General features: G+C 73.6%; 42 protein-coding genes (2 of these 42 running past the window's edge). 21 read left to right on the top strand and 21 right to left on the bottom strand.

Features of this window, described 5'->3' with window-relative positions; translation table 11 throughout:
* Together glyA and IE326_RS05160 are read left to right on the top strand one after the other, a co-directional pair.
* A protein-coding gene (gene glyA / locus IE326_RS05155; protein WP_150231855.1) for a serine hydroxymethyltransferase crosses the window boundary here: on the top strand, nt 1–1,175 show its 3' portion. The gene continues 94 nt to the left of window position 1, outside the view; 1,175 of the gene's 1,269 nt are visible here — the last part of the coding sequence; its start codon lies off the left edge, out of view; its stop codon occupies nt 1,173–1,175.
* Nucleotides 1,176–1,342: 167 nt separating this feature from the next.
* Nucleotides 1,343–2,713, top strand: coding sequence for an L-serine ammonia-lyase (locus IE326_RS05160; RefSeq protein WP_150231853.1), 1,371 nt, complete (start codon nt 1,343–1,345; stop codon nt 2,711–2,713).
* A 67-nt stretch (nt 2,714–2,780) separates the two neighbouring features.
* Here the strand turns inward: IE326_RS05160 and IE326_RS05165 are convergent, their stop codons facing one another.
* A complete protein-coding gene (locus IE326_RS05165; protein WP_030750926.1) occupies nt 2,781–3,020 on the bottom strand; it encodes a hypothetical protein in 240 nt (79 codons plus the stop codon).
* A 174-nt stretch (nt 3,021–3,194) separates the two neighbouring features.
* Here IE326_RS05165 and IE326_RS05170 point away from each other — a divergent pair, with 174 nt between their 5' ends.
* Entirely contained in the window at nt 3,195–3,758 is a 564-nt protein-coding gene (locus IE326_RS05170; protein WP_229915206.1) for a DUF7010 family protein, read from the top strand.
* Nucleotides 3,759–3,773: 15 nt separating this feature from the next.
* On the opposite strand, the gene IE326_RS05175 is transcribed toward IE326_RS05170, so the two are convergent.
* Together IE326_RS05175 and IE326_RS05180 are read right to left on the bottom strand one after the other, a co-directional pair.
* Entirely contained in the window at nt 3,774–4,694 is a 921-nt protein-coding gene (locus IE326_RS05175) for a CopD family protein (RefSeq protein WP_190040933.1), read from the bottom strand.
* Between the two features lie 85 nt (nt 4,695–4,779).
* Nucleotides 4,780–4,995 carry an EF-hand domain-containing protein gene (locus IE326_RS05180; protein WP_015036303.1) on the bottom strand — a complete coding sequence of 72 codons (216 nt, stop codon included), beginning with the start codon at nt 4,993–4,995 and terminating at the stop codon, nt 4,780–4,782.
* Between the two features lie 75 nt (nt 4,996–5,070).
* Here IE326_RS05180 and IE326_RS05185 point away from each other — a divergent pair, with 75 nt between their 5' ends.
* A complete protein-coding gene (locus IE326_RS05185) occupies nt 5,071–5,709 on the top strand; it encodes a GNAT family N-acetyltransferase (protein ID WP_190040934.1) in 639 nt (212 codons plus the stop codon).
* Nucleotides 5,710–6,063: 354 nt separating this feature from the next.
* On the opposite strand, the gene IE326_RS05190 is transcribed toward IE326_RS05185, so the two are convergent.
* The 4 genes from IE326_RS05190 to IE326_RS05205 all read right to left on the bottom strand — a co-directional run bounded on the left by IE326_RS05190 (nt 6,064) and on the right by IE326_RS05205 (nt 10,217).
* Nucleotides 6,064–6,564 (bottom strand): ATP-binding protein, encoded by a 501-nt coding sequence (locus tag IE326_RS05190; RefSeq protein WP_150231847.1) that lies wholly within the window; start codon nt 6,562–6,564, stop codon nt 6,064–6,066.
* A gap of 102 nt (nt 6,565–6,666) precedes the next feature.
* A complete protein-coding gene (locus IE326_RS05195) occupies nt 6,667–7,434 on the bottom strand; it encodes an enoyl-CoA hydratase/isomerase family protein (RefSeq protein WP_150231845.1) in 768 nt (255 codons plus the stop codon).
* 92 nt (nt 7,435–7,526) lie between these two features.
* The gene (locus IE326_RS05200; RefSeq protein WP_190040935.1) at nt 7,527–8,762 is read right to left on the bottom strand and encodes a L,D-transpeptidase; all 1,236 of its coding nucleotides are present in this window, start codon (nt 8,760–8,762) and stop codon (nt 7,527–7,529) included.
* 237 nt (nt 8,763–8,999) lie between these two features.
* Nucleotides 9,000–10,217, bottom strand: coding sequence for a L,D-transpeptidase (locus tag IE326_RS05205; RefSeq protein WP_150231841.1), 1,218 nt, complete (start codon nt 10,215–10,217; stop codon nt 9,000–9,002).
* A gap of 187 nt (nt 10,218–10,404) precedes the next feature.
* On the opposite strand from IE326_RS05205, the gene glgX reads away from it, so the two are divergent.
* The 3 genes from glgX to IE326_RS05220 all read left to right on the top strand — a co-directional run bounded on the left by glgX (nt 10,405) and on the right by IE326_RS05220 (nt 16,640).
* Complete coding sequence (gene glgX, locus IE326_RS05210; protein ID WP_150231839.1) at nt 10,405–12,606, top strand: glycogen debranching protein GlgX; 2,202 nt, start codon at nt 10,405–10,407, stop codon at nt 12,604–12,606.
* 342 nt (nt 12,607–12,948) lie between these two features.
* Nucleotides 12,949–14,787 carry an ABC transporter ATP-binding protein gene (locus IE326_RS05215; protein ID WP_190040936.1) on the top strand — a complete coding sequence of 613 codons (1,839 nt, stop codon included), beginning with the start codon at nt 12,949–12,951 and terminating at the stop codon, nt 14,785–14,787.
* Nucleotides 14,784–16,640, top strand: coding sequence for an ABC transporter ATP-binding protein (locus tag IE326_RS05220; RefSeq protein ID WP_190040937.1), 1,857 nt, complete (start codon nt 14,784–14,786; stop codon nt 16,638–16,640). Before IE326_RS05215 ends, IE326_RS05220 begins: the two co-directional genes overlap by 4 nt.
* 56 nt (nt 16,641–16,696) lie before the next feature.
* On the opposite strand, the gene IE326_RS05225 is transcribed toward IE326_RS05220, so the two are convergent.
* On the bottom strand, nt 16,697–16,957 hold the full coding sequence (locus IE326_RS05225) for a hypothetical protein (protein ID WP_190040938.1): 261 nt from the start codon (nt 16,955–16,957) through the stop codon (nt 16,697–16,699).
* A gap of 499 nt (nt 16,958–17,456) precedes the next feature.
* On the opposite strand from IE326_RS05225, the gene IE326_RS05230 reads away from it, so the two are divergent.
* Nucleotides 17,457–19,484: a M4 family metallopeptidase gene (locus IE326_RS05230; RefSeq protein WP_150231830.1), complete on the top strand. Its 2,028-nt coding sequence runs from the start codon at nt 17,457–17,459 to the stop codon at nt 19,482–19,484.
* Between the two features lie 82 nt (nt 19,485–19,566).
* Here the strand turns inward: IE326_RS05230 and IE326_RS05235 are convergent, their stop codons facing one another.
* The 5 genes from IE326_RS05235 to IE326_RS41810 form a co-directional block, all read right to left on the bottom strand.
* On the bottom strand, nt 19,567–21,078 hold the full coding sequence (locus IE326_RS05235; RefSeq protein WP_229915207.1) for a sensor histidine kinase: 1,512 nt from the start codon (nt 21,076–21,078) through the stop codon (nt 19,567–19,569).
* A complete protein-coding gene (locus tag IE326_RS05240) occupies nt 21,071–21,751 on the bottom strand; it encodes a response regulator (RefSeq protein ID WP_150231829.1) in 681 nt (226 codons plus the stop codon). Before IE326_RS05240 ends, IE326_RS05235 begins: the two co-directional genes overlap by 8 nt.
* 82 nt (nt 21,752–21,833) lie before the next feature.
* Nucleotides 21,834–24,401: an alpha-glucan family phosphorylase gene (gene glgP, locus IE326_RS05245; RefSeq protein ID WP_190040939.1), complete on the bottom strand. Its 2,568-nt coding sequence runs from the start codon at nt 24,399–24,401 to the stop codon at nt 21,834–21,836.
* Nucleotides 24,402–24,553: 152 nt separating this feature from the next.
* Nucleotides 24,554–27,568: an ABC transporter substrate-binding protein gene (locus IE326_RS05250; protein WP_190040940.1), complete on the bottom strand. Its 3,015-nt coding sequence runs from the start codon at nt 27,566–27,568 to the stop codon at nt 24,554–24,556.
* Nucleotides 27,569–27,657: 89 nt separating this feature from the next.
* On the bottom strand, nt 27,658–28,479 hold the full coding sequence (locus IE326_RS41810) for an AraC family transcriptional regulator (protein ID WP_190040941.1): 822 nt from the start codon (nt 28,477–28,479) through the stop codon (nt 27,658–27,660).
* Nucleotides 28,480–28,842: 363 nt separating this feature from the next.
* Between IE326_RS41810 and IE326_RS05260 the strand changes: the two genes are divergently transcribed.
* From IE326_RS05260 to glgB, 4 genes are all read left to right on the top strand, one after another.
* The gene (locus tag IE326_RS05260) at nt 28,843–30,828 is read left to right on the top strand and encodes an alpha-1,4-glucan--maltose-1-phosphate maltosyltransferase (RefSeq protein WP_150231820.1); all 1,986 of its coding nucleotides are present in this window, start codon (nt 28,843–28,845) and stop codon (nt 30,826–30,828) included.
* Nucleotides 30,825–32,519 (top strand): maltose alpha-D-glucosyltransferase, encoded by a 1,695-nt coding sequence (treS, locus tag IE326_RS05265; protein ID WP_190040942.1) that lies wholly within the window; start codon nt 30,825–30,827, stop codon nt 32,517–32,519. The genes IE326_RS05260 and treS overlap by 4 nt, the downstream gene beginning before the upstream one ends.
* Nucleotides 32,520–32,732: 213 nt before the next feature.
* Complete coding sequence (locus IE326_RS05270; protein ID WP_190040943.1) at nt 32,733–34,085, top strand: maltokinase N-terminal cap-like domain-containing protein; 1,353 nt, start codon at nt 32,733–32,735, stop codon at nt 34,083–34,085.
* A 202-nt stretch (nt 34,086–34,287) separates the two neighbouring features.
* On the top strand, nt 34,288–36,501 hold the full coding sequence (gene glgB, locus IE326_RS05275; RefSeq protein WP_190040944.1) for a 1,4-alpha-glucan branching enzyme: 2,214 nt from the start codon (nt 34,288–34,290) through the stop codon (nt 36,499–36,501).
* 26 nt (nt 36,502–36,527) lie between these two features.
* On the opposite strand, the gene IE326_RS05280 is transcribed toward glgB, so the two are convergent.
* Both IE326_RS05280 and IE326_RS05285 read right to left on the bottom strand, forming a co-directional pair.
* A complete protein-coding gene (locus IE326_RS05280) occupies nt 36,528–38,762 on the bottom strand; it encodes a HelD family protein (protein WP_150231812.1) in 2,235 nt (744 codons plus the stop codon).
* Between the two features lie 291 nt (nt 38,763–39,053).
* A complete protein-coding gene (locus tag IE326_RS05285) occupies nt 39,054–40,418 on the bottom strand; it encodes a cation:dicarboxylate symporter family transporter (RefSeq protein WP_190040945.1) in 1,365 nt (454 codons plus the stop codon).
* Nucleotides 40,419–40,605: 187 nt separating this feature from the next.
* Between IE326_RS05285 and IE326_RS05290 the strand changes: the two genes are divergently transcribed.
* From IE326_RS05290 to IE326_RS05300, 3 genes are all read left to right on the top strand, one after another.
* Nucleotides 40,606–42,237 carry a sensor histidine kinase gene (locus IE326_RS05290; protein ID WP_190040946.1) on the top strand — a complete coding sequence of 544 codons (1,632 nt, stop codon included), beginning with the start codon at nt 40,606–40,608 and terminating at the stop codon, nt 42,235–42,237.
* The gene (locus IE326_RS05295; RefSeq protein ID WP_150231806.1) at nt 42,234–42,920 is read left to right on the top strand and encodes a response regulator; all 687 of its coding nucleotides are present in this window, start codon (nt 42,234–42,236) and stop codon (nt 42,918–42,920) included. Before IE326_RS05290 ends, IE326_RS05295 begins: the two co-directional genes overlap by 4 nt.
* A 249-nt stretch (nt 42,921–43,169) precedes the next feature.
* On the top strand, nt 43,170–43,778 hold the full coding sequence (locus IE326_RS05300) for a helix-turn-helix transcriptional regulator (RefSeq protein WP_150233134.1): 609 nt from the start codon (nt 43,170–43,172) through the stop codon (nt 43,776–43,778).
* 165 nt (nt 43,779–43,943) lie between these two features.
* Here the strand turns inward: IE326_RS05300 and IE326_RS05305 are convergent, their stop codons facing one another.
* Complete coding sequence (locus IE326_RS05305; RefSeq protein ID WP_150231804.1) at nt 43,944–44,969, bottom strand: 6-phosphofructokinase; 1,026 nt, start codon at nt 44,967–44,969, stop codon at nt 43,944–43,946.
* 333 nt (nt 44,970–45,302) lie between these two features.
* Between IE326_RS05305 and pta the strand changes: the two genes are divergently transcribed.
* The 4 genes from pta to IE326_RS05325 all read left to right on the top strand — a co-directional run bounded on the left by pta (nt 45,303) and on the right by IE326_RS05325 (nt 50,814).
* Nucleotides 45,303–47,396, top strand: coding sequence for a phosphate acetyltransferase (pta, locus tag IE326_RS05310; protein ID WP_190040947.1), 2,094 nt, complete (start codon nt 45,303–45,305; stop codon nt 47,394–47,396).
* Nucleotides 47,393–48,700, top strand: a complete 1,308-nt coding sequence (locus tag IE326_RS05315) for an acetate kinase (protein WP_229915208.1) — start codon at nt 47,393–47,395, stop codon at nt 48,698–48,700. The genes pta and IE326_RS05315 overlap by 4 nt, the downstream gene beginning before the upstream one ends.
* Nucleotides 48,701–48,774: 74 nt before the next feature.
* A complete protein-coding gene (pyk, locus tag IE326_RS05320; RefSeq protein WP_030760781.1) occupies nt 48,775–50,205 on the top strand; it encodes a pyruvate kinase in 1,431 nt (476 codons plus the stop codon).
* Between the two features lie 159 nt (nt 50,206–50,364).
* Nucleotides 50,365–50,814 carry a hypothetical protein gene (locus IE326_RS05325; protein WP_190040948.1) on the top strand — a complete coding sequence of 150 codons (450 nt, stop codon included), beginning with the start codon at nt 50,365–50,367 and terminating at the stop codon, nt 50,812–50,814.
* Between the two features lie 82 nt (nt 50,815–50,896).
* On the opposite strand, the gene IE326_RS05330 is transcribed toward IE326_RS05325, so the two are convergent.
* The 4 genes from IE326_RS05330 to IE326_RS05345 all read right to left on the bottom strand — a co-directional run bounded on the left by IE326_RS05330 (nt 50,897) and on the right by IE326_RS05345 (nt 55,221).
* Nucleotides 50,897–52,303 carry a hypothetical protein gene (locus IE326_RS05330; protein WP_190040949.1) on the bottom strand — a complete coding sequence of 469 codons (1,407 nt, stop codon included), beginning with the start codon at nt 52,301–52,303 and terminating at the stop codon, nt 50,897–50,899.
* The gene (locus IE326_RS05335; RefSeq protein ID WP_030760787.1) at nt 52,293–52,847 is read right to left on the bottom strand and encodes a DUF6114 domain-containing protein; all 555 of its coding nucleotides are present in this window, start codon (nt 52,845–52,847) and stop codon (nt 52,293–52,295) included. Before IE326_RS05335 ends, IE326_RS05330 begins: the two co-directional genes overlap by 11 nt.
* Nucleotides 52,848–52,955: 108 nt before the next feature.
* Nucleotides 52,956–53,630: a DUF6230 family protein gene (locus IE326_RS05340; protein WP_150231795.1), complete on the bottom strand. Its 675-nt coding sequence runs from the start codon at nt 53,628–53,630 to the stop codon at nt 52,956–52,958.
* Nucleotides 53,631–54,252: 622 nt separating this feature from the next.
* Nucleotides 54,253–55,221 carry a tetratricopeptide repeat protein gene (locus IE326_RS05345; protein WP_190040950.1) on the bottom strand — a complete coding sequence of 323 codons (969 nt, stop codon included), beginning with the start codon at nt 55,219–55,221 and terminating at the stop codon, nt 54,253–54,255.
* A gap of 262 nt (nt 55,222–55,483) precedes the next feature.
* Between IE326_RS05345 and IE326_RS05350 the strand changes: the two genes are divergently transcribed.
* Together IE326_RS05350 and IE326_RS05355 are read left to right on the top strand one after the other, a co-directional pair.
* Nucleotides 55,484–56,119: a TetR/AcrR family transcriptional regulator gene (locus IE326_RS05350; protein ID WP_150231791.1), complete on the top strand. Its 636-nt coding sequence runs from the start codon at nt 55,484–55,486 to the stop codon at nt 56,117–56,119.
* Nucleotides 56,120–56,128: 9 nt separating this feature from the next.
* Entirely contained in the window at nt 56,129–56,572 is a 444-nt protein-coding gene (locus tag IE326_RS05355) for a PPOX class F420-dependent oxidoreductase (RefSeq protein WP_190040951.1), read from the top strand.
* Nucleotides 56,573–56,712: 140 nt separating this feature from the next.
* Here the strand turns inward: IE326_RS05355 and icmA are convergent, their stop codons facing one another.
* Nucleotides 56,713–57,671 carry the 3' portion of a coenzyme B12-dependent isobutyryl-CoA mutase large subunit gene (gene icmA, locus IE326_RS05360; protein WP_150231787.1) on the bottom strand. Its footprint extends 742 nt past the window's final position, so only the last 959 of its 1,701 coding nucleotides appear in the window; its start codon lies beyond the right edge, outside the window — the gene reads right to left on this strand; its stop codon occupies nt 56,713–56,715.

Below are 57,671 nucleotides of genomic sequence, written 5' to 3' on the forward strand. Positions count from 1 at the left end.
TGATCGCGTCGGAGAACTTCGCTCCGGTCGCGGTCATGGAGGCCCAGGGCTCCGTCCTCACCAACAAGTACGCCGAGGGCTACCCGGGCCGCCGCTACTACGGCGGCTGCGAGCACGTCGACGTGGCCGAGCAGATCGCGATCGACCGGATCAAGGACCTGTTCGGCGCCGAGTACGCCAACGTGCAGCCGCACTCCGGCGCCTCCGCCAACCAGGCCGCGCTCTTCGCGATCGCCCAGCCGGGCGACACGATCCTCGGTCTCGACCTGGCGCACGGCGGCCACCTCACCCACGGCATGCGCCTGAACTTCTCGGGCAAGCAGTTCAACGTGGTCGCGTACCACGTGGACGAGGCCGGCCTGGTCGACATGGCCGAGGTCGAGCGCCTCGCCAAGGAGCACCGCCCGAAGGTGATCATCGCCGGCTGGTCGGCGTACCCGCGCCAGCTGGACTTCGCGGAGTTCCGCCGGATCGCCGACGAGGTCGAGGCGTACCTGTGGGTCGACATGGCCCACTTCGCGGGCCTGGTCGCGGCCGGTCTGCACCCGAACCCGGTCGAGTACGCGGACGTGGTCACCTCCACGACCCACAAGACCCTGGGCGGCCCGCGCGGCGGCATCATCCTGGCGAAGAAGGAGTTCGCGAAGAAGCTGAACTCCTCGGTCTTCCCCGGTTTCCAGGGCGGCCCGCTGGAGCACGTGATCGCGGCCAAGGCCGTCTCCTTCAAGGTCGCGGCCTCGGAGGAGTTCAAGGAGCGCCAGCAGCGCACCCTGGACGGCGCCCGCGCCCTGGCCGAGCGCCTGGTCCGGGACGACGTCACCGCCCACGGCGTCTCCGTCCTGTCCGGCGGCACGGACGTGCACCTGGTCCTGGTGGACCTGCGCGACTCCGAGCTCGACGGCCAGCAGGCCGAGGACCGTCTCCACGAGGTCGGCATCACGGTCAACCGGAACGCCGTTCCGAACGACCCGCGCCCGCCGATGGTCACCTCCGGCCTGCGCATCGGCACGCCGGCCCTCGCGACCCGCGGCTTCCAGGCCGAGGACTTCGCCGAGGTCGCCGACGTCATCGCCGAGACCCTGAAGCCCGGTTTCGACGCGGACAAGGCCGCGGCGCTGAAGGCCCGGGTGACCGCCCTGGCCGACAAGCACCCGCTGTACCCCGGCCTGAAGTAATTTCGTACGCTTTAGTTCCGGTTTCATTCGTACGAAGCTCCGGGGCACCGCGCACACTGGACAGTGAGCGCGGTGCCCCACCCCTTTGCCCCCGTGCCCCCGCCCCGTGCGCTTTTCTGCATCACCCCGGCAGACAACGGCGTCTAGCCCCCACAAGGAGTCCTCCCGTGGCCATCTCGGTCTTCGACCTGTTCTCGATCGGCATCGGCCCGTCCAGCTCCCACACGGTGGGCCCGATGCGCGCGGCCCGGATGTTCGCCCGCCGGCTGAAGAACGAGGGCCTGCTCGCCCACACGGCGAAGGTGCGGGCGGAGCTGTACGGCTCGCTCGGCGCCACCGGCCACGGGCACGGCACCCCGAAGGCGGTCCTCCTCGGCCTGGAGGGCAACTCGCCGCGCACGGTCGACGTCGAGCACGCCGACGAGGAGTTCGAGCGGATCAAGGCGAGCGGCCGGATCAACCTGCTGGGCGCCCACGACATCCCCTTCGACTTCGACGCCGACCTGGTCCTGCACCGGCGCAAGGCGCTGCCGTACCACGCCAACGGCATGACGGTCTTCGCGTACGACGCCGAGGGCGGGCTCGTCCTGGAGAAGACGTACTACTCCGTCGGCGGCGGCTTCGTCGTGGACGAGGACGCGGTGGCGGGCGAGAACCCGATCATCCCGGACGACACCGTCCTGAAGTACCCCTTCCGCACCGGCGACGAGCTGCTCCGGCTCGCCAAGGAGACCGGCCTGTCGATCTCCTCGCTGATGATGGAGAACGAGAAGGCGTGGCGCACCGAGGACGAGATCCGCGCGGGCCTGCTGGAGATCTGGCGGGTCATGCAGTCCTGCGTCTCGCGCGGCATGTCCCGCGAGGGCATCCTGCCGGGCGGCCTGAAGGTCCGCCGGCGCGCGGCGACCTCGGCCCGCAAGCTGCGCTCCGAGGGCGACCCGGCGGCGCACGCGATGGAGTGGATCACCCTCTACGCGATGGCGGTGAACGAGGAGAACGCGGCGGGCGGCCGGGTGGTCACCGCCCCGACGAACGGCGCGGCCGGCATCATCCCCGCCGTCCTGCACTACTACATGAACTTCGTGCCCGGCGCCGACGAGGACGGCATCGTGCGCTTCCTGCTCGCGGCGGGCGCGGTCGGCATGCTCTTCAAGGAGAACGCGTCGATCTCCGGCGCCGAGGTCGGCTGCCAGGGCGAGGTCGGCTCGGCCTGCTCGATGGCGGCGGGCGCGCTCGCCGAGGTCCTGGGCGGCTCCCCCGAGCAGGTGGAGAACGCCGCGGAGATCGGCATGGAGCACAACCTGGGCCTGACCTGCGACCCGGTCGGCGGCCTGGTCCAGATCCCGTGCATCGAGCGCAACGGCATGGCGGCGGTCAAGGCCGTCACGGCGGCGAAGATGTCGATGCGCGGCGACGGCAGCCACCTGGTCTCCCTCGACAAGGTCATCAAGACCATGAAGGAGACGGGCGCGGACATGAGCGTGAAGTACAAGGAGACCGCGCGCGGCGGTCTCGCGGTGAACATCATCGAGTGCTGAGCGCGCCCGCGCGCACCCGACGAACGGCCGGTCCCGCCCCCACGGGACCGGCCGTCTCCCGTTCGGGTCAGAAGCGGACCCAGAGGACGTAGACGTCCGGGCGGCTCGGGGCGAAGGGCTCGCAGAAGTAGATCTTGCCCCACATCCACTCGCCGGCCTGGCCCGCGGCCTGGCACTCGGCGTACGAGGAGTGGTGGCTGCGCGGGTAGAAGCCGGGGCCGGCGGCCTCGGCGGTGCCCGCGGCGCCGAGGGCGAGGGCTCCGGCGGTGGCCGCGGTGGTGAGGGCGGCTGCGACGCGACGGTACATGGCATGTCCTCCTGAAATGAACGATGCGATGTGGTGCGGTGGGTTTCGCTCCGGCTGCGCAGCCGGGGGAAACGTATCGGCGCGCACCCCTGCGGGCAATAGGTCCAGACCAATCTCCGCGCGGATGTCCGGATTCCGGGTCCACGGCCGGTTTCCGCCGGTAGGGTCCCGATCATGACCATGACCACGGATGCCGGAGACGCCGCATGCCTCGACCTGACCCGCACCTTGCGCCGCCGGGGGGTCGTCGTGCTCTCCGTCTTCGGGATGGTGTGGGCGCTCGCGGGCGGCTCGGGGCTGCCCTCCCCCGGGCTCGCGGTCGCCGGGGTGCTCGGCGCGCTGCTGGCGGCCGGGACGCTGGTCGCCGGCCGCCGCCGGACGGCCGGCGAGGTGACCAGGCCGGTGCGGCTGCCGGAGCGGTGGAACCGCGGGGTGGGCGTGGTGAACGCCGCGGAGGCGGCCGCGATCGTCGGCGTCGTCGCCGGCGCGAACGCCTCCGGGCACCCGGAGTGGATCCCGGTCGGCGTCTGCCTCGCCGTGGGCCTGCACTTCTTCCCGCTGGCCCGGCTCTACGACCAGCGTCAGTACGGCTGGGTCGCGGCGGCCCTGACGGCCCTGGCGGCGATCGGCGGGGGCCTGCTGGCCGGCGGACTGTCCGCGGAGGCCGTACGGGTCGTGGTGGGACTCCCCGCGGCCCTGGCGCTGTGGGGCACCGCCCTGCTGGTGGCGCGCGACTGACGGACCGGAGGCGGCTCAGAAGAGCAGCCAGCGCGGGTCCGGCACCACCGTGAGCAGTGCGGAGAGCGCCACGACCACGGCGAGCACGCCGAGTTCGACCCGGGCCGGGCGCCGGGCGTCGCCGCCGGAGAGCAGCCGGGAGCGGGCCGCGAGGGCGAGCAGGCTGGCGGCGCCGAAGAGGGCGAGCTTCACCAGCAGGACCCTGCCGTACGCGGTGGTGAGCACGGCCTCCAGGGGCAGCCGGCGCACCGTGGAGACCGTGCCGGTGACGGTGAGGGCGGCGTAGGCCCAGGCAGCCGCCCTGGCGTACCGCCGCAGCACCTCGCGTCCGCCGCCGCGCACCCGCAGCACGCGCAGCACGTACAGCAGGGTGCCCGTCCACAGCGAGGCGGCGGCGAGGTGGACGACGGTGAGTCCGGTGCCGAGGCCGGGGCCGGCGGTCTCGGGGTGGGCGCGCAGCGCCTCGGCGAGGACGGCGGCGGCGAGCGGCAGGGCGGCGAGGGCGGGGCGCCGGGAGGCGGCGCAGAGCGCGGCGAGCAGGCAGGCGTTGGCGGTGACGAGGAGCAGCCGGCCCTCGCGGAGCCCGTAGACGACGGGGAGGCTCAGTCCGCTGACGGCGGCCAGGAGGAGCAGGAGGCCGGCGGAGGAGGCCGCGGCGAGCAGGGCGCCGGGGGCGGCGAGGGGGCGCGGCAGGGGGCCGCTGCCGGCGATCCGGGCGCCGGCGAGTTCGCCGATGGCGACGGCGAGGCCGGCCAGGAGGAGCACCCGGAGCAGGGCGGTGGCGCCGGCCGCGGGTATGCGCAGTTCGCCGGTGCCCGTGCGGGCGAGTCCGGCGCCGAGGGCGGCGACGGCGAGGACGGCGACGAGGACCGCGGCGGCGGCGAGGGCGGCGGCGGTCGGACGGTTCGGGGTGCCGAGGGGTCCGGGGAGCGTCACCGGACGATCGTCACCGAGCCCGGGACGGGCGGCAACTCAGGGTGAGCGCCGCCCGGTCCCGGCCCCGCGGCAGGTCAGGCGCGGGTCACGCCTTGCTCAGGTGGGACCAGAACTCGTCCCACGACAGGCGGCCGTCGCCGTTGTCGTCGCGCTGCTTGATGAGGGCCTCGGCCACCGTCTCGGTGACGTTGAAGTCGCCCAGCTGGGCCATGACGCTCTTGTACTCCGCGGCGGTGATGAAGCCGTCGCCGTCCACGTCGTACCGGTTGAATGCCGTGCGTGCCGACTCGATGTCCGCCACTGCTTCCGCCCCTTCTCGGTGCTGTTCTGACGGGGGTCAGATTAACCGCCCCCGGGACTGCCGGATGATGGCGGTATGAACAGTGACCTGGCACGGATCCTGGAGGCGGCGGCGGGCGGGGTCTTCCCGGCCATGGACGGGGGGACGACGGTGGTCGCCCAGCCCGACCGGCGGGACGCCGGGGTGCTGGCCTTCACGGCCCATTCGGTGGTCTTCGCGGACGTGGACCCGGACTGGGTGCGGGCGGAGCTGGTCGCGACCGGCAGCGACCCGCTCGCGGCGAGCATGAACCCGGGGTTCCTGGTGCGGCTCATGGAGCGCACCGGCCGCCGGATGAACACGATCGACCTGCTGACGGTCGCCGACGCGCTGCCGGGCCCGCCGCCGGTGGAGCTGCATGAGATCGAGGACCCGGCGCACCCGCGGGTGGCGCGGGCCCTGAAGCACCGGGACGAGGTGCGGGTCTGGGCGGCGGACGGCGGCGTGCTGGTCCTGGGGCGCGGGGTGGCCGGGCGCTGGGAGGCGGCGGTCGAGGTGGACGAGGAGGTGCGGCACCGGGGGCTGGGCCGGGCGCTGGCGGCGGCGGCGCGGCATCTGGCCCCGGGTCCGGTGGTGTGGGCGCAGCAGTCGCCGGGGAACGCGCGGAGCGTGCGGACCTTCCAGGCGGCGGGGTACCGGCCGGTGGCGTCGGAGGCCCTTCTCACCGCCGCGTGAAAACGGTCCACCATGTGGACGATCGAGGGAAACAATCGATGAACCGCATAGTCATTCATGGTTTGCAAGGTGAGTGCCACATGTCACCAACGATTCACAGTTAAAACGTCACTGTTTGTCCTAATTGGTGACCATAGGGGCGTTTGGCGGTGTGGCCCGCCGTCTGTCATAGTCGAGGCAACGACCCCCATTGACCCGGGCCAGGTCGTCCAAGCGGCCGTGGATACACCCCCCCGTCCACGGCGCATCACACGGAAGCCCCCAGCAGCCCCACCACGGCGCACGGGGGCTTCCGTGCGTTCCGGGACGGACGGGAGCGGAAGGGGGCCGGACGGGGACCGGACCGGGGCCGGCTCAGCGGTCGGTGACCCGCATCTCGAACCAGGTGGTCTTGCCGCGCGGCCCGAGGTCCACGCCCCACCGGTCGGAGAGCTTGTCGACGAGGAAGAGGCCCCGGCCGCTGACGTCGAGCTCGCCCACCGGCATCAGGCAGGGCAGCCCGCGCGAGGGGTCGCGCACCTCCATCCGGACCCGGCCCGGACGGCGCTGCGCGCGCAGCACGAAGACCCGGGCGCCGGTGTGCCGGACCGCGTTGCCGACCAGCTCGGAGACGAGCAGGACGGCGTGCTCGGCGAGGGTCGGGCCGAGCGCCCAGTGCCGGAGCATCACGTACTGGGTCATCCGCCGGGCGATCCGGGCGGACTGCGGCAGCGACGGGAGGCGGACGTCCGTCTCCGCGGGATTGCCGTACTCCGCCATCGCCGCGAGGGCCTCCTCGTCCTCCAGGGTCGGTGTCCACCGTGGGACGGGGACGCCGCCCTGCCGTGGTTGTTCCCTGCTCTCCAGGCCCGCCATGCCCCCATGATGGGGGCATGGCGGGCCGCGCGGGGGCCGTTCCGGCGGAATGACCCCCGCGCGGCGGCGCGTCGCCGTGACGGGCCGTCGGATCCGCGGGGATCAGGCGAACTTCGCCTTGCCCGGCCCCTCCTCGACGAAGCTGCGCATCCCGGTCTCCCGGTCCGCGGTGGCGAACAGCGCGGAGAACCAGGTCCGTTCGAGGGCGAGACCGGTGTCGATGTCGGTCTCCAGGCCCTGGTCGACCGCCTCCTTCGCGGCGCGCAGCGCCACCGCCGGGCCCTGGGCGAGCTTCGCCGCCCAGGCGTGCGCCTGCTCGTACACCTCGGCGGCCGGGACGACCCGGTCGACCAGGCCGAGCGCGAGCGCCTCGTCGGCCTTCACCATCCGGCCGGTGAAGATGAGGTCCTTGGCCCTGGAGGGGCCGACCAGGCGGGAGAGCCGCTGGGTGCCGCCGGCGCCGGGGATCAGGCCGAGGAGGATCTCGGGCTGGCCGAGCTTGGCGTTGTCGGCGGCGATCCGGTAGTCGGCGCAGAGGGCGAGCTCGCAGCCGCCGCCGAGGGCGTAGCCGGTGATCGCGGCGACGACCGGCTTGGGGATGCGGGCGACGGCGGTGAAGGAGTCCTGGAGCGCGCGCGACCGCTCGACCATGGCCACGTGGTCCATGACCTGCATCTCCTTGATGTCCGCGCCGGCCGCGAAGACCTTCTCGCCGCCGTACAGGACCACGGCGCGCACGTCGTCGCGGTCGGTGGCCTCCCGGGCCAGCTCGCGCAGCCGGTCCTGGGTGGCAATGTCCAGCGCGTTCATCGGCGGGCGGTCGAGGCGGATCGTGCCGACGCCGTCGGCGACTTCGAGGTTCACAGTCATGGGGAAGAGGTTAGTGGGCGTTAACGCGGAAGGGCCCGGTGCCGTTGCTCACAGGGTGAGCGGCACCGGGCCCTTCGCGCGGGCGGGGGACCTTACGCGGTCCACTCCTCCCAGGAGAGGTTCCAGCCGTTCAGGCCGTTCTCCGGCTTGATCTGCTTGTCCTTGGAGTTCTTCACGACGACGACGTCACCGATGATCGACTTGTCGAAGAACCAGGCGGCCGGGGTGGAGCTGTCGCCCGCGCCCCGGGTGTCCGAGAGGCCGACGCAGCCGTGGCTGACGTTCTGGGAGCCGAAGGTGGACTTCGGGGCCCAGTAGTTGCCGTGCACGAAGGTGCCGGAGGTGGACAGGCGCATGGCGTGCGGCACGTCCTTGATGTCGTACTCGCCGCCGAAGCCGACGGTGGCCCCGTTCATGCGGGTCACCTTGTACTTCTCGCTGATGACCATCTGGCCGTTGTACGTGGTCGTGGACGGGGCGCCCGCGGTGATCGGCAGGGTCTTGATGACCGCGCCGTCGCGCTCGACCACCATCGTCTTGGCGCTCGCGTCGACCGTGGAGACCTGGCGGCGGCCGATGCTGAAGGAGTACGTCTTCTTCTGCTTGCCGTAGACGCCCGGGCGGCCCTCGACGCCGTCGAGGTTCAGCTCGACGGTGACCTTGGTGCCGGCCTTCCAGTACTCCTCGGGGCGGAAGTCGAGGCGGTCGTTGCCGAACCAGTGGCCCTCGATCTCGACGGCCGGCTCGGCCGTCACCTTGATGGCCTTCTCCACGGCCTCCGGGTCGGTGATGCCCCGGGTGAAGTTGATGGAGACCGGCATGCCGACGCCGACGGTCGTGTCGGCCTCCGGCGTGTAGTGGCCGATGAAGGTGTTCTTCGGGACCAGCGTGGTGAAGGTGGTGTCCTTGGCCGACTCGCGGCCTGCGGCGTCCTTCGCGATCGCGTGGACCTTGTACTGCGTGCCCGCCGACAGGTGGGCCAGCGGCTCCCAGCTGGCGCCGTCCGCCGCGATCCTGCCCTCGATCGCGGTGCCCTTGGAGTCGGCGACGGTCACCGTCGTCAGCCTGCCCTGCTCGGCGGTGACCTTGAGGGCCCCGCTGGTGGCGACCGAGTCGGCGCCGTCCTTCGGCAGGACGGTCACGACCGCCTGGGAGGCGGCGTTGTCCGGGGCCCCGGTCTCCCGGCCGGCGCCGGGGTCCGGAGCGGTCCGGGCCGGCTCCTCGCCGCCGCACGCGGTCAGCACCAGCAGCAGTGCGCCCGTGGCCAGGGCTCCGAGGCGGACGCTCCGCCGCCGTGCCGACGCCCCCGATATCGGCTGCCCGTTCACTATGGTCTTCTCCCCTCGCACGACCCGGCATCGGCCGGGCCCCACCCCCTGTGCGCACGTCCCGCGCACGGCGCTAGATAATCACACCGCAAGACACGAAAGCTCCACGTGAATGTCACCGTTCAGTCCCAGTCGGGACGGACCGGGAGGCAGCCGGGGAGCGCCGCGCGTCCGGCCCCCGCCCGGCACCGCCGGCCGCCCCCTCCCGGAGGTCTTCGGCCGCCCGCCCCTGCGCCGTCAGTCGAGCGCGGACCCCTCCTTCCAGCGCTTCCAGTCCAGGTTCCAGCCGCCCAGGCCGTTGTCCGGGGAGACCTTCCGGTCCTGGGAGTTGACCACCTCCACGACGTCCCCGATCAGGCTCCGGTCGAAGAACCAGCCCGCCGGGGTGTCCGCCCCGCCGCCCTTCACGTCCCGCAGCCCCACGCAGCCGTGGCTGACGTTGGCCGAGCCGAAGGTGGCGGGGTCGGCCCAGTAGTTGCCGTGGATGAAGGTGCCGGACTCGGTGAGCCGCATGGCGTGCGGCACGTCCTTGATGTCGTACTCGCCGCCGAAGCCGACCGTGGCGCCGTTCATCCGGGTCACGTCGTACAGCTCGGTCACCACCATCCTGCCGTTGTACGTGGTGGTCTTCGGCGCGCCCGCGGTGATCGGCAGGGTGGCGAGGAGCCGCCCGTCCCGCCGCACCTCCATGGTGTGTGCGGCGGCGTCGACCAGGGAGACCTGGGAGCGGCCGACCGTGAAGCCGACCGTCTTGCGCTGGATGCCGTAGACGCCGGGGGCCCCCTCGACGTCCCGCAGTCCCAGCTCGACCGTCACCTTCGTGCCGGGCGCCCAGTACGCCTCGGGGCGGAAGTCGAGCCGCTCCTTGCCGAACCAGTGGCCGGAGACCTCCACAGGCGGGTCGGCGGTGACCCGGATGGCCCGCTCCACCTCCGCGCGGTTCTCGACCGGCCGGCTGAAGCCGAAGGAGACGATCATCCCGGCGCCGACCGTGGAACGGTTCTCCGGGGTGAAGTAGCCGATGAAGCGGCTCTCCGGGACCACCGTCGTGAAGGTGGTGTGCCGGGCCGAGCGGCGGCCGTGCGCGTCGAGCGCCACCGCGTCCACGCTGTACTTCGCGGCGAGCGCGAGCCGGGTGCCCTCGGCGGGCCGCCAGCGCAGCCCGTCGGTCCCGATCGCGCCGGGGACGGCGGAGCGGCGCCCGTCCGCCACCTGGGTCACGCTCACCCGTTCGAGCCGCCCGCTGTCCACCCGTACCTCCAGCGGCCCGTCCGCGGGCACTCCCCCGCTGCCGTCCTCCGGGCTGACCCGGATCACGTCCCCGGGGGCCCTGGCCTGGCCCGGGAGACCCGGGACGCCGCCCCCTCCCCCGTCCGGTCCGGTGCAGCCGGCGAGGCCCGCGAGGAGCCCCGCGACCGCGAGGAGACGCCCTGCCCGTTCCCATACACGTGTCACGCGTGGCCCAACGACGACCCCCCTCCAGGGGAAACGTGCGGGCGGGCCATGTTGGGGGGACGGCCGGGCGGGCACAACAAGGGGGAAGTGCCGGGATGACGAGGGTGCGGGAGGACGCGCGGGGCGGGGGCCGGGACGCCCCCGCCCCGGCACGCGGGCCCCGCCGGAGCCGCGGGAGGCCAGGGCGGTGTCGAGCGCAGCCGAACAGCAGGCGGTACCGGAGCGCGCCCCGGGGCGGCCCGCGCCCCCCGTGTGGCCGGGGACGCCCACCCCCCTGGGCGCCCGCTGCCGGGTCGGCCCGGACGGCGTCCGGGGCACCAACTTCGCGCTGTGGGCGGGCGGTGCCGAGGCCGTGGAGCTCTGCCTCTTCGCGCCGGACGGCACCGAGACCCGGCTGCCGCTGACCGAGCTCACCCACGAGATCTGGCACGGCTTCGTGCCCGGGATCGGCCCCGGACAGCGGTACGGCTACCGGGTGCACGGCCGCTGGGACCCGTGGACCGGCGCCCGCTGGAACCCGGCGAAGCTGCTCCTCGACCCGTACGCCCGCGCCGTCGACGGGGACTTCGCGCTGCCGCCCGAGGTGTACGGGCACGTGCGGGACTGGCCGCAGCAGCACGTCGCCGACACCGTCCGCGACGAGCGGGACTCCGCCCCGCACGTGCCCAAGGGCGTCGTCGTGCGGGACGACGACGACTGGTCCGACGACCGCAGGCCCAAGACGCCCTGGCAGGACTCGGTCATCTACGAGCTGCACGTCAAGGGCTTCACCGCCCGGCACCCCGGCATCCCCGAGCACCTGCGGGGCACCTACGCGGGCCTCGCCCACCCGGCCGCGGTCGACCACCTCGTACGCCTCGGGGTGACGGCCGTCGAACTGCTGCCGGTCCACCAGTTCGCCCACGAGGACCACCTGCTGCGCCGCGGCCTCACCAACTACTGGGGCTACAACTCGATCGGCTACTTCGCCCCGCACGCCGGCTACTCCTCCTCCGGCACCACCGGGCAGCAGGTCGGCGAGTTCAAGCGGATGGTGCGGGCGCTGCACGCGGCCGGCATCGAGGTCATCCTCGACGTCGTCTACAACCACACGGCGGAGGCGGGCGAGCTGGGCCCCACCCTGTCGCTCAAGGGCATCGACAACCGCGGCTACTACCGGCTCCAGTCCGACGCCCGCAGGTACGCCGACTACACCGGCTGCGGCAACACCCTGCACGTCGTCCAGCCGCAGGTGCTCCGGCTCATCACCGACAGCCTGCGCTACTGGGTCACCGAGATGGGCGTCGACGGCTTCCGCTTCGACCTGGCGGCGGCGCTGGCCCGGTCCATGCACGACGTCGACATGCTCTCCCCCTTCCTCGCCGTCATCGCCCAGGACCCGGTGCTGCGCCGGGTCAAGCTCATCGCCGAGCCGTGGGACGTCGGCAACGGCGGCTACCAGGTCGGCTCCTTCCCGCCGCTGTGGACCGAGTGGAACGACCGCTACCGGGACGCCGTGCGGGACTTCTGGCGCGGCGCCCTGCCCGACGTCCGGGACCTCGGCTACCGCCTGTCGGGCTCCAGCGACCTGTACGCCTGGGGCGGCCGCCGCCCCTACGCCTCCGTCAACTTCGTCACCGCCCACGACGGCTTCACCCTGCGCGACCTCGTCACGTACGAGCGCAAGCACAACGAGGCCAACGGCGAGGGCAACCGCGACGGCACCCACGACAACCGCTCCTGGAACTGCGGCGCCGAGGGCGAGACCGACGACCCGGAGATCGGCGCGCTGCGGCTGCGGCAGCTGCGCAACCTGCTCACCACGCTGCTGCTCTCCACCGGCGTGCCGATGCTCGTCGCGGGCGACGAGATGGGCCGCACCCAGGGCGGCAACAACAACGCGTACTGCCAGGACAACGAGATCGGCTGGCTCGACTGGTCCCTCCCCGAGGACCCGGGCCGCGCCCAGCTCCTCGCCCTCACGCGCCGGCTGCTCGCCCTGCGCCACCGCCACCCGGTGCTGCGCCGGCGCGCCTTCTTCTCCGGCCGGCCGCAGGGCGCCGACGGGCTGCGGGACCTCGCCTGGTTCGGCCCCGACGGCGCCGAGATGACCGAGCGGGACTGGTACGCCCCCTCCGCCACCCTCGCCCTCTACCTGTCCGGGCGGGACATACCGGGCCGGGACGAGCGCGGCGAGCAGGTCCTCGACGACAGCTTCCTCGCCGTGCTCCACGCGGGCCCGCGCCCCCTGGACTTCCGGCTCCCCGGACCCCCGTGGGCGCACGCCTACGAACGGGTCCTGGACACCGCCCTGGAGGACCAGACCGCGCCCCCGGGCACCCGCCACCCCGGCGGGTCGGTGCTGGCGGTGGGCGCCCGGTCGGTGGTGCTGCTGCGGGTGGCGGAGTGAGGCGGCGGCTCCGGAGGGCTCCCGGGCCGGACGGGCGCCGGGCCGCGGGGTCCCCGGCCCGGCCACCGCGGCGCGACGGCGGTGGCCGGGGCGGGGGCGGGGTGCGCCTCCCCGTGGCGGGCCGGGGCGCGGTCCGCCGGGCACCCCCGCGCGGGGTCGTCGGCTGCCGCTCCCCCCGTGGACGGCCCCGCGCGTCCGATCAGTGTGGGGCGGGGCGGGGGCGGTGTCGTCGGCTTCCGGCGCACGGTTCGTAGGCACCGGGCGCACGGCGGGGGCATTCGGAAGACGGGCGTCCGAAAATCGGGTGAGGCGTGTCAGTGGTGACTCATAGAGTCGGACCTGATGCCCGAGAAACCTGACACCCCCGACGCCCCCGGCCCCTCCGACGTCCCCGGCACCGCGGGGGGCCGGCCCGCCGGCCGTTCGGCCGTGCGGGTGCTGCTGCGGCTGTGGCCGTACCTCCGGCCCGTGCGCGCGCGGTTCTTCACCGCCGCCCTCGTCGCGATCGTCGCCTCCTGCCTGTCGCTGGTCATCCCGCTGGTCCTGAAGTGGCTGGTGGACGGGCCGGTCGCGGACCGCGACCCCGGCGGGGTGTGGCTGGGGGCGCTGTACCTGCTGCTGCTCGGCTTCACCGAGGCGGCGCTCTTCGGCCTCCGGCGGTGGCTGGTGGCCCGTCCGCTGTCCTCCGTGGAGGCGCGGATGCGGGAGGACCTGTACGGCCGGCTCCAGCGGCTGCCGATCGCCTTCCACGACCGGTGGGCCTCGGGGCAGTTGCTCTCGCGCGGCACCACCGACCTCATGATCATCCGGATGTTCCTGGCCTTCCCGCTGACCTTCCTCCTGGTCAACGCCGTGACGATCGCGGCGGGCTGCGCGCTGCTGCTCGCCCAGGACCTGTCGCTCGGGCTGGTGCTGCTGACACCGGTGGTGCCGGTGGTGGTGCTCTGCTCGTACTTCGAGCGGCGGTACGGGGTGGTGGCCCGGCGCGCCCAGGACCAGGTGGGCGACCTGACGACGGTGGTGGAGGAGAGCGTCCTCGGCATCCGGATCGTCAAGGGCTTCGGCCGGCACCGCAGCCAGGCGGAGTCCTTCCGCCGGCTCGCGGAGCTGCTGCGCTCCACGGAGCTGTCCAAGGCGCGGCTCCTCGCCACGATCTGGGCGCTGATCACGGTCCTGCCGGAGCTGGCGATCGGCGCCGCGCTGGTGCTCGGCTCGGTGCGGGTCGCGGACGGCGACCTGTCGGCGGGCACCCTGGTGGCCTTCCTGTCGACGGCGCTGGCGCTGCGCTGGCCGGTGGACTCGATCGGCTTCCTGCTGGCGATGAGCCAGGAGGCGGTGACGGCGACGGAACGGTACTTCGAGGCGATGGACGCGGAGGAGGAGCGGGACGCGGCCGCCCCGGCGGCGGCGGAGCCGGTCGCCGACGGGCTGCGCTTCGAGGGCGTGTCGTTCCGCTTCCCGGACGCCCCGGACGGGTCGCCGCCGGTGCTGGACTCCGTCGACCTGCACGTCCGGCCGGGCGAGACGCTGGCGCTCGTCGGGGCCACCGGCTCCGGCAAGACGACGCTGACCGCGCTGGTGCCGAGGCTGCACGAGGCGAGCGGCGGCCGGATCCTCCTGGACGGCGAGGACATCGCCCTGATGGAGCGGGAGCGGCTGCGCACCCTGGTGTCGGTGGCCTTCGAGGAGCCCACCCTCTTCTCGGCGAGCGTCGCCGAGAACGTGCTGATGGGCGCGGGCGCGGCGGCCGGGGAGCCGGAGCTGGCGCGGGCGCTGGGCGTCGCGCAGGCGGACGGTTTCGTCGGGCGGCTGCCCGAGGGCGCCGGGACGCAGGTCGGCGAGCAGGGGCTGAGCCTGTCGGGCGGTCAGCGGCAGCGGCTCGCGCTGGCCCGGGCGGTGGTCGGCCGACCGCGCTTCCTGGTGCTCGACGACCCGCTGTCGGCGCTGGACGTGCACACCGAGGCGCGAGTGGAGGCGGCCCTGCGCGAGGTGCTGAAGGAGACGACGGCGCTGGTCGTGGCGCACCGGCCGTCGACGGTGATGCTGGCCGACCGGGTGGCGCTGCTGTCCGGCGGCCGGATCGCGGCGGTCGGCACCCATCAGGAGCTGCTGCGGAGCAGCGCGGAGTACGCCTGGCTGATGTCGGGCGAGGGCACGGGCGAGGGAGACGGGCGGCGATGACGGAGACCACACTCGCGAAGCCGGTGGAGGACGCCGCGCCGGCCGGGGAGGACGGGGCGGGCGATCCGTTCGACCGGGACGACCTGCCCGCGCCGCGCGGGGCGACCGGGGCGCTGCTGCGCTCGCTGCTGGCCGGGCACCGGTTCCGGGTGGCGGTGGCGGCGGTGGTGCTGCTGGTGAAGGAGGCCGCCGTCCAGGCGGGCCCGCTGCTCGTGGCGTACGCGATCGACCGGGGGGTGCCGGCCTTCCGGGCCGGGGACCACGGGCCGCTGCTCGCGGTGGCGGCGGGTTATCTGCTGTGCGCGGTGGGCGCCGGGGCGCTCCAGTACGTCTTCGTGCGGGGCGCGGCGCGGATCAACCAGGACGTGCTGCTCGACCTGCGGGGGCGGATCTTCCGGCACGCGCAGGTGCTGAGCGTGGACTTCCACGAGCGGTACACCTCGGGGCGGCTGATCTCCCGGTCGACGACGGACGTGGAGTCGCTGCGGGAGCTCCTGTCGGAGGGGCTCCAGGAGCTGATCGGGGTGGTGCTGTCGTTCGTCTCGATCGCGCTGGTGCTGCTCTGGCTGGACCTGGGGATCGGGGCGGTGGCGGTGGCCTCGTTCGGTCCGCTGTACCTGCTGGTGCGGGCGTACCGGCGGCGGGCGGGCGCGGTGTTCGCGGAGCGGTCGACGGCGATCGCCGGGGTCATCGTGAAGTTCGCGGAGACGATGAACGGGATCCGGCCGGTGCGGGCCTTCCGCCGGGAGCGGGTGAACGAGGCGGAGTTCGGGGCGCTCAACCGCCGGCACGAGCGGAGCAACGGCGACGCGCTCCTGGAGATGGCCCGCTACGTGGTGGGCTCGCGGCTCGTGGCGAACACGGCGGTGGCCGGGATGTGCCTGTGGGGCGCCTACCGGGTGGCGGACGGTTCGCTGGAGCTGGGCGTGCTCGCGGCGGCGGTGCTGTACGTGCGGCGGCTCTACGACCCGATCGACCGGCTCGGGATGTTCCTCAACTCGTACGAGTCGGCGGCCGCGTCGCTGGCGAAGATCGCGGGGCTGCTCGCGCAGGAGCCGGGGGTGCCGGAGGCGGTGGCGCCGCGCGCGCTGCCGGAGCGGGCGGGGGCGGAGCCGGGCCGGGAGGTCGTCTTCGACGGGGTGCGGTTCGCGTACCGCACCGGCGGCGAGGTGCTGCCCCGCTTCTCCCTGCGGATCCCGGCCGGGCAGACGGTGGCCGTGGTCGGCGCGACGGGCGCGGGCAAGTCGACGCTGGCGAAGCTGCTGGCCCGCTTCTACGACCCGACGGAGGGCCGGGTGCTGCTCGACGGGGTGGACCTGCGGGAGCTCGCGACGCCCGAACTGCGGCGCGGGGTGGTGATGGTGACACAGGAGGCGTTCCTGTTCTCCGGGACGGTCGCGGAGAACATCGCGATCGGCCGGCCGGACGCGACCCGCGAGGAGATCGAGCGGGCGGCGAAGGCGATCGGCGCGCACGACTTCATCACCGGGCTGCCGGACGGCTACGACACGGACGTGCGGAAGCGGGGCGGCCGGATCTCGGCCGGCCAGCGCCAGCTGGTGGCCTTCGCGCGGGCGCTCCTCGCGGACCCGGCGGTGCTGATCCTGGACGAGGCGACGAGCTCCCTGGACGTGCCGGGCGAGCGGGCCGTGCAGCGGGCGATGGACACGGTCCTCGCGGGCCGCACGGCGGTGGTCATCGCCCACCGGCTGTCCACCGTGGAGGTCGCGGACCGCGTCCTGGTCATGGAGGGCGGCCGGGTCGTCGAGGACGGCTCCCCGGCGGAACTGGTCGGCGGCGAGGGCCGTTACGCCGGTCTCCACCGCGCCTGGCGGGACTCCCTGACGGGCTGACGCACCGGAGTCGCCGCCCGTACCGGTTCCGCCGAGGGGGGCCGTGTACGGGCGGGTCAGCCGAGGGCGAGGACGAGGCCGAGGAGGGCCAGGGGCGGCCCTCCGGCCATGACGAGGCCCGCGCGCAGCCGGAACCGCCAGGGCGGGGGTCCGGCCGCGGCGCCGCCCGGCTCGCCCCGGCGGGCGGCGGCGAGGGCGCGGATCTCGCTCCCGCGGGCCAGGGCCCGGTCGGTCGCGCCCCGGAGGTTGAAGGCGTACCGGGCGCCCGAGACGAACGCGGCGGTCCCGAACGCGCACAGTCCGATCCCGGCGATCATCGGAGCCCCCTCCTTCCCGCCCCTCCCGTCCGCCGGGAGAGGGCCGGGTGGATCATGCCAGGGGCACGGTTCATCCGGCAATCGGCGCGGGAGGTCGGGGCGCGGACGGTCCGCCGATGCGGAAGATCTGCTTCGAGCCGAATGATTCCGGCCATCGGGCAGGTAAAGCCGTCTCGTGTCCGAGGGGCGGGACGATGCCCGGAGGGGGGCGGTCCGGATATCCGCCCCCGGCGGGATCCCCGCACGCGGAACGGGGGGTGACATCCCGTTCATGATCGATGAAACGTCCGGTTAACGAACGCACCCGTACGCGCAGCGGACGACTTCCGGCCAAGTTATTGACGCGCTCCTGACAGATACCGCCGGTAGCTGCCAGTCTCTCCCCCGGCTGATCGCAACCGCGTTCGCCGCATCACCCGCACGTGTGTCACCGCTCTGCTTGCTCCGCCCGGCCCGCCCCACCCAGCGGCCCGGTACCCCCCTCGCAAAAGGAGTTCGCGTGAGAACCACGCCCAGCCGCCGTGCCACCGCGACCGGCGCGCTCATCGCCGCCGCCGCCATGATCGCCGTCGGCGTCCAGACCGGCGCCGCCTCGGCCGACACCTTCGCGGCCGCCCCCCGGGCGCAGTCCGCCGGCAAGGCCAACCCGGGCAAGCTCCCCGCCGACCTCTCCCCCGCCCAGCGCACCGCGCTGATCAAGGCCGCCGACGCCGACAAGGCCGAGACCGCCAAGGAGCTGGGGCTCGGTGCCCAGGAGAAGCTGGTCGTCCGCGACGTGGTCCAGGACCGCGACGGCACCACCCACACGCGCTACGAGCGCACCTACGCGGGCCTCCCGGTCCTCGGCGGCGACCTGATCGTCGCCGAGTCCAAGGCCGGCGCCACCACCGGGGTCACCAAGTCGAGCCGCGCCGAGCTGAAGAACGTCGACCTCAGCGCCGACATCGCCCCGGCCGCCGCCGAGAAGCAGGCCCTCGGCCTCGCCGCCGCGGAGGGCTCGAAGAAGACCGCCGCCGACCGCGCCCCGCGCAAGGTCGTGTGGATGGCCCAGAGCGGCGCCCCCGTCCTCGCGTACGAGACCGTCGTCGGCGGCCTCCAGCACGACGGCACCCCGAACGAGCTGCACGTCGTCACGGACGCCACCTCCGGCGCGAAGCTCTACGAGTGGCAGGCCGTCGAGACCGGCATCGGCAACACGCAGTACAGCGGCCAGGTGACGCTCGGCACCGCGCCCTCGTACACGCTGACCGACACCGGCCGCGGCAACCACAAGACGTACAACCTCAACGGCGGCACCTCGGGCACCGGGACGCTGTTCTCCAACACCACGGACACGTGGGGCAACGGCCTCGCCTCCAACAAGGAGACGGCGGGCGCCGACGCCCACTACGGCGCCGCGCTCACCTGGGACTACTACAAGAACGTGCACGGCCGCACCGGCATCCGCGGCGACGGCGTCGGCGCGTACTCCCGCGTCCACTACGGCAACGCCTACGTCAACGCCTTCTGGCAGGACTCCTGCTTCTGCATGACGTACGGCGACGGCGCCGGCAACGCCAAGCCGCTCACCTCCATCGACGTGGCCGCGCACGAGATGACGCACGGCCTCACCTCGGTGACCGCCAAGCTCGTCTACAGCGGCGAGTCCGGCGGCCTCAACGAGGCCACCTCGGACATCTTCGCGGCGGCCGTCGAGTTCTACGCCAACAACGCCAACGACAAGGGCGACTACCTCGTCGGCGAGAAGATCGACATCCGCGGCAACGGCACCCCGCTCCGCTACATGGACAAGCCGAGCAAGGACGGCTCGTCCAAGGACGCGTGGTACTCGGGCATCGGCTCGATCGACGTCCACTACTCCTCGGGCCCGGCGAACCACTTCTTCTACCTGCTCTCCGAGGGCAGCGGCGTCAAGACCGTCAACGGCGTGACCTACGACTCGCCGACCTCCGACGGCCTGCCGGTCACCGGCATAGGCATCGACAAGGCCCGTCTGATCTGGTTCAAGGCCCTCACCACCAAGTGGGGTTCCTCGACCAACTACGCGGGCGCCCGCACCGGCACGGTCGCGGTCGCCGAGGAGCTGTACGGCGTCGGCAGCCCCGAGTCCCTCGCCGTGCAGAACGCCTGGGCCGCCGTGAACGTCGGCACCCGCCCCGGCACGACCCCGCCCACCGGCAAGGTCTTCGAGAACACCGCCGACGTCACCATCCCGGACTCCCCCGGCGCCGCGGTCACCTCGACGGTCAACGTCACCGGCATCACCGGCAACGCCCCGTCGAACCTCTCCGTCGGCGTGGACATCGTCCACACCTACATCGGTGACCTCGTGGTCGACCTCGTCGCCCCCGACGGCTCGGTCTACAACCTGCACAACCGCACCGGCGGCAGCGCCGACAACATCGTCCAGACCTACACCGTGAACGCCTCCTCCGAGGTCGCCAACGGTGCCTGGAAGCTCCGCGTCCAGGACAAGGCGGGCGCCGACACCGGCTACATCAACGCCTTCAAGCTGACCTTCCCGTAACCCGGGAGGCGAAAGCCCGAAGCGCGCGGGAACACACACGACGGACGCCCGGAGGGACCCTTCCCTCCGGGCGTCCGCCCGTTCACGGCAGCTCCGCCTTGTGGACCAGCCGTCCCGCCACGAAGCACAGCCGGTAGACCGGGAGTTCCGCGAAGACCGTCGTCCGGTAGTAGCGGCACTCGTCCGTGCCCCCCGGCTCGGCCCCCAGCCCCTTCGGCGGGGTCTCCAGCGCGTGGTCCGGCAGGTCCTCCGCGATCTCCGCGTACGCCTGGCCGACCAGCAGCCGCGCGTAGTTGTCGGGCTCCAGGTACGAGCGGGACTGCGACCACACCGCCACGCCCGCCGTCAGCACCGCCAGCGCCGCCAGCAGCGCCAGCGGGATCCAGATCGCCCGCACCAGGTCCGCGCGGACCCGCCGCCGGGCCCGGTCCAGCTCCCGCGCCGAGGTCGGCGCGGGAGGCACCGGCACGGGCGGGCGCCGGGGCAGCACCGCCGTCAGCGCGAAGCCGCCGCCGGGCAGCGGGCCGTGGGCCAGCGTGCCGCCGGCCAGCCGGACCCGCTCGTCGAGTCCGACCAGCCCGGAGCCCCCGGAGGCGGGCGGCCCCGACCCGGTGCCCGGCCCGCTCACCACCCGTACCGTCACCCGCGAGGCGGTCTCCCGCAGCCCGACCGTCACGGCGGCGCCGGGGGCGTGCTTGGCGGCGTTCGTCAGCCCCTCCTGCACCACCCGGTGCAGCGCCCGGCCCGTCATGCCCGGCGGCTCCGGCACGGCGGCGGAGAGCGTCACGTCGAGGCCCGAGGCCCGGGCCCGGTCCACCAGCTCGGCGACGGTCTCGTCCGGCGGGGTCGTCGGCGCCCGGGCGCCCTCCTCCCGCAGCACCCCGATGACGTCCCGGAGGCGTTCGGTCGCCGCCGCGGCGGCCCGGCGCAGATCGCCCGCGGCCCGCTGCTGCTCGGGGCCGAGACCCGGATCCACCTCCAGGACGCCCGCCCGCACCGCGATCAGCGCCAGGTCGTGCCCGAGGGAGTCGTGCATGTCCCCGGCGATCCGCGACCGCTCCCGCAGCCGCTCCCGGTCGGCGACGGCCGCCTGCTCCCGCTCCATCCGGTCGGCCAGCTCCCAGCCGCTGCGCACCAGCCGGTCGTACTGGCGCACGTACCGGCCGACCAGCCACGGCGCCACGATCGCGAGGGCGAGGGCGAGCAGCAGGGCGAACCAGGGGCCGAGGGAGGTGCCGGTGAGCCGGGTGAGCAGCAGCCCCACCGCCGCCACCGCCCCGAAGAGCCACAGCGACCCCCGGGCGTGGTCCTGCCGTCGCCCGGCGAGGTAGCCGAAGGCGACGAGGGCGAGGCTGTACGAGGGGGTGAAGAGCTCCAGGGAGGCGGGCAGGCTCGCCGCGACCGTGACGGCGAGCGGCAGCAGCGGCCACCGGCGGCTGACGGCGACGCAGCCGCCGAGGACGGTGACGCCGACGGCGACCTGGAGCCAGGACCCGCCGTCGGCCGGGTCGGAGCGCAGCAGCACGGGGACGGAGAGCAGCACCCACAGGGTCAGGTCGAAGAGCCGCCGCCGCACCGGGGAGGACTCAGGCACCGGGGCCGCCGTCCTCCCGGGCGTCCGCCACGAGCCCCGCCTCGTGGGCGAGGACCGCGAGCTGGACCCGGTTGCGCAGGCCGAGGCGGGCGAGGACCGCGCTCACGTGCGCCTTCACCGTGCCCTCGACGACGTGCATCCGGGCGGCGATCTCCTGGTTGGAGCAGCCGGCGGCGAGCAGCGAGACGACCTCCCGCTCGCGGCCGGTGAGCGGGGCGAGCCGGGCTCGGGCGGCGGCGGCGCGGGTCAGCCGCTCGCCGCCGAGGGTGTCGATGACCCGGCGGGCGACGGCCGGCGAGAGCGCGGCGCCGCCGGCGGCGACCGCCCGGACCCCGGCGATCAGCTCGCGCGGGTCGCCGGACTTGAGGAGGAAGCCGCCGACGCCGACGCCGAGGGCGCGGGCGATGTAGTCGTCCTCGGAGAAGGTGGTGAGCATGACGACCGCCGTGTCCGGCAGGGTCCGGCGGAGCTCGCCTGCGGCGGCGAGCCCGTCGAGGCGGGGCATCCGGATGTCGAGGAGGGCCACGTCGGGCCGGTGCAGCCGGGCCAGCTCCACCGCCCCGTGCCCGTCCCCCGCCTCCGCGACCACCTCGATCCCGGGGTCGGTGGCGAGGATCGCCCGCACCCCGGCCCGGATCATCGCCTCGTCGTCCGCCAGCAGCACCCTGATCATGCGCTCCAGCCTAGGCCGCGCCTTCCCCGCCGGGCCGGGGCCCCGGTGGGGCCCCGGCCCGGCGGGGCCCCGGTCGGTGGGGCTACCTCAGGAGGACCCCCGCGCCGCCGGGGCCCGCGCCCCCGGTCCCCGGGTCGTCGGGGAGGGCGAGGAGGCCGGGTTCGGCGGGGTGGGCGAGGAGGGGGTGGGCGGGCAGGACGCGGACGGTGCAGCCGAAGGGGCCGGTGCGGTCCAGTTCCAGGGTGCCCGCGTAGGGCTGCCGGCCCTCCAGGTCCGGGCCGCCGGCCGGTTTGAGGGCGACGGTCCGGGTGTCGGTGAGGGAGTCCTGGGCGTCGACCCGGCCGGTGACGGCCTGCACCTCGACGTCGTCCGGGGAGAGTCCGCCGAGCGCGACCCGGACCCGGACGCCGGGGGTGGCGCCCAGTTCGGCCCCGGCCTCGGCGAGGTCGTCGCCGATCTCGACGTGGTCCACCGCCACGCCGGGCCAGGCCGCCCGGACCCGGGCCTTCCAGGCGGCGAGCTCCCGCGCCCGGTCCGGGGTGAGCGCCCGGCGGGCCGCGGCGGCGGGGACGTACAGCCGCTCCACGTACTCGCGGACCATCCGGTCGGCGAGCACCTTCGGGCCGAGGTCGGTGAGGGTGCGGCGGACCATGGCGGTCCAGGCGGCGGGGACGCCGTCGGGGCCGCGGTCGTAGAAGCGGGGGGCGACCCGGCGTTCGATCAGCTCGTAGAGGGCGGCGGCCTCCAGGTCGTCGCGGCGCTCCTCGTCGGCCGCGGCGGCGCCGTCGGCGGTGGGGATGGCCCAGCCGAACTCGGGCTCGTACCACTCGTCCCACCAGCCGTCCAGGACGGAGAGGTTGAGGCAGCCGTTGAGGGCGGCCTTCATGCCGCTGGTGCCGCACGCCTCCAGGGGCCGCAGCGGGTTGTTGAGCCAGACGTCGCAGCCGGGGTAGAGGCCGCGGGCCATCTCCATGCCGTAGTCGGGCAGGAAGACGATCCGGTGCCGGACCCGGGGGTCGTCGGCGAAGCGGACCAGTTCCTGGACCAGCTTCTTGCCGCCGTCGTCGGCCGGGTGGGCCTTGCCGGCGACGACCAGCTGCACCGGCCGCTCGGGGTGGAGCAGCAGGGCGCGCAGTCGGTCCTTGTCGCGGAGCATCAGGGTGAGCCGCTTGTACGAGGGGACGCGGCGGGCGAAGCCGATGGTGAGGACGTCGGGGTCGAGGACGGAGTCGGTCCAGCCGAGTTCGGCGGCGGCCGCGCCGCGCTGCCGCCAGGAGGCCCGCAGCCGGTCGCGGACGTCGGCGACGAGCCGGGCGCGCAGGGTGCGGCGCAGTTCCCACAGTTCGGCGTCGCTCGCGTCGGGGCCGAGGCCGCCGACCTCGGGGGCGGTCCAGGTGGGGGCGTGGACGCCGTTGGTGATGGAGGTGATCGGCACCTCGTCGGCGTCGAACCCCGGCCAGAGTCCGGCGAACATCTCGCGGCTGACGGCGCCGTGGAGGGTGGAGACGCCGTTGGCGCGCTGGGCGAGCCGCAGGCCCATGGCGGCCATGTTGAAGACGCCGCCCTCGCCGCCGAGGGGGGTCTCGTCGCCGAGGGCGAGGATCCGGGCGGTGTCGAGGCCGGGGAGGGCGCCGTCGTCGCCGAGGTGGCGGGCGACGAGTTCGCGGTCGAAGCGGTCGATGCCGGCGGGGACGGGGGTGTGGGTGGTGAAGACGGTGCCGGCCCGGACGGTCTCCAGGGCGGCGTCGAAGTCGAGGCCCTCGCGCTGGAGTTCGCGGATCCGCTCCAGGCCGAGGAAGCCGGCGTGGCCCTCGTTGGTGTGGAAGACCTCGGGCGCGGGGTGGCCTGTGAGCCGGGTGTACGCGCGGACGGCGCGGACGCCGCCGATGCCGAGGAGCATCTCCTGGAGGAGCCGGTGCTCGCTGCCGCCGCCGTACAGCCGGTCGGTGACGGACCGTTCGCCGGGGGCGTTCTCCTCGACGTCCGAGTCGAGCATGAGCAGCGGGACGCGGCCGACCTCGGCGATCCACAGGTGGGCGTGGAGGCTGCGGCCGCCGGGCAGGGCGAGGGTGACCCGGGCGGGGGTGCCGTCGGGTTCGCGCAGCAGGGTGACGGGCAGCTCGCCGGGGTCGAGGACGGGGTACTGCTCCTGCTGCCAGCCGTCGCGGCCGAGGGACTGCCGGAAGTAGCCGTGGCGGTAGAGGAGTCCGACGCCGATCAGGGGGACGCCGAGGTCGCTGGCGGACTTGAGGTGGTCGCCGGCGAGGATGCCGAGCCCGCCGGAGTACTGGGGCAGGGCGGCGGCGACGCCGAACTCGGGCGAGAAGTAGGCGAGGGCGGCGGGGCCGTCGCCGGAGCCGCGCTCCTGGTACCAGCGGGGCCGGTGCAGGTAGGCGTCGAGGTCCTCGGCGGCGGCGGCGAGCCGGGCGAGGAAGCCGGGGTCGGCGGCGAGCGCGGTGAGCCGGGGGGCTTCCAGGGCGCCGAGGACGCGGACGGGATCGGCGCCCGCGAGCCCTTCGGGGGCCAGGGAGTCGAAGAGGGCGCGGGTCGGCTCGTGCCAGGACCAGCGCAGGTTGCGGGCCAGGGCGGCGAGGGGTCGGAGGGTGTCCGGGAGGACAGGACGCACGGTGAATCGACGGATTGCCTTCACGTGTCCCACCTTCGCAGGCCGGTGACGGAACGGAGCGGACGCACCACGCTGTGCGTCCGGCGTGCCGCACCGAGCGTAGGGCCCGGGGCCGCTCGGGGGCAGGGCGCCCAGGGGGGCGCGCGTCCCCCGGGCGTGCCGGGGGACGCGCGGCGTCAGGGCTCTTCGCCGAGGCCCAGGGCCTGCACGTCGACCAGGTTGAAGGCTTCGTGGACGTAGACGTTGGTCAGGCGCGGGTGGCGGTAGTTGACGGTCTTCTCGGCGGTGAGGGGCAGGTAGTGGGCGCCGTCGGTGAGCCGGTGGTTGATCTGCCGGTGGATCCGGTTCGCCTCGGCGTCGTCGGTCTCGGCGGACGCCTTGCGGAACAGTTCGTCGATCGCGGGGTCCTTCACCCGGGCGTAGTTGCTGTTGCCCTCGGTCCTGGTGAGGGCGCTGTCGGCGAGGGGCTGGAGGAAGCCCGCGCCGGTGGGGAAGTCGGCGCCCCAGCCCAGCATGAGCATGCCGATCCCCTTCTCCCGCTGGATCTTGGGGGAGCCCAGGGCCGCGTAGTAGGCGGGGACGCTGTCGAAGCGCACGGCCTCCAGGCGGATGCCGACCGCCTTCAGGTCGTTCTGGAGGGCGGTGAACGCGGCGCTGTCCTTGGGGTTGTTGCTGTTCAGGGCGACCTTGGTGGTGAAGCCGCCGGGCTTGCCGCAGGCCCGCAGCGCCCTCTCGGCCTCCTCCTTGCGGGGCTTGCCGCCGGTCAGGCCGAAGGGGTCGTAGGAGTCGGCGCCGCGGACCGTGGGCGGCAGCATGCTGCCCTGGAGGGAGGCGAAGGCGGGGCCGCCGCGCGCGGTCCGCAGGGCCTCGGTGCCGGCCGCGTACACCACCGCCTTGCGGCAGTCGAGGTCGTCGAAGGGGGCGACGTCGGAGATCATCGCGGCCATCCGGATGTACCCGCTGTACGGGTTGTCCACCTGGGCCTTCAGCTTCGGGTCGCCCAGCACCCTGGCGGCGGTCGCCTGCGTCAGGCCGAGCTGGGAGGCGTCGAGGTCGGCGGTGCCCGCGAGGAGCTGCTGGTCGACCTTGTCCTGGTCGGTCGTGATGGTCAGCTCGACGCGGTCCGGCAGGGCCTTGCGGAGCGGGTCGGTGGCCCGGTCCCAGTGCTCGTTGCGGACGAGGACCAGCGACCGGTCCGGCTGGTAGGAGGAGAAGCGGTACGGGCCGGAGGCCATGGGCCTGGTCCCGTAGCGGGCGGCGGTGTCGTGCCGCCGCGGCACGGGGGCCGTGGCGCCCATGGTGAGCAGGTACGGGAAGCGGGAGTCGGCCTCGGCCAGCCGGAAGACGATGGTGAGGTCGTCCGGGGTCTCGACGGACCGCAGGCCCGACGTCCCGGTGTCCTTGTACGGGCCCCGGTAGCCCTGCTTCTGGTCGAGGACGTCGACGAGGTACGTGGGTCCGCCGGCGACGTCCGTGGAGAAGACGCGCTCGACGCCGTACTTGACGTCGGCGGCGGTGATCGGCGTGCCGTCCTCGAACTTCATGCCGGGCCGCAGCCGGAAGGTGTAGGTCCGGCCGTCGGCGGACACCTCGGGCGGGGCGGCGGCCAGGTCCGGGACGACGGCGAGGCCGTCCTCGCCCGGCGCGGCGGCGTAGGTCATCAGGGTGCGGGCGTAGAGCCGCTGGATGTTCCAGACCCAGCCGTAGTAGGAGCGGGCCGGGTCCCAGGAGTCGGCGTCCGACGAGCTCACCAGGCGGAGGGTGCCGCCCTTCTTGTCGGAGGCGTTGACCACCTTGCCGACGGCGCCGTCGAAGCCGCCGGTGGATCCGGTGGCCCCCTCGCCCTTCTGTCCGCCCTTTCCTCCGTCGGTCCCCCCGTCCGTCCCCGCGCCCTTCTGTCCGCCGTCGCCCTGGCTCTGCTGGTCCTTCTTGCCGGCCGGGTCGTCCTTCTGCCGGAGGATCACGGCGGTGACGCCGCCCGCGAGCAGGACGACGCCGAGGGCGATCGCCAGGAGCCTGCGGCCCCGGGCGCGGCCGGGCGTACGGGCCCGTGCGCCGTCGGGGCCGGGGGGGTACGGGCCGGGGGCCGTGACGGCGTACGGGTTGCCCGCGAGCGGCACTCCGACCGGGACCGGTATCGCGGGCGGGGTGGCCGGCAGCGAGGGCGGCGGGGTGCTCGGCATCGCCGGCGGCGTGCTCGGCATCGCGGGCGGGGCGGCGGGGCCCTTCGCCAGCGGGACGCGGGGGTCGGAGGCGGGGGTCGCCGCGTCGGGCGCGGGGGCCGGTGCGCCGGGCGCGGGGGCCGGTGCGGGGCCGGCCGGCGGGCCGCCGGAGCCCGACGCGGCGAGGGACGCCGCCACCGCCTCCGGCAGCCAGTCGGTCTGCTGCGCGTGTCCCCCGCCGTAGGTGTGGCCGCTGCCCTCGCCGAGCAGTCCGGCGAACTCCGCGAGCAGCTCCGGCACGGTGGGCCGCCGGGCGGGGTCCTTCTCCAGGCACCGGGCGACGAAGTCCGTGCCCGGCGGCAGCAGCCGCAGGTCGGGTTCCGAGTAGACGGCGCGGAAGTTCACCGAGTGCGCGGACCCGGTGCCGAAGGGGCCGACCCCGCAGGCCGCGAAGGCCAGCACCGCGCCCAGCGAGAAGACGTCGCTCGCGGGGCCGACGGCGCTGCCCGCCACCTGCTCGGGCGACATGAAGCCGGGGGTGCCGATCACCATCCCCGCCTGGGTCAGGACGCTCGACTCGGCGAGGATCGAGATGCCGAAGTCGATCACCCGGGGGCCGTCGGCGGCGATCAGCACGTTCGACGGCTTCAGGTCGCGGTGGACCAGGCCCGTGCCGTGGATGGCCTCCAGGGCCTCGACGAGTCCCGCCCCCAGGTAGAGCAGCGAGCGGCGGGGCCATCCCCCGTGCGCGCGGACGGCCGCCTCCAGGGACGGGCCGGGGACGTGGGCGGTGGCGAGCCAGGGCGGCGAGCCCAGGGGGTCGGCGTCGACGACGGCCGCGGTGAAGAAGCCGGTGACCCGGCGGGCGGCCTCCACCTCGCGGACGAACCGGCGCTGGAACTCGGGGTCCTCCGCGAGTTCGGCGCGCACCACCTTGACGGCGACCATCCGGCCGCTCGTGGACCGCCCGAGGTAGACGCGTCCCATTCCGCCCGCGCCCAGGCGGGCGAGGATCCGGTACCGCCCCACCTGCCGCGGATCCGAAGCATCCAGCGCTTGCAACCCCGCCCCCGTCCCCGTCCTCGGCGCCGCATCCCCTGGACGCCGGGACGATTACATCAGATGCGCCGGACAGGCCGCCCTCCCCGGCGGGGGGCGGCGGCCCGGTACTCGCCCGGGGTGGTCCCGTAGGCGGTGCGGAAGGCGAGGTGGAAGCCGACCCGGCTGCGGTAGCCGACCCGGGCCGGCACGGCCGACTGGGGGAGCCCGGTCTCGGCCAGCAGCCGGGCCGCCTCCCGTATCCGGCGGGCCGTCAGCAGGCGGGCCGGGGAGGTGCCCACGGCCTCGCGGAAGGCGGCGGTGAAGGCGGAGCGGGACATCCCGGCCTCGCGGGCGAGGGTCACCACGGTCCACGGCTCGGCGTAGCGGGACTCGATGGCGGAGAGCGCCCGGCCGATGCCGGGGTGCGGGCGGGGTCCGTCCGGCGGGCGGGGCACGGCGGCGGCGAGGGGGAGCGCCGCCTCGAACACCCGCAGGGCGAGCAGCCGGTCGCCGGGTCCGGTCCGCCGGCCGGGGGCGGCGAGCAGCCGGAGGGTGCCGTGGAGCAGCGGCGCCCCCTCGACCCGGTCCCGGCCGAGCAGGACGGCCCGGGGCAGGCCGGCGACGAGGGGGGTGGCGGCCCGGCGGTCGTATCCGGTCCGGACGCTCAGCAGCCGGGTGGGCGGTCCCGGCCCGTCGAGCGCGAGCAGCCGGACGGCGGACGCGTCGGGGGGCCCTCCCGGGGCGGGGACGACGCGGTGCCGGGCGGCGGTGGGCAACAGGACCAGTTCGCCGCGGACGGGTTCGAGGGGGGCGGCGCCGGTGACGGCGATCCGGCAGCCGCCGTCGAGGACGTAGTGCAGCACGGCCCGTGCGGCGACGGTGGCGGTGACGGTGTCCACGGGGTTCACGCACCTTCCGCGGTCGGTGACGACGGAGCGTCAGCGTAGCGAGGCGGGCGGGGGATCCGGTCCGTCCCGGTGTGTCCGGGCGGGTTCCCGTCCGGTACGCGTCCTTGCCCGATCCGCTACGCCCTAGTAGTTAACAAAGGGTCGGGATTGCCTCCCCGGGAAGCCGGGGAAGGCTCCTCCCGGTACCCCCGAATCCGTCTCCCCCGTACCCGTCTTCATCCCTGTGGGCCCGCCATCCGAGTGAACGCGGAGGGGCGCGGCGATGCCCGCCTCTCCCCGGCCTCCGGCGCGGCTAGAAAGAGCGCACACCACCCGCACCCCCGCGAACCGTCAGGTGATGCCGTGAATCCGCTCATGGGACGCATTCCCGTACTGGACGTCCGCCCCTCGGTCGACTGTGGCCGGCGCCCCGCGAAGGCGGTGGCCGGCGAAACCTTCGAGGTGTCGGCGACCGTCTTCCGCGAGGGCCACGACGCGGTCGCCGCCAACGTCGTGCTGACCGGTCCGACCGGCCGGCCGGGGCCCTGGACCCCGATGCGCGAGCTGGCCGAGGGCTCCGACCGCTGGGGTGCCGAGGTCACCCCGGACACCGAGGGCCTGTGGACGTACACCGTCGAGGCGTGGAGCGACCCGCTGGCGACGTGGCGCCACGCGGCGAAGATCAAAATCCCGGCCGGGATCGACTCCGAACTCGTCCTCGCCGAGGGCGCGGAGCTGCACGAACGGGCCGCGAAGGGCGTCCCGAAGAAGGGCGGCGGCCGGGAGGCGGTGCTCGCGGCGGCGGACGCGCTGCGGGACGAGTCCCGGCCGGCGGCCGCCCGGCTCGCGGCGGCGCTGGCCCCCCGGGTGACCGGGATCCTGGAGCGGCACCCGCTGCGCGAACTGGTCTCCGCCTCTCCGGCGTTCCCGCTCCGGGTGGAGCGCGAGCGGGCCCTGTACGGCTCCTGGTACGAGTTCTTCCCGCGCTCGGAGGGCGTGCGGACGGTGGAGGGCCGCACGGTCCCGGGGAACTTCCGCACCGCCGCCGAACGGCTCCCGGCCATCGCGGCGATGGGCTTCGACGTGGTCTACCTGCCGCCGGTCCACCCGATCGGCGAGACCCACCGCAAGGGCCCCAACAACTCCCTGTCCGCGTCCCCGAGCGACGTCGGCGTGCCGTGGGCGATCGGCTCGCCGGAGGGCGGGCACGACGCCGTCCACCCGGACCTGGGCACGATCGAGGACTTCGACGCCTTCGTGGCCCGGGCGCGCGAGCTGCGCCTGGAGGTCGCGCTGGACTTCGCGCTCCAGTGCTCGCCGGACCACCCGTGGGTGGAGAAGCACCCGGAGTGGTTCCACCACCGTCCGGACGGCTCGATCGCCTACGCGGAGAACCCGCCGAAGAAGTACCAGGACATCTACCCCATCGCGTTCGACGCCGACATGGACGGGATCGTCGCCGAGACCGTGCGGGTGCTGCGGCACTGGATGGACCACGGGGTGCGGATCTTCCGGGTGGACAACCCGCACACCAAGCCGGTGGTGTTCTGGGAGCGCGTGATCGGCGAGGTCAACGCCGCCGACCCGGACGTGATCTTCCTGGCCGAGGCGTTCACCCGGCCGGCGATGATGCGGACGCTCGGCGCGATCGGCTTCCAGCAGTCGTACACGTACTTCACCTGGCGGAACACGAAGGACGAGCTGACCGAGTACCTCACCGAGCTGTCCGGGGACGTGGCGGCGCAGATGCGGCCCAACTTCTTCGTGAACACCCCGGACATCCTGCACGCCTACCTCCAGGAGGGCGGCCGGCCGGCCTTCGAGGCGCGGGCGGTGCTCGCGGCGACGCTCTCGCCGACCTGGGGGATCTACGCCGGGTACGAGCTGTGCGAGAACACCCCGCTGCGCGAGGGCAGCGAGGAGTACCTGGACTCGGAGAAGTACCAACTGCGGCCCCGGGACTGGGAGTCGGCGGAGCGGTCGGGCGCGACGATCGCCCCGCTGATCACCACCCTGAACCGGGCCCGCCGCCGCAACCCGGCGCTCCGGCGGCTGCGGAACCTGACCTTCCACCAGGCGGACAACCCGCAGGTGATCGCCTATTCCAAGAAGTCGGGTTCGAACATCGTTCTGGTGGTCGTCAACCTCGACCCGCACCACACCCAGGAGGCGACGGTCTCGTTGAACATGCCGGAACTCGGCCTCGCCTGGCACGAGACCGTGCCGGTGCGCGACGAGCTCACCGGCGACACCTATCACTGGGGCAGGAACGCGTACGTACGCCTGGAACCGGGCGTCGCCCCCGCGCACGTGCTCGTCCTGCGACCGTCCCCGCAGACCGGAGGGTCACCCATCTCATGACCGTCAACGATCCCGTCCCCGACACCTTCGAGGACACCCCCGCCAAGGACCTCGATCCCGACTGGTTCAAGCGGGCCGTCTTCTACGAGGTCCTCGTCCGGTCCTTCCAGGACAGCAACGGCGACGGCGTCGGCGACCTGAAGGGCATCACGTCCCGTCTGGACTACCTCCAGTGGCTGGGCGTGGACTGCCTGTGGCTGCCGCCGTTCTTCAAGTCCCCGCTGCGCGACGGCGGCTACGACGTCGCCGACTACACCTCGGTCCTCCCCGAGTTCGGCGACCTCGCCGACTTCGTCGAGTTCGTGGACGCGGCGCACCAGCGCGGGATGCGCGTGATCATCGACTTCGTCATGAACCACACCAGCGACCAGCACCCGTGGTTCCAGGAGTCGCGGCGCGACCCGGACGGCCCGTACGGCGACTACTACGTCTGGGCCGACGACGACAAGCAGTACCCGGACGCCCGGATCATCTTCGTCGACACCGAGTCCTCCAACTGGACCTTCGACCCGGTCCGGGGGCAGTACTACTGGCACCGCTTCTTCTCGCACCAGCCGGACCTCAACTACGAGAACCCGGCCGTGCAGGAGGAGATCCTGTCGGCGCTGAAGTTCTGGCTGGACCTGGGGATCGACGGCTTCCGGCTGGACGCGGTGCCCTACCTGTACCAGCGGGAGGGCACCAACTGCGAGAACCTGCCGGAGACCCACACCTTCCTCAAGCGGGTCCGCAAGGAGATCGACGACCACTACCCGGACACGGTGCTGCTCGCCGAGGCCAACCAGTGGCCGGAGGACGTCGTCGACTACTTCGGCGACTTCCGCTCCGGCGGCGACGAGTGCCACATGGCCTTCCACTTCCCGGTCATGCCGCGGATCTTCATGGCCGTGCGGCGCGAGTCCCGCCACCCGGTCTCCGAGATCCTGGCGAAGACGCCGGAGATCCCCTCCGGCTGTCAGTGGGGCATCTTCCTGCGCAACCACGACGAGCTCACGCTCGAGATGGTCACGGACGAAGAACGCGACTACATGTACGCCGAGTACGCCAAGGACCCGCGGATGCGGGCCAACATCGGCATCCGGCGGCGGCTCGCCCCGCTCCTCGACAACGACCGCAAGCAGATGGAGCTGTTCACCGCGCTGCTCTTCTCGCTGCCGGGCTCCCCGGTGCTGTACTACGGCGACGAGATCGGCATGGGCGACAACATCTGGCTCGGCGACCGGGACGGGGTGCGCACCCCGATGCAGTGGACCCCGGACCGGAACGCGGGCTTCTCCTCCTGCGACCCGGGGCGGCTCTACCTGCCGGCCATCATGGACCCGGTCCACGGCTACCAGGTGACCAACGTGGAGGCGGGGATGGCCTCGCCGTCCTCGCTGCTGCACTGGACGAAGCGGATGATCGAGGTCCGCAAGCAGAACCGTGCCTTCGGGACGGGGACGTACACCGAACTCCCGGCGTCCAACCCGGCGGTGCTGGCCTTCCTCCGGGAGGACGGCGACGACCTGGTGCTGTGCGTGAACAACTTCTCGCGGCACGCCCAGCCGACCGAGCTCGACCTGCGGCGCTTCGCCGGGATGCGGCCGGTGGAACTGATCGGCGGGGTGGAGTTCCCGGCGGTCGGCGAACTGCCGTACCTGCTGACGCTGGCGGGTCACGGCTTCTACTGGTTCCGCATGAAGCGGAGTTGACGGAGGGTCATTCCGGGCGGGGCGGTTTCCGCCGCCCCGCTCCGGGAACTGTGTCCCACACACGATCCGGCCCCGTCCGGGTCCATCCATACGGATCTTCCCTTTCCGACACGTCCCGCACTTCCGGACAGCCCCAGCTGCAATCCGGGACAATCTGCGCATTTGAACGCTTACGACAGCCCTGTGCGCGCCCCGGGGAAAGGACGCGATGCCATGACGGAGACCGCCGCATCCACCACCCGGGCCCCGGACGCCCTCCTCCCGTCCCTCGCGCCCCTGCTCCACGAATGGCTGCCCCGGCAGCGCTGGTTCGCGGGCAAGGGGCGCCGGGTCACCGGATTCACCCTGGACGCGGCCACCGAGCTGCTGCCCCTGGACGGCGCCGGGCCCGGCCTCCTCCACCTCCTGCTGCGGGTCGAACAGCCCGGCCGCCCGGCCGGCGAACCCGCCGACTGCTACCAACTCCTGCTCGGCGTACGGTTCCAGCTGCCGCCGCGCCTCGCCCCCGCCCTCATCGGACGGGTCCGGCAGGGCCCGCTGGCCGGCCGCGCCCTCTACGAAGGACTGCGCGACCCGCGCCTCGCCGGGCTCCTGTACGAGCGGCTGCGCACCCCCGGCCGCACGGGACCGCTCCGCTTCCACGCCACCCGCCCGCTGCCCGGGGCGCTCGCCCCCCGGGTCCTCGACGCCGAACAGTCCAACTCCTCGCTGGTGTTCGGCGACGCGTACATCCTGAAGATCTTCCGCCGGGTCAGCCCCGGCGCCAACCCCGACCTCGAACTGCCCCTCGCCCTCGGGCAGGCCGGCTGCGCCCGCGTCCCCGCGCCGGTCGCCTGGTTCGAGTCCGGGGCGGCCACGCTGGGCGTCCTCCAGCCCTATCTGCGCGACTCCCGCGACGGGTGGCGGCTCGCCCTCGACGCGCTCGCGGCCGGGCGGGAGTTCACCGCCGAGGCAAGGGCGCTGGGGCGGGCCACCGCCGAGGTCCACCTCGCCCTCGCAGCCGCGCTGCCCACCCTGCGGCTCGAACGCGCCGAGACCGAGGGGCTCGCCGCCGCCATGGACCGGCGGCTGCACGCCGCCGCCCAGGCCGTCCCCGCGCTCCTGCCGTACGTCCCCGGGCTGCGGGCCGTCTTCGCGGCGGCGGGCGAGGCGGAGGGGGCGGGCACGGTGCAGCGGATCCACGGCGACCTGCACCTCGGGCAGACCCTGCGCGGCTCCGACGGGGCCTGGGCCGTCATCGACTTCGAGGGCGAACCCGCGAAGCCCCTCGACGAGCGGCGGCGCCCGCAGCCGACCGTCCGCGACGTCGCCGGCATGCTGCGCTCCTTCGACTACGCCGCCCGCACCCACCGGCCCTGGAACGCGGACTGGGCGGCGCGGTGCCGGGCGGCGTACTGCACCGGCTACGCGGAGGTCGCCGGCGCGGACCCGCGCACCGACCCCGCGCTGCTGCGCGCCTACGAGACGGACAAGGCGGTCTACGAGGTCGTCTACGAGGCCCGTCACCGCCCCGACTGGCTCCCCGTCCCCATGTCCGCCATCCACCGCCTGTCCAGCCCCCGATGACCGCTCCCGCGGCGCCGCCGGTGCGGTGCCGCCGCCGTTCCGTCGCGGGCGGTCGTTCCGCCGGGGCGGAACGGGCGGGCACGGGGACGGCGGGCGCGGACGGGGGGCACGTCGTGCGAGATGGCCCGTTCGGCGGAGTTTCCCGGGGGGCGGGGGCGGCGTTGCACTTTTCGTATAGTTCCGACATTTCAGGAGGCTTCCGGTGACCGCCAAGACGCCCCGCACGGCGCCCCCTCTCGACCCCGGCGAGCGCGCGCGGCTCCTCGCCGGCGAGCACCACGACCCGCACTCCCTGCTGGGCGCCCACCCGGTGCGGGGCGGGGTGGTGATCCGGGCGCTACGGCCGTGGGCGCGGGGGGTCACGGCCGTGCTGCCGAAGGGCCGGACGGTCGAGCTGGCCGACGACGGCGACGGCCTGTTCTCCGCGCTGGTGCCGCTGCTGCGGAAGGTTCCGGCGTACGAGCTCCGCGTGCGGTACGAGGACGGCGAGACGGCCGTCCGGGACCCGTACCGGCACCTGCCGTCCCTCGGCGAACTGGACCTGCACCTGATCGGGGAGGGCCGGCACGAGGAGCTGTGGACGGCGCTCGGGTCCCGGACGATGACCCACGAGGGCGTGTCCGGCACCCGCTTCGCCGTGTGGGCGCCGAACGCCCGGGGCGTGCGGGTGACGGGCGACTTCACGCACTGGGACGGCACCGGACTGCCGATGCGGTCGCTGGGCTCGACCGGCGTGTGGGAGCTGTTCGTGCCCGGCGTCGGGGAGGGCGCGCTCTACAAGTACGACATCACCCGGCCCGACGGCTCGCACACGGTCCGCGCCGATCCGATGGCCCGCCGCACCGAGTGCCCGCCGAACACCGCGTCGATCGTCACCGAGTCGCACTACGAGTGGAGCGACGGGGAGTGGATGGCGCGGCGCGGCGACCGGCCGCCGCACGAGGCGCCGATCTCCGTCTACGAGCTCCACCTGCCGTCCTGGCGCCCCGGCCTGACCTACCGTCAGCTGGCGGACGAGCTGCCCGCGTACGTCCGCGAACTGGGCTTCACCCACGTGGAGTTCATGCCGGTCACCGAGCACCCCTTCGGCGGCTCCTGGGGCTACCAGGTGACGGGCTTCTACGCGCCGACGGCCCGCCTGGGCACCCCGGACGACTTCAAGTTCCTGGTGGACGCGCTGCACCGGGCGGGGATCGGCGTGCTGATGGACTGGGTGCCGGCGCACTTCCCGAAGGACGACTGGGCGCTGGCCGAGTTCGACGGGCGTCCGCTGTACGAGCACGCGGACCCGCGCCGTTCGCACCATCCGGACTGGGGGACGCTGGAGTTCGACTACGGCCGCAAGGAGGTGCGGAACTTCCTCGTCGCCAACGCGGTGTACTGGTGCCAGGAGTTCCACGTCGACGGCCTGCGGGTGGACGCGGTCGCGTCGATGCTCTACCTCGACTACTCGCGCGAGTACGGCGAGTGGCTGCCGAACGAGTACGGCGGTCGGGAGAACCTGGACGCGGTCGCCTTCCTCCAGGAGATGAACGCCACCGTCTACCGCCGCTGCCCCGGCATCGTCACCTTCGCCGAGGAGTCGACCGCCTGGGACGGGGTGACGCGGGCGACGGACCTGGTGGGTCCGGGCGGTCACGGCGGCCTCGGCTTCGGCATGAAGTGGAACATGGGCTGGATGCACGACTCGCTCCAGTACATGGAGAAGGAGGCGGTGCACCGCAAGTACCACCACCACGAGATGACCTTCTCGATGGTGTACGCGTACAGCGAGAACTACATCCTGCCGATCTCGCACGACGAGGTGGTGCACGGCAAGCGGGCGCTGGTGTCGAAGATGCCCGGCGACTGGTGGCAGCGGCGCGCCAACCACCGCGCCTACCTGGGCTTCATGTGGGCCCACCCGGGCAAGCAGCTCCTCTTCATGGGGCAGGAGTTCGCGCAGGGCTCGGAGTGGTCGGCGGACCACGGGCCCGAGTGGTGGCTGCTGGATCCGGCGTACGGCGCGGAGGCCGACCACCGGGGCGTGAAGGACCTGGTGGCCGACCTGAACCGGGTCTACACGGCGACGCCCTCGCTGTGGGAGCGGGACACCGTCCCGGAGGGCTTCCAGTGGGTGGCCGGGGACGCCGCCGACGACAACGTCCTCGCCTTCCTCCGCTACGACGGCTTCGGCTCGCCGCTGCTCGCGGTCTGCAACTTCTCCCCCGTCGTCCGGCACGACTACCGGATCGGCGTGCCGGACACCTTCGCCGCCTGGGGCGAGGTGCTGAACACGGACGCGGCCCGCTACGGCGGTTCGGACGTGGTCGCCGCCGACCCGGTGAAGACCGAGTCGGTGCCGTGGCACGGGCGGTCGGCGAGCGTCCGGATGACGCTGCCGCCGCTCGCGACGGTCTGGCTCAGGCCCGCCTGACGGTCGTCCGGCGGGCCTGACGGTCCTCAGGCCCGCCGGACGATCCCGAGCCGCTGGGTGGCCCGGGTCAGCGCCACGTACAGGTCGTTCGTGCCGTGCGGGGCGCCGGCCCGGATGCCGTCCGGGTCGACGACGAGGACGGTGTCGAACTCCAGGCCCTTCGCCTGCCGGGGGTCGAGGAGGACGACCGGCCGGGAGAGGTCGGGCTGCTCGCCGTGCGAGGCGTCGGGCAGGGCGGCGGCGAGGGCGGGCAGCAGCTCCGCCGGGGCGATCACGGCGAGCCGGCCCTCGGCGCGGGCCTCGGCCAGGACGGCCTCGGCGGTCGCCCCGACCGGGTCGGCGGTCGTCCGGTCCCACGGCTCGACGCCGGTGGAGCGGACCGAGCCGGGCGGCTCGAAGGCCGGGTCGTCCTCCCGGCGCACGGCGGCGGCGACCGCCATGATCTCGGCGGGCGTGCGGTAGTTCACCCCGAGCCGCACGTGCTGCCAGCGGTCCTCGACGTACGGGGCGAGGATCGCCTCCCAGGAGCCGACGCCGGCCGGGTCGCCGGTCTGCGCGGGGTCGCCGACGAGGGTCATGGAGCGGGTGGGGCTGCGGCGCATCAGCAGCCGCCACTGCATGGCGGACAGCTCCTGCGCCTCGTCGACAATGATGTGCCCGAAGGCCCAGGTGCGGTCGGCGGCGGCCCGCTCGGCGGCGGTGCGGTGGTCGGCCTCCTCGTGCCGCTCGGCGAACCGCTCGGCGTCGATGATGTCGTGCGCGGACAGCACCTCGGAGGCGTCCTCGTCGAGCTCCTCCTTGTCCTCGAACTCGTAGGTGCGGGAGGCGAAGGAGACGTCGAGGACGCCCTGCGCGTACTGCACCTGCCGCTGCCGCTCGGCCTCCTGGGCGGCGCGGGCGGCGGAGTCGTCGTGGCCGAGGAGCTCGGCGGCCTCGTCCAGGAGCGCCACGTCGCCCGGCGTCCACGCGCCGCCGTCGCGGCGGATGGCGGCCGCGTCCTCCTCGGGGAGGTGGGTGGGGTCGGCGAGGTAGTCGGCGAGGAAGTCCTCGGGGGTCAGTTCGGGCCAGAGCCCGTCGACGGCGGCGTGCACGTCCGGGTTGGCGGCGACGCCCTTGGCCAGCAGGGCGATGTCGTCGGGGCCGAGGAAGTTGGGGCCGCCGTAGGGGTCGGCGCCGATCCGGTCGGCGAGCTGTTCGGCGAGCGCGTCGAGGATCCGGAAGACGAAGGAGGGCCGGGCGAGGTTGTGCGGGAGGGCGGTCTCGCGGGCCCGGTGGCGGGCCTCCAGGGCCATGTCCCGGTCGATGACGAGGTCGCCGTCCTCGTGCGGGACGACGAGCGGCGCGTCCCGCCCGGGGACCTGCTGCCGGTCGCGCACGGCCCCGGCCAGCGCGGCGGCCATCCGGACGTCGCCCTTCACGGCGGCGGCGCGGGGGGTGTCCGTGCCGGTGGCGCGGACGCCGGGGTACAGCTCGCCGGGGGTGGCGAGGAGGACGCCGGTCTCGCCGAGCGAGGGCAGGACGTTGCCGATGTAGCCGAGGAAGGCCGGGTTGGGGCCGACGATGAGGACGGCCCGCCGGGCGAGCTGCTCGCGGTGGGCGTAGAGCAGGTACGCGGCCCGGTGCAGGGCGACGGCGGTCTTGCCGGTGCCGGGGCCGCCCTCGACGACGAGGACGCCGCGGTGCGGGGAGCGGATGATGGCGTCCTGCTCGGCCTGGATGGTCTGCACGATGTCGTGCATCCGGCCGGTGCGGGCGGCGTCGAGCGCGGCGAGCAGCACCTCGTCGGCGTCGCGGCCCTCGTGTCCCGAGCGGCTGCGGTCGGCGAGGTCGAGGACCTCGTCGTGCAGCGAGACGACCTCGCGGCCCTTGGTGGTGATGTGCCGGCGGCGGCTGAGGCCCATCGGCTCGTGGCCGGTGGCCAGGTAGAAGGGGCGGGCGACCTCGGCGCGCCAGTCGACCACCAGCGGGGTGCGCCGCGGGTCGTCCTCACGCAGGCCGATGCGCCCGATGTGGTGGTCGGCGCCGTCCCGGAAGACGAGCCGGCCGAAGCAGAGCCCGGTCTCGCCGGCGTTGAAGGCGGCGAGCAGTCCCGACTGCTCGGCCACCATGATGTCCCGCTCCAGGCGCGACTGCGCGCTGCCGGTCCCGGTCGTCCCCAGGGCCGCGCCGACGGCCGCTTCGGCACGGTCCCTCAGGTCGTCGAGCCGCGCGTAGAGCGAGGTGATGAATTTCTGCTCTTCCCGAATTGGCTCGGTTGACAATTCCACTCCCGGAGCGATACAGTGCGTTTAGTGAGCTGCTCCATGAATTTCCTTCGGATTCACCAGGGATGACATCCGGAGAAGCACACGGAATTCACCAATATACGCATCGCCTCACCCCGCCTGTCAATTCGGCCGGGGTTTTTTCATGCCCTCTCCCGGCGCGGCCGGGTGCGCGCCGCCTCGCCGCGAAGGCCCTTGACGGGGTCAAGGGCCTTCGTTCTCCGGCTGGTTCCCCCCGGTGCCCGGATCCGGCTCAAGACCCGGGTCCCGGGAGGAGGTTCACGGCGTTCAGACCCCCGCGCGGGCGCGCTCCTCACCCTGGTCGCGCTGGTCCGGCACGGCCCCGGCGGGGCCGCCGTGGTCGTGGTGCTCCGCGGCGAGGCTCTTCTCGTCGAAGGGGAACTTCCCCGCCAGGACCTCGGTCACCCTCGTCCGGTCGATCTCCTTCGTCCAGGTGCCGACGAGGACGGTGGCGACGGCGTTGCCCGCGAAGTTGGTGAGGGCGCGGGCCTCGCTCATGAAGCGGTCGATGCCGACGATGAGGCCGACGCCGTCGACCAGGTCGGGGCGGTGCGACTGGAGGCCGCCGGCGAGGGTGGCGAGCCCGGCTCCGGTGACGCCCGCGGCCCCCTTCGAGGCGATGATCATGAAGACGAGGAGGGAGATCTGCTCGCCCACCGAGAGCGGGTCGCCCATCGCCTCGGCGACGAAGAGCGAGGCCATCGTGAGGTAGATGGCGGTGCCGTCGAGGTTGAAGGAGTAACCGGTGGGGACGGTGATGCCGACGACCGGCTTGGAGACGCCCAGGTGCTCCATCTTCGCGATGAGGCGGGGCAGCGCCGACTCGGAGGAGGAGGTGGAGAGGATCAGCAGGAACTCGCGGCCCAGGTACTTCAGGAGGGACCAGATGCCGATCCCGGCGACCAGCCGGAGCAGCGTGCCGAGGACGACGAAGACGAAGAGGGCGCAGGTCAGGTAGAAGCCGATCATGATGACGGCGAGCGACTTCAGGGCGTCGAGCCCGGTCGCGCCGACGACGGCGGCGATGGCACCGAAGGCACCCACCGGGGCCGCCCACATGATCATGGAGAGGATCCGGAAGACCAGCCGCTGGATGTGCCCGATGCCCCGCAGGACCGGCGCGCCGGCCTCGCCCATGGCCTGGAGCGCGAAGCCCGCGAGGAGGGCGACCAGCAGGGTCTGGAGGACCTCGCCCTCGGTGAAGGCGGAGACCAGGGTGGTCGGGATGATGCCGAGCAGGAAGTCGGCGGTGCCCTCGCTCGCCCCCTCGGCCTGCTTGGCGCCCGCCTCGGCCAGCTCCTTGGTGAGGTGGAGGCCGGAACCGGGCTCCAGGAGGTTGCCGACGACGAGGCCGATCGCGAGTGCGACGGTCGACATCACGAGGAAGTAGCCGAGCGCGAGGCCGCCGACGGCGCCGACCTTGGCGGCCTTGCGGACCGAGCCGACGCCCAGGACGATCGTGCAGAAGATGATCGGCGAGATCATCATCTTGATCAGGTTCACGAAACCGGTGCCCAGCGGCTTCAGCTCGACGGCCACGCCGGGGGCGAGGAAACCGACGCCGATGCCGAGCAGGACGGCGCCGATCACGGCCAGATACAGATAGTGGGTGCGGTCCCGGCGTGCGGCCACGGGGTCCTCCTCGCGCTGATGGGGGCGTCCACGTCCCGGTGGACTCCGCGACTATCCACCAGCCTGTGACCGGGGTCACCGTTGTGTGCGTTTCGTTCACGGCCGAAACGTGCGCCCCCTCCCCCGGGAGAGAACGATTCGGGAACGCAACGCACCGGAGCAAATCCCGGCGTGCACACTTGCTCGCATGCGAATCCCGCTCCCCCGCCCCCTCCCCCGGCCCCGCAGCCTGGCCGGCCAGCTCTTCGCCGTGCAGGTCGTGCTGATGGCCGCGGTCGTGGCGGGGTGCGCCGTCTTCGCCTACGTCACGGACCTGGACCAGGCCGAGGAGACCGCGCGCCGGCAGTCCACGGCGACCGCGACGGCCGTCGCCGGCTCGCCGTCCGTGGTGGCCGCCGCCCGCACCGCCGACCCGTCCGCCGCGCTCCAGCCGTACGCGGAGGGGCTGCGGCGGCGGGCCGACGTGGCCTTCGTGGTGATCATGGCGCCGGACGGCACCCGGTGGACGCACCCGGAGCCCGGCCAGATCGGCCGGCACTACCTCGGGCACATCGAGCCCGCGCTGCGCGGCGCCACCTTCTCGGAGACGTACCCGGGCACCCTCGGCCCCTCGGTGCGGACGGTCACCCCGGTCCTCTCCGGCGGGCGGGTGGTCGCCCTGGTCAGCGCGGGCATCACCATCGAGCGGATCAGCGCGCAGGTGCGGGAGCAGGTGACCGCGCTGCTCGGCATGGCGGGCGCGGCGCTCGCGCTCGGCGGCGCGGGGACGTACGTGATCAACGCGCGGCTGCGGCGGCACACCCACGGGATGAACGCCGGCGAGCTGAGCCGGATGCACGACTACCACGAGGCGGCGCTGCACGCGGTGCGGGAGGGCCTGGTGATGCTCGACGGGCAGCGGCGGATCGCCCTCATCAACGACGGGGCACGCGAACTCCTCGGCCTGGACGAGGGGGTGGTCGGACGGTCGGCGGCGGACCTCGGGCTGCCCGCGCCGCTGGCCGGGGCGCTGCTCTCCTCGGAGCCCCGGGTGGACGAGACGCACCTGACCGACGCCCGGGTGCTGGTCGTCAACACCCGCCCGGTGGTGGGCGGGGAGCGGCGCGGCACCGTGGTGACGCTCCGGGACCGCACCGAACTCCAGGCACTCTCGGGCGAGTTGGACTCGCAGCGCGGCTTCACGGAGGCGCTGCGCTCACAGGCCCACGAGGCGGCGAACCGGCTCCACACGGTGGTGTCGCTCATCGAACTCGGGCGCGTGGACGAGGCGGTGGACTTCGCGACGGCCGAACTGGAGCTGGCGCAGGCGCTCACCGACCGGGTGGTCGAGGCGGTCGGCGAACCGGTCCTCGCGGCGCTGCTGCTCGGCAAGGCTGCGCAGGCGAACGAGCGGGGCGTGGAGCTGGTGCTCACCGAGGACAGCCGGATCGACGACGGACTGCTGCCGCCGGGCCTGCCCGCGCGGGACCTGGTGACGGTGCTCGGCAACCTCGTGGACAACGCGGTGGAGGCGGCGGGCGGCTCCCCGCAGGCCCGGGTGACCGTCACGGTCGCGGCCCGCGCCGGGGACGGCGAGCTGCTGCTCCGCGTCGACGACAGCGGGCCCGGGGTGCGCCCCGCCGACCGGGCGGCCGTCCTCGGCAGGGGCTGGTCCACCCGGGGCCCCGGGCGCGGGCTCGGCCTGGCGCTGGTGCGGCAGGCCGTCACCCGCGCCTCCGGCACCCTCGCCGTGGACGGGGCGCCGGGCGGCGGGGCCCGCTTCACGGTGCGGGTGCCGCTGCCGCGTCCGGCCGCCGGCCGGGACGGGGGTGCGGCGTGACCGGGCAGCCGGAGATCCGGGTGCTGGTCGTCGAGGACGACCCGGTGGCCGCCGACGCGCACGCGCTGTACGCCGGACGGGTGGAGGGCTTCCGGGTGGTCGGGGTGGCGCACTCGCGGGCGGCGGCCGTGCGGCTGCTCGACCGGGTGCCCGTCGACCTGATCCTCCTCGACCTGTACCTGCCGGACGGGTACGGCCTCGCGCTGCTGCGGGCGCTGCGGGCCGCCGGGCACGCGGCGGACGTCATCGCCGTGACCTCGGCGCGCGATCTGGCGGTGGTGCGGGAGGGGGTGTCCCTCGGGGTGGTGCAGTACGTCCTCAAGCCCTTCGCCTTCGCCACCCTGCGGGACCGGCTGGTGCGGTACGCCGAGTTCCGGGGCGCGGCCGGGGAGGCGTCCGGGCAGGACGAGGTCGACCGGGCGCTCGCCGCGCTGCGCTCCCCGCGGCCGGCGACCCTGCCGAAGGGGCTGAGCGGACCGACCCTGGAGGCGGTCACCCTGAGCCTGCGCGAGACGCCGGCCGGGCTGACCGCCGCCGAGGCGGGCGCGGCGGTGGGCATCTCGCGGATCACCGCCCGCCGCTATCTGGAGCACCTGGTCACCGAGGGACGGGCGGTGCGGGCCCCGCAGTACGGCCAGGTCGGCCGGCCCGAGCTCCAGTACCGCTGGCGCGGGGGGCGCTGACCGGACCCCGGGCCTCCGGAGCGGGGCCCTCACCGCTCCGGAGCAGCCGCGGCGGAGCCGTACCCCCGGATCACCGCTCACCGGACGTGACACCCCGATTACCGGCCGGTTCCCACCTTCCTACAGACCGTGGCCTTGGGTGAACGCACCGTATCCACGGGACGGATGTGCCCTTACCGTGGCGAGGTGCACCATCCTTCTCCTCCCTTCGACGCCCCGGCCGCGCGCCGCCTGCGCCAGGGGCTCGGCATGGCACCGGGTCATGTCGCGTACGGCCTGCGGGCCCAGTACGGCCTGTCCGTCACGCCCGACACCGTCGCCGCCTGGGAGCGCGGCACCCTCGCGCCCACCGAGCAGGAGCTGACCGCGCTCGCCGGGGTCCTGTGGTGCTCGCCCGCCGACCTGATCGCCGCCGCCACCACGCTCCGCGAGCACCGGGTGGCGCGCGGCCTCGCGCCGGAGGAGCTGGCCCGGCTCGTGGGCCTCTCCGCGCACGCGTACGCCCGGATGGAGGACGGGGACGGCTGGCGCGGCACCGACCGCCAGACCGCCGCGCTCGCCCAGGTCCTGGGGCTCGGCCCGCGCGCCCTGCTCACCGCCACCGGCGGCGACGAGCGGCTCGCGGAGCTGCTGCGGGACGCGGCCACGACCCGCTGGCAGGCGTACGTGAAGCCGGTCACCCGTCTGCTGCCGCTGCCCAAGCGGGTGGTCGAGCCGGTCCTCGCCCGGCTGCACGCCGAGTACCACGCCCGCATGGCGGCCACGTCCAGCTGGGGCGCCTCCGGCGCCACCGGCGACGAGGGCCGCGCGTACCTGGAGGAGATCGGCGACCACTTCTGGGCTGCGGTCGGACCGTAGGCCCGGGAGGGGGCCCGGCCGCAGGTCCCGGGAGGGGAGCCCGGGCGCAGGTCCCGGGAGGAGAGCCCGGGCGCAGGTCCGGGAGGGGGGCCGGGCCGTAGGTCCCGGGGAAAAGGCGACGGAGGTCCCGTCGCACGGGACCTCCGTCGGAGGGCGGGGCGCGGGTCAGAAGACCGACTCGGCCTCGCGCATCCGGTCCTCGGGGACCGTCTTGAGCCGCGTGACGGCCTCGGCCAGCGGCACCATCTTCACGTCGGTGCCGCGCAGCGCCGTCATGTTGCCGAAGTCGCCGCGGTGCACGGCCTCCACCGCGTGCCAGCCGAAGCGGGTGGCGAGGACCCGGTCGTACGCGGTCGGGGTGCCGCCGCGCTGGACGTGGCCGAGGATGACCGGGCGGGCCTCCTTGCCGAGCCGCCGCTCCAGCTCGTAGGCGAGGGCCGTGCCGATGCCCTGGAAGCGCTCGTGGCCGAACTGGTCGATCTCGCCCTTGCCGTAGTCCATCGTGCCCTCGGCGGGGTGGGCGCCCTCGGCGACGCAGATGACGGCGAACTTCTTGCCGCGGGCGAAGCGCTCCTCGACCATCTTGACCAGGTCGGCCGGGTCGAAGGGGCGCTCGGGCAGGCAGATGCCGTGGGCGCCGCCGGCCATGCCGGACTCCAGCGCGATCCAGCCGGCGTGACGGCCCATCACCTCGACGACCATCACCCGCTGGTGGGACTCGGCGGTGGTCTTCAGCCGGTCCATCGCCTCGGTGGCGACGCCGACGGCGGTGTCGAAGCCGAAGGTGCGGTCGGTCGACGAGATGTCGTTGTCGATGGTCTTGGGGACGCCGACGACGGGCACGCCCGCGTCCGAGAGCATCCGGGCGGCCGTCAGGGTGCCCTCGCCACCGATCGGGATGAGGGCGTCGAAGCCGCTCTTCTCCACGAGCTCCTTGGCGTTGTCGCAGGCCGCGGCGAAGCGGTCGCGCTCCAGCCGGGAGGAGCCGAGGATGGTGCCGCCGCGGGCGAGGATGCCGCTGACGGCGTTGAGGTCGAGGGGGCGGTAGCGCCCGTCGAGGAGTCCGGCGTAGCCGTCCTCGAAGCCGATGACCTCGTCCCCGTAGTTGGTCACGGCCCGGTGCACGACCGACCGGATCACTGCGTTCAGGCCGGGGCAGTCGCCGCCTGCGGTGAGAACTCCGATGCGCATCGTGCTGTGTCTCCTGCTCGTAGCTGTCCGTCTGAGCCGTTTCGATTCTCACACGACGGGCACGTGCGAGGCGTTCGGTGCTGCTCCGGGCGTGCCGGTGACGGGCCCCTCCGGGGGCCTTTCGTCCTTCGGGGAAGGGCCTTCGTACAGCGGGCGACCTACCCAGGTGCGGAGGTATTGTCAAGGGGTTGATATCGCCCTGTCGGTGCTTTTCCGAGGCCGGGGGTTGACGCAGGGCGAGGGCCGGGCCCCGTACGGGGGGCCGGGCCCTCCCGCAGGACGGCCCTTCCACGGGACGGGCCCCTTCCGCAGGACTGGACAGGAGACCGCGGCGTGACGCGCAGTGTGTACGTGACCGGGATCGACCGCGGGGACGGCCGCCAGGTCGTCGAGCTGGGAGTCATGGAGCTCCTCACCCGACAGGTGGACCGGGTGGGGGTGTTCCGTCCGCTGGTGCACGACGGCCCCGACCGCCTCTTCGACCTGCTGCGCACCCGCTACCGGCTGACCCAGGACCCCTCCACGGTCTACGGCATGGACTACCACGAGGCGGCCGCCCTCCAGGCCGAGCAGGGCACCGAGGAGCTCCTCTCCCGGCTCGTCGACCGCTTCCACGCCGTCGCCCGCGACTACGAGGTCGTCCTCGTCCTCGGCACCGACTTCGCCGCCACCCAGCTCCCCGACGAGCTGGCGCTCAACGCCCGCCTCGCCAACGAGTTCGGCGCCTCCGTCATCCCGGTGGTCGGCGGCAAGGGCCAGTCGGCCGAATCGGTCCGCGCCGAGACCCGCAACGCCTTCCGCGCCTACGACGGCCTCGGCTGCGACGTCCTCGCCGTGGTCGTCAACCGGGTGGCCGCCGCCGACCGCGAGGTCATCGCCGAACGGCTGACCGCCCGGCTGCCCGTCCCCTGCTACGTCCTCCCCGACGAGCCGGCGCTCGCCGCGCCGACCGTCGCCCAGATCACCCACGCCCTCGGCGCGACCGTCGTCCTCGGCGACGACGCCGGGCTCGCCCGCGACGCCCTGGACTTCGTCTTCGGCGGCGCGATGCTGCCGAACTTCCTCGCCGCCCTGACCCCCGGCTGCCTGGTCGTCACCCCCGGGGACCGCGCCGACCTCGTCGTCGGCGCGCTCGCCGCCCACTCGGCCGGCACGCCCCCGATCGCGGGCGTCCTGCTCACCCTGGACGAGCGGCCCAGCGACGCCGTCCTGACCCTCGCCGCCCGGCTCGCGCCCGGCACCCCGGTGATCTCCGTCCCCGGCAACAGCTTCCCGACCGCCGCCGAGCTCTTCGCCCTGGAGGGCAAGCTCAACGCGGCCACCCCCCGCAAGGCGGAGACCGCGCTCGGCCTCTTCGAGCGGCACGTCGACACCGCCGACCTGCTGGGGCGGATCTCGGTGGCGCCCAGCGGACGGGTCACCCCCATGATGTTCGAGCACGAGCTCCTGGAGCAGGCCCGCGCCGACCGGCGCCGGGTGGTCCTCCCCGAGGGCTCCGAGGAGCGGGTGCTGCGCGCCGCCGACGTGCTGCTGCGCCGGGACGTCTGCGACCTCACCCTCCTCGGCGACGTCGAGGTCATCCGCAAGAAGGCCGCCGACCTGGGCGTCGACCTGAAGGCCACCCAGCTGATCGACCCGCAGACCTCGGAGCTGCGGGACGCCTTCGCCGAGAAGTACGCGCAGCTGCGCGCCCACAAGGGCGTCACCGTGGAGCTCGCGTACGACGTGGTCTCGGACGTGAACTACTTCGGCACCCTGATGGTCCAGGAGGGCCTGGCCGACGGCATGGTCTCCGGATCGGTGCACTCCACGGCCGCGACCATCCGCCCCGCCTTCGAGATCATCAAGACCAAGCCGGACGCCTCGATCGTCTCCTCGGTCTTCTTCATGTGCCTCGCCGACAAGGTGCTGGTGTACGGCGACTGCGCGGTCAACCCGGACCCGAACGCCGAGCAGCTCGCGGACATCGCCGTGCAGTCGGCCGCCACCGCCGCCCGCTTCGGCGTCGAGCCGCGGATCGCGATGCTCTCGTACTCGACCGGCACCTCCGGCTCGGGCGCGGACGTCGACAAGGTCCGCGAGGCGACCAAGCTGGTCCGCGAGGCCCACCCGGAGCTGCGGATCGAGGGCCCGATCCAGTACGACGCGGCCGTGGAGCCCTCCGTGGCGGCGACCAAGCTGCCGGACTCCGAGGTGGCCGGCCAGGCGACCGTGCTGATCTTCCCCGACCTCAACACCGGCAACAACACCTACAAGGCGGTGCAGCGTTCGGCCGGCGCCGTCGCCGTCGGCCCGGTCCTCCAGGGCCTGCGCAAGCCCGTCAACGACCTCTCGCGCGGCGCCCTCGTCAGCGACATCGTCAACACGGTCGCCATCACGGCCATCCAGTCCCAGGTCCCCGCCCCGGCTCAGGAGCTCCCCGCATGACCGGCACCCCCACCCGCGTCCTCGTCCTCAACTCCGGCTCCTCGTCGGTGAAGTACCAGCTCCTCGACATGAGCGACGGCAGCCGGCTCGCGCAGGGGCTCGTCGAGCGGATCGGCGAGGAGACCTCCCGGCTCGCCCACACCCCGCTCCACGACGGCGGCGGGACCCGCGAGCGCCTCGCCCCCATCCCCGACCACGCGGCGGCCCTGGAGGCGGTCGCCGAGGAGCTGGCGGCGGACGGCCTCGGCCTGGACTCCCCCGAACTGGCCGCCATCGGGCACCGGGTGGTGCACGGCGGACTGCGCTTCACCGAGCCGACCGTCATCGACGACGAGGTGATCGCCGAGATCGAGCGCCTGGTGCCGGTGGCGCCGCTGCACAACCCGGCGAACCTGCTGGGCATCCGCACCGCCATGTCGCTCCGCCCCGACCTGCCGCAGGTCGCGGTCTTCGACACCGCCTTCCACACGACGATGCCGGAGTCGGCGGCGCGGTACGCGATCGACGTCGAGACCGCCGACGCGCACCGGATCCGCCGCTACGGCTTCCACGGCACCTCGCACGCGTACGTCTCCCGGGAGACGGCGCGGCTGCTCGGCAAGGAGCCCGAGGAGGTGAACGTGATCGTGCTGCACCTCGGCAACGGCGCCTCCGCCTCGGCGGTGCGGGGCGGCCGCTGCGTGGACACCTCCATGGGCCTCACCCCGCTGGAGGGCCTGGTCATGGGCACCCGCTCGGGCGACGTCGACCCGGCGGTCACCTTCCACCTCAAGCGGGTGGCGGGCATGTCCGCCGACGAGATCGACGTGCTGCTCAACAAGCGGTCCGGGCTCGTCGGGCTCTGCGGCGACAACGACATGCGCGAGATCCGGCGCCGGGTCGACGAGGGCGACGAGCGGGCCGCGCTCGCCTTCGACGTCTACATCCACCGCCTGAAGAAGTACATCGGCGCCTACTACGCGGTGCTCGGCCGGGTGGACGCGGTCGCGTTCACCGCCGGCGTCGGCGAGAACGCGGCGCCGGTGCGGGAGGCGGCGATCGCCGGCCTGGAGGAGCTGGGCCTCGCGGTGGACGCCGGCCTCAACGCCGTGCGGTCCGGCGAGGCGCGGGTGATCTCCCCCGAGTACGCCCGGGTCGCGGTGGCCGTGGTGCCGACCGACGAGGAGCTGGAGATCGCCCGCCAGACCTTCGCCCTGACGGCCGGCGGAGCGACCGAGGGCGCGACCGAGGGAGGGTCGGGTGGAGGGTCCGGCGGGATGTCCGGTAATGCGCCCGAAAACACGGCCGAAAAGGTGAACGCCTGAGCGGGACCCCGCCCATTTGTACTTTCCGCCAGCCGGAATATTCCGCAGTGAAACAAACCGATAGGATCCGCCTCATGCGCCGTTCCAAAATCGTCTGCACGCTGGGCCCCGCCGTCGACTCGTACGAGCAGCTGAAGGCTCTCATCGAGGCCGGCATGAACGTGGCCCGTTTCAACATGAGCCACGGGACCCAGGCAGAGCACCAGGAGCGGTACGACCGTCTCCGCAAGGCCGTCGCCGACACCGGCCGCGCCGTCGGTGTGCTGGCCGACCTCCAGGGCCCCAAGATCCGTCTGGAGACCTTCGCGGAGGGTCCGGTCGAGCTGGTCCGCGGGGACGAGTTCACCATCACCACCGAGGACGTCCCCGGCGACAAGTCCATCTGCGGCACCACCTACAAGGGCCTCCCCGGAGACGTCTCCAAGGGCGACCAGGTCCTCATCAACGACGGCAACGTCGAACTGCGGGTCGTCGAGGTCACCGGCCCCCGGGTCAAGACCGTCGTCATCGAGGGCGGCGTGATCTCCGACCACAAGGGCATCAACCTGCCCGGCGCGGCGGTCAACGTCCCGGCCCTCTCCGAGAAGGACGTCGAGGACCTCCGCTTCGCCCTCCGGATGGGCTGCGACATGGTCGCCCTCTCCTTCGTCCGCGACGCCGACGACGTCAAGGACGTCCACAAGGTGATGGACGAGGAGGGCCGCCGGGTCCCCGTCATCGCCAAGGTCGAGAAGCCGCAGGCCGTCGAGAACATGGAGGCCGTCGTCGCGGCCTTCGACGCCGTCATGGTCGCCCGCGGCGACCTCGCCGTCGAGTACCCGCTGGAGCGGGTCCCGATGGTGCAGAAGCGCCTCGTCGAGATGTGCCGCCGCAACGCCAAGCCGGTCATCGTCGCCACCCAGATGATGGAGTCGATGATCACCAACTCCCGGCCGACCCGCGCCGAGGCGAGCGACGTCGCCAACGCCATCCTGGACGGCGCGGACGCGGTCATGCTCTCCGCCGAGTCCTCGGTCGGCGCCTACCCGATCGAGACCGTCAAGACGATGTCGAAGATCGTCGCCGCGGCCGAGGAGGAGCTGCTCTCCAAGGGCCTCCAGCCCCTGGTCCCCGGCAAGAAGCCGCGCACCCAGGGCGGCTCCGTCGCCCGCGCGGCCTGCGAGATCGCCGACTTCCTCGGCGGCAAGGCCCTCATCGCCTTCACCCAGTCCGGCGACACCGCCCGCCGCCTCTCCCGCTACCGGGTGCAGCAGCCGATCCTCGCCTTCACCACCGACGAGAACACCCGCAACCAGCTCACCCTGAGCTGGGGCGTCGAGTCCTTCGTCGTCCCCCACGTCGACAACACCGACGCCATGGTCGACCTCGTCGACGCCGAGCTCCTGAAGCTCCAGCGCTACAACGAGGGCGACACCATGGTCATCACCGCCGGCTCGCCCCCCGGCGTCCCCGGCACCACCAACATGGTCCGCGTCCACCACCTGGGCGGCGGCGAGCGCGACTGACGTCGCGGACCGACGCCACGCGGTACGGCCGCGGGGCCGCACTCCGGAAGAGGAGTGCGGCCCCGCGGCGTTTCCGTACCGCCGGTTCCAGGGCGGAACCGCGGAAGGAGGACCGAGCCCGATGACGGATGCCGAGATGCCCCCGGACTCCGCGACGCCGTGGAGCGGTTGGAGGCGCTGACCGGGCGTCCCCGGTCCGGGACGGCCGACGGGCACGCCCGCTGGGAGCTGTACCGGGCCGCCCTGGCGGTCGACGCGGCGCGCCCGGCCCTGCTGGCGGCCGTCCCGGCGGAGCCGGACGGCGCGCTCGCGGCGGGCGTCGTCGGGGAGGTGCTGGAGCGGGTGCCGCGCGCCGAGCGCGGGACCTGGGTCGGAGCACTGGCGCCCGCGGTACGGGCCTTCTGCGCGCGCCGGGCGGACGAGCTGGGGACCCTGGAGGACCTCCGGTCCGGGACCGGTGCCACCGGGCCGGGACCGGTCGAGGACTGGAGCGACTGGCTCCAGCTGCGGATCGCCGCCGAGGTGTCCGACCCCGCGGTGCTGCGCGCCCTGGCGGAAGCCGGGCGGACGAAGCGGATCCGGCGCACCGCCGCCGAGGCGCTCGGCTGACGCCACGGCATGACGACGGCCCCTCCTCCCGGGCGGGAGGAGGGGCCGTCGCTCTGTGCGGCTCCCGGAGCGGTACGGGGGATCAGCCGGGTTCGATGGTGTTGCGGAGGCCCGGGATCTTGAGGGTGCCGCCGAACTGGCCGGCCTGGATGACCACCGCGTTCGAGAAGATGGCGAGGGGGACGTCCAGCGGGGGCGGGGACTGGGGGGTGAACTCGATGGGGATGATCCCGAAGAGGTTGCCCTTGATCGACTCGGTGTACATGGTCACCGTGCCGTCGGTGATCGTCGAGGTGGAGCCCTTGTCCGAGCGGACGTGGCCCTTGTAGCCCGGCGAGTGGACGGTCGTCTGGTGCAGGTCCTTGATGTCCACGCCGTTCTTGGCCGTGAACTTGAGGACCTTCTTGATCTGACCGCTGTAGGTCTTCACCTCCACGATGCCGTGGTACTTCAGCCCCTTGAGGGTGAGGAGCGTGGTGTCGAGGCGCCACGGGTCGTCCGGGAGCAGCGGGATGCCCTGCTCCAGGTCGGCGGCGGCGAGCGCGGCCGGGTCGGGCTCGGGGCACGGGAAGCGGGGCTTGGCCCCTTCGGGTATGTCCGTGTCCTTCTTCGCGTCCAGGCCCTGGGCGCTCTCGGGGAGCTCCTGGACCTTCGCGCCGGCCTTCTCCGCGGCCTCCTCGATCGCGGCCTTGGCCCTCTCGGCCCGCTCCTCGGCGTCGGTCGCGGGCTTGTCCTCGGCCTTGTCCTCGGCCTGGTCGGCGGGCTTCTGCTCGTCGGCCTCCGTCGCCGGGGGCTCGTCGGTCTCGGCCGTCTTCTGCTGCGGGGCGGCCGTCGTCGCCGACGGGGACGGGGTGGCGGTCGCGGACGGCGTGGCGGACGGGGTCGCCGTCGGCTCCTGCTTCGGGGCCAGGCCGTCGAAGAAGTCCTTGAGGGCGTCGCCGACGCCCAGCGGGTCGAGCGGGTTCGCCGACTTCGTGGGCGTCGGGGCGGCCGTGGCGGTGGCCGCGGACGCGGCCTTCTCCTCGGCCGTCGCCTCCTGCGCCCCGCCCTGGGCGGCTCCGGTCGCGGTGGGTTCCGGGGTCGCCGTGGCGGTGGGCCCGGCGGTCGCGGACGCGGACGCGGTGGCGGACGGGGTCGCCGTCGTCTCCCCGGTGGGCCGGGGCGACGCGGTGGCCGTCGCCGTGGCCGTGGCCGTGGGGTCCGGCTTCGCGGTCTCGGTGGCCTTCGCCGTGGGCGTGGCCGTCGTCTCCTCCGCCACCGGCTCGTCGGAGCGGGTCACACAGGGGCCGGGCGCGAAGGGGATGTCCTTCTCGTCGGCGAGGGCGGGGTTGGGCGCGAGGCCCATGCCCACGAACACCGCGGTCGGCATGGCGGCGAGCGCCATCGCCTTGCCCGCGGGGCCCTGGATCCTGTTCAGCAGCGTCTTGCGAGGGGCCGCGTGGCGCGGTCCGCTCCTCGCGACAGTCGGCTGGGTGTCGTCACCCCGCACTGTTCCTCCCGCCCTTGGCGTCGATGCTGGTCTCGGTCGCCCCGTCGCGCTGGTCCGGGACGCCGGCCGTCATGACGGTCCCGGTCTCGTCCGCGTGCGCCGGCTCGCCGTCGTACTCCGCCTCCACGGGCTCGTCCTCCGTCTCCTCCTTCTCGGGCGCGGGGGCCCAGGACGCCGACAGGGCGCCGCCAATGAGGGCGAGGAGGAACCCGACGACCAGCCCGCCGAAGTTCGACACCGGGATGGAGACGAGGGCCAGGACGATCGCCGCGATGCCCGCGAAGACCCGGACGAGGGGCTGGAACCACATCGTCAGGCCGAGCGTGATCAGCAGGACGCCGATGATCAGGGCACCCGCGCCCGCGGTCGTCGCCATGGTGAGGGTGACGTTGCCGAGCCGGAGGTCTCCGTACGGGAGGTAGGCGATCGGTACGCCGCCCAGCATGGTGAACAGTCCCGCCCAGAAGGGCCTGGTCTGCCGCCAGACCTTGAACCGGTTCTCCTTCTTGGGGACTTCGCGGGAGGCGAGGGTCTCGGCGCTCATGGAAACAGCTCCCTGGAAGCGGTGTTGCTGAGAAAGGTGAAGAGACCAGGGACGGGCCCCGGTGCGGGTGCGGGCCGCCGGAACGGCCCGCACCCCGGTGGACCGGAATCAGTCCTTGAAGCACTCCGCCGAGGTGCCCCGGTGCAGGGACAGGCTCAGGTTGGGGAGCTTGAAGGTCGCGGCGGTGGTCGCCCACGCCTTCTGGCGGACGTTGCTCAGCGTCGCGGTCTCGGCGCGCTGGGCGAAGCCGCTCTCCTTGGCCACCGTGTTGGGCTGGATGCCCGGGCGGCCCGGCAGCTTTTCGCCCTTCTGGTTCTTGTCGGCGGAGCCCGCCGCGACACCGATGTCGATGTTGGTGAACTCGGCGTCGGCCTTCAGGTCGGAGACGTCGAGGTAGAGACCGGTGGCCTCGACCGGACGCTTGTCGTCGGTGCCCGCGTTCAGCTGGAGCGTCACGTCACCGATGAAGGGGACCTTCGGGGTGACGACCGACTGGCACATCCCGTAGATCTTCGCGTTGTCGAAGCCCGACACGGCGACCGGCGCCCCGAAGGGCTGGTCGCCCTCCAGCGTCTTGCCGGTGGCAACGCTGCCGTACTGGACGAAGCCGTTGCCCACGAGCTTGTCGGCACGGACCTTGAACTCCTGGCCGGAAATGCTGAAGGACGCGGCGAGCGCGCCCTGGGCCAGGCCGACACCGATCGCGGCCGTGGCGGCCACGCTCGGGACCATGACGACGGCGAACCGCTTCCATCTGGTCCCGCCACGAACCTGGGACTTCATGAGAATCCTCCTTCTCGGACGTACATCTCTCAGGAGGGCCCGGGGCCCGGCCTGGGATGGGAGAAGAGCTACGTCCTCGGGAAGGGGAGCACCGGGGCATCAGGAGGCGCGAAGCGCGTCCGAATCACCGGCGATCACCCCCGAGCGACAACCATGTGCCGCGCGTGCGCACGGCCCTGTGGACAGGTCCCGTCCGCTGGGGACGGGAACCCCCCTGTCCGTCGACCGGCCGCCTCTCGGGGCCGGTCCGCCCGGTGGGGACCCTGGCCGCGTGTCCCGGTTGGTTGCCGGGGCGTGCGGTTCGGACCGAGCGTGGCCGATCGTGGTCCATTCACGGCGCCCGCACAAGGGGTTCATTACTCGCTAGTAACGGATGCGTGACCGTGTCATGGCGCGGCGCCGCCGGGTGGGTACACAGGGTGGGGGCACGTGGTGCGGAAAGTCCGCTTATAGGAGGGTGAACCCGGACAGAACCACGGGTTCGATTTACTGCAAGTAACAGCGGCCGCGATTATCAAGATTTGGTAAAGCGCGGCCGCCACTTGTCACCGTGTCGCCAAATCGTCAGGCGATCCGGCGCCGGAATGCGTGTCCGGGGATCAGAACAGTCGCTTCCCCGGGATCAGAACAGCACCCGCGCCAGCGCCTGCCGGGCCGCCATCACCCGCGGGTCCTCCGGGCCGATCACCTCGAACAGCTCCAGGAGCCGCACCCGCGCCGCGTCCCGGTCCTCGCCGAAGGTCCGGCGCACGGTCTCCACGAGCCGCCCGAAGGCGTCCTGCACGTGCCCGCCGGCCAGGTCGAGGTCGGCCGCGGCGATCTGCGCGGTGACGTCGGCCGGGTCGTCCGCCGCGTTCTTCCGGACGGTCTGCGGGTCCATGCCCTGCACCCGGGACAGCAGTTCGGCCTGGGCCAGGCCCAGCTTGGCCTCGGGGTGGCCGGGGTCGTCGGCCAGCACGTTCTTGTACGCCTGCACCGCGCCGGCCAGGTCGCCCGCGTCCAGCGCGGACATGGCCGCCTCCAGGAGGGCGTCGTACGGGCCGGCGGCCTGGCGCGCGGCGGGCTCGGCGCCCTCCGCGGCCGGGTCCACGGCGAGACCGGTGAGGCCGAAGCGCTCCTCGCCGACCAGGATCAGCTGGTCGAGGGTCTCGCGGATCTGCGCCTCCGGCACCGCGCCCTGGAAGAGGGGCAGCGCCTGACCGGCGACGACCGCGAAAACGGCCGGAATTCCCTGGATGCCGAACTGCTGCATCAGCATCTGGTTGGCGTCGACGTCGATCTTCGCGAGCAGGAAACGGCCGGAGTACTCGACGGCCAGCCGCTCCAGGAGCGGGCCGAGCTGCTTGCAGGGCTCGCACCACTCGGCCCAGAAGTCGAGGACGACCGGGACCTCGGCGGAGCGCTGGAGCACGTCGCGCTCGAAGCCCGCCTCGTCGACGTCGATCACGAGGGCGGAGGGCGGCACCGCCGCGGGTCCGCCGTGGCGGGCGGCCTCGGCGCGCGCCTGCTCCGCCTTCGCCTTGGCCTCTCCGGCCGCCTTCACCGCGGCGAGGTCGACGACGCCGCTCATGGACATGTTTCGGGGCTGCATGAGTACATCCTCCCCCCTCCGCGCGCGGAACCGGTGCGGAACCGGCAAGGGCCGTGGCCGAACAGCGCCCTCCGCCGAGGGCGCTCGGTGTGCGCCGGGTCCCCACCCGGCGCCATGGTTGTCGCTGGGGCCGCTCAAAAGCCTTTCGCTACGGGTCGTAGCGTAAGGGTTCGACCCGCCCCCGGGGGAAATCCCCCGCCGTGAACTGCCTCACATCGCACGCCTCTGGCGCGGTACCTACCGGCGAGTATGGTCGTCGTTCATGTGCAGTCGCCCCACCCCCCGCCCGGCCCCCCGCACCGGCCGCCCCCGCTCCGCCGAGGCCGACGAGGCCATCCTGGAGGCGACCCGCGAGGTCCTGGTGGAGCTGGGGTGGTCCAAGCTCACCATGGGCGACGTCGCGGGCCGCGCCGGAGTCGCCAAGACCACCCTGTACCGCCGCTGGGCCAACAAGAACGAGCTGGTCGTCGACGCCGTCGCCGTCCTCTTCGACGAACTCGAACTGCCCGACCTGGGTTCCCTCCAGGCCGACATCGAGCACGTGGTCCTGCAGTTCGCGGCCCTCCTGGAACGCCCCGAGACCAAGACGGCGCTGATGGCCGTGGTCGCCGAGTCGACCCGGGACGTCCCGCTGCGCGAGCGGATCCGCGCCTCGATCGTGGAGCGGCAGAAGCGGCTGGTGCTGGACGGGCGGCGGCGGGCGCAGGAGCGCGGCGAGCTGCCCGCGGACCGCGACCCGGTGTCCGTGGACGCCACCGACGACCTCATCTTCGACGTGGTCGCGGGCGCCGTGGTGCACCGCGCGCTGGTCAGCGCCGAACCGGTGGACACGGCCTGGGTGAACCGCCTCTCGGCGCTCCTGGTCGGCGGCCTGGGCGCGGTCGCCGCGCTCGGCTAGCGTGCCCGCATGACCACCCGTATCCCGCCGAACGGCCGTACCCCCGCGGGCCTCCGGCTCCCCGCGCCCGTGCGCGCCCTGCTCGACGACGCGAACCACGCCGTCCTGTCGACGCTCCAGCCCGACGGCTCCCCGCAGACCTCCGTGGTGTGGGTGGGCCGGGACGGCGACGACGTCCTGGTCTCCAGCCAGGACGGCCGCCGCAAGGTGAAGAACGTCCGGGCCGACGCCCGGGTCTCCCTGCTCCTGCTCGACCGCCGCGACCCGGAGCGCTACACGGAGATACGCGGCACGGCCACGGTCGCCGAGGACGTGGACCGGGCCCTGGCGGTGGCGCTGGCGGAGAAGTACGAGGGCGAGGGCGCCGGGCGGGAGTACCTCGAACTGCCGCCGGAGCAGGTCCGGGTGACGATCCGGATCACCCCGGCGCGGCTGACCGGCCCGGTCCGCTGACGCACGCGCGCACGACGCACGCTTGATGCACGCACGTACGCCCGCGACGCACGCATCACGTGCGCACGCCCGGCGCACGCACGCGGGGCCGGTACGGGAGACCCTCCCCGTACCGGCCCCGCGCGGCGTCGCGCGTCCGGTCAGAAGCCGGCCGGCTCCACGTACACGCCCCACTCCTCGCGGAGCACGTCGCAGATCTCGCCGAGGGTGGCCTCCGCGCGGACCGCGTCGAGCATGGGCGGGATCATGTTGGAGCCGTCCCGGGCCGCCGCCAGCATGGCGTCGAGGCAGCCGCGGACCTTCGCCTCGTCGCGCCGGCCCTTGCGGTCGCCGAGGACGCGGACCTGCTCCCACTCGACCTCGTGGCTGACCCGCAGGATCTCCAGGTCGCCGGTGACCGAGCCGTGGTGGACGTTGACGCCGACGACCCGCTTCTCGCCCTTCTCCAGGGACTGCTGGTAGCGGAAGGCGGACTCGGCGATCTCGCCGGTGAACCAGCCGTCCTCGATGCCGCGCAGGATGCCGGAGGTGATCGGGCCGATCGGGTGCTGCCCGTCCGGGTGGGCGCGCAGCCCGCGCTCCTTGATCTGGTCGAAGATCTTCTCGGCGTCGGCCTCGATGCGGTCGGTGAGCTGCTCGACGTACCAGGAACCGCCCAGCGGGTCGGCGACGTTGGCCACGCCGGTCTCCTCCATCAGCACCTGCTGGGTGCGCAGGGCGATCTCGGCGGCCTGCTCGCTGGGGAGGGCGAGGGTCTCGTCGAGGGCGTTGGTGTGGAGGGAGTTGGTGCCGCCGAGGACGGCGGAGAGCGCCTCCACGGCCGTGCGGACGACGTTGTTGTACGGCTGCTGGGCGGTGAGCGAGACGCCGGCGGTCTGGGTGTGGAAGCGGAGCCACTGCGCCTTGTCGGTCTTCGCGCCGTACACCTCCTTCATCCAGCGGGCCCAGATCCGGCGGGCGGCGCGGAACTTGGCGATCTCCTCGAAGAAGTCGAGGTGCGCGTCGAAGAAGAAGGAGAGGCCGGGCGCGAAGACGTCCACGTCGAGGCCGCGGGAGAGGCCGAGCTCCACGTAGCCGAAGCCGTCGGCGAGGGTGTACG

The sequence above is a fragment of the Streptomyces filamentosus genome (genome assembly GCF_014654895.1).
Lineage (GTDB): Bacteria > Actinomycetota > Actinomycetes > Streptomycetales > Streptomycetaceae > Streptomyces > Streptomyces filamentosus.

What these genes read in the sequence shown, in the direction of transcription:
- IE326_RS05340 (WP_150231795.1), bottom strand. Translation starts at nt 53,630, where the DNA reads ATGAAGTCCCAGGTTCGTGGCGGGACCAGATGGAAGCGGTTCGCCGTC.
- IE326_RS05290 (WP_190040946.1), top strand. Translation starts at nt 40,606, where the DNA reads ATGCGAATCCCGCTCCCCCGCCCCCTCCCCCGGCCCCGCAGCCTGGCC.
- IE326_RS05225 (WP_190040938.1), bottom strand. Translation starts at nt 16,957, where the DNA reads ATGATCGCCGGGATCGGACTGTGCGCGTTCGGGACCGCCGCGTTCGTC.
- IE326_RS05355 (WP_190040951.1), top strand. Translation starts at nt 56,129, where the DNA reads ATGACCACCCGTATCCCGCCGAACGGCCGTACCCCCGCGGGCCTCCGG.
- IE326_RS05170 (WP_229915206.1), top strand. Translation starts at nt 3,195, where the DNA reads ATGACCATGACCACGGATGCCGGAGACGCCGCATGCCTCGACCTGACC.
- IE326_RS05190 (WP_150231847.1), bottom strand. Translation starts at nt 6,564, where the DNA reads ATGGCGGGCCTGGAGAGCAGGGAACAACCACGGCAGGGCGGCGTCCCC.
- IE326_RS05240 (WP_150231829.1), bottom strand. Translation starts at nt 21,751, where the DNA reads ATGATCAGGGTGCTGCTGGCGGACGACGAGGCGATGATCCGGGCCGGG.
- IE326_RS05260 (WP_150231820.1), top strand. Translation starts at nt 28,843, where the DNA reads ATGGGACGCATTCCCGTACTGGACGTCCGCCCCTCGGTCGACTGTGGC.
- IE326_RS05300 (WP_150233134.1), top strand. Translation starts at nt 43,170, where the DNA reads ATGGCACCGGGTCATGTCGCGTACGGCCTGCGGGCCCAGTACGGCCTG.
- IE326_RS05305 (WP_150231804.1), bottom strand. Translation starts at nt 44,969, where the DNA reads ATGCGCATCGGAGTTCTCACCGCAGGCGGCGACTGCCCCGGCCTGAAC.
- pyk (WP_030760781.1), top strand. Translation starts at nt 48,775, where the DNA reads ATGCGCCGTTCCAAAATCGTCTGCACGCTGGGCCCCGCCGTCGACTCG.
- IE326_RS05195 (WP_150231845.1), bottom strand. Translation starts at nt 7,434, where the DNA reads ATGACTGTGAACCTCGAAGTCGCCGACGGCGTCGGCACGATCCGCCTC.
- IE326_RS05315 (WP_229915208.1), top strand. Translation starts at nt 47,393, where the DNA reads ATGACCGGCACCCCCACCCGCGTCCTCGTCCTCAACTCCGGCTCCTCG.
- IE326_RS05185 (WP_190040934.1), top strand. Translation starts at nt 5,071, where the DNA reads ATGAACAGTGACCTGGCACGGATCCTGGAGGCGGCGGCGGGCGGGGTC.
- IE326_RS05215 (WP_190040936.1), top strand. Translation starts at nt 12,949, where the DNA reads ATGCCCGAGAAACCTGACACCCCCGACGCCCCCGGCCCCTCCGACGTC.
- IE326_RS05270 (WP_190040943.1), top strand. Translation starts at nt 32,733, where the DNA reads ATGACGGAGACCGCCGCATCCACCACCCGGGCCCCGGACGCCCTCCTC.
- IE326_RS05345 (WP_190040950.1), bottom strand. Translation starts at nt 55,221, where the DNA reads ATGCAGCCCCGAAACATGTCCATGAGCGGCGTCGTCGACCTCGCCGCG.
- treS (WP_190040942.1), top strand. Translation starts at nt 30,825, where the DNA reads ATGACCGTCAACGATCCCGTCCCCGACACCTTCGAGGACACCCCCGCC.
- IE326_RS05350 (WP_150231791.1), top strand. Translation starts at nt 55,484, where the DNA reads ATGTGCAGTCGCCCCACCCCCCGCCCGGCCCCCCGCACCGGCCGCCCC.
- IE326_RS05335 (WP_030760787.1), bottom strand. Translation starts at nt 52,847, where the DNA reads ATGAGCGCCGAGACCCTCGCCTCCCGCGAAGTCCCCAAGAAGGAGAAC.
- IE326_RS05165 (WP_030750926.1), bottom strand. Translation starts at nt 3,020, where the DNA reads ATGTACCGTCGCGTCGCAGCCGCCCTCACCACCGCGGCCACCGCCGGA.
- IE326_RS05220 (WP_190040937.1), top strand. Translation starts at nt 14,784, where the DNA reads ATGACGGAGACCACACTCGCGAAGCCGGTGGAGGACGCCGCGCCGGCC.